General features: G+C 60.3%; 50 protein-coding genes (2 of these 50 only partly in view). 27 read left to right on the top strand and 23 right to left on the bottom strand.

The window, feature by feature from the left end; all coding sequences use genetic code 11:
• The 4 genes from ACO08A_RS28025 to ACO08A_RS28040 form a co-directional block, all read right to left on the bottom strand.
• Positions 1–706: the 5' portion of an MFS transporter gene (locus ACO08A_RS28025; RefSeq protein ID WP_422039134.1), read on the bottom strand. It extends 515 nt beyond the left edge of the window; only the first 706 of its 1,221 coding nucleotides appear in the window; its start codon is at positions 704–706; its stop codon lies beyond the left edge, outside the window.
• A 60-nt stretch (positions 707–766) separates the two neighbouring features.
• Entirely contained in the window at positions 767–2,434 is a 1,668-nt protein-coding gene (locus tag ACO08A_RS28030; protein ID WP_422039135.1) for an NAD+ synthase, read from the bottom strand.
• Positions 2,435–2,580: 146 nt separating this feature from the next.
• A complete protein-coding gene (locus ACO08A_RS28035; protein WP_422039136.1) occupies positions 2,581–3,132 on the bottom strand; it encodes a response regulator in 552 nt (183 codons plus the stop codon).
• Positions 3,133–3,287: 155 nt separating this feature from the next.
• Positions 3,288–4,670, bottom strand: coding sequence for a class II 3-deoxy-7-phosphoheptulonate synthase (locus ACO08A_RS28040; RefSeq protein WP_421982524.1), 1,383 nt, complete (start codon positions 4,668–4,670; stop codon positions 3,288–3,290).
• 275 nt (positions 4,671–4,945) lie between these two features.
• On the opposite strand from ACO08A_RS28040, the gene ACO08A_RS28045 reads away from it, so the two are divergent.
• Positions 4,946–5,677, top strand: coding sequence for a VIT1/CCC1 transporter family protein (locus ACO08A_RS28045; RefSeq protein ID WP_422039137.1), 732 nt, complete (start codon positions 4,946–4,948; stop codon positions 5,675–5,677).
• An 11-nt stretch (positions 5,678–5,688) separates the two neighbouring features.
• On the opposite strand, the gene ACO08A_RS28050 is transcribed toward ACO08A_RS28045, so the two are convergent.
• Positions 5,689–6,294 carry a gamma-glutamylcyclotransferase family protein gene (locus tag ACO08A_RS28050; RefSeq protein ID WP_422039138.1) on the bottom strand — a complete coding sequence of 202 codons (606 nt, stop codon included), beginning with the start codon at positions 6,292–6,294 and terminating at the stop codon, positions 5,689–5,691.
• A gap of 54 nt (positions 6,295–6,348) precedes the next feature.
• Between ACO08A_RS28050 and ACO08A_RS28055 the strand changes: the two genes are divergently transcribed.
• The 3 genes from ACO08A_RS28055 to ACO08A_RS28065 all read left to right on the top strand — a co-directional run bounded on the left by ACO08A_RS28055 (position 6,349) and on the right by ACO08A_RS28065 (position 10,878).
• A complete protein-coding gene (locus ACO08A_RS28055) occupies positions 6,349–7,542 on the top strand; it encodes an aminotransferase class V-fold PLP-dependent enzyme (protein WP_422039139.1) in 1,194 nt (397 codons plus the stop codon).
• An 84-nt stretch (positions 7,543–7,626) separates the two neighbouring features.
• Positions 7,627–9,162 (top strand): diguanylate cyclase domain-containing protein, encoded by a 1,536-nt coding sequence (locus ACO08A_RS28060; protein WP_422039140.1) that lies wholly within the window; start codon positions 7,627–7,629, stop codon positions 9,160–9,162.
• Between the two features lie 171 nt (positions 9,163–9,333).
• Positions 9,334–10,878, top strand: a complete 1,545-nt coding sequence (locus tag ACO08A_RS28065; RefSeq protein ID WP_422039141.1) for a diguanylate cyclase domain-containing protein — start codon at positions 9,334–9,336, stop codon at positions 10,876–10,878.
• A 78-nt stretch (positions 10,879–10,956) separates the two neighbouring features.
• Here the strand turns inward: ACO08A_RS28065 and gor are convergent, their stop codons facing one another.
• The 3 genes from gor to rpiA form a co-directional block, all read right to left on the bottom strand.
• Positions 10,957–12,333, bottom strand: a complete 1,377-nt coding sequence (gor, locus tag ACO08A_RS28070; RefSeq protein ID WP_422039142.1) for a glutathione-disulfide reductase — start codon at positions 12,331–12,333, stop codon at positions 10,957–10,959.
• A gap of 222 nt (positions 12,334–12,555) precedes the next feature.
• Positions 12,556–13,071, bottom strand: a complete 516-nt coding sequence (locus ACO08A_RS28075) for a DUF2059 domain-containing protein (protein WP_421982517.1) — start codon at positions 13,069–13,071, stop codon at positions 12,556–12,558.
• A gap of 56 nt (positions 13,072–13,127) precedes the next feature.
• The gene (gene rpiA / locus ACO08A_RS28080) at positions 13,128–13,820 is read right to left on the bottom strand and encodes a ribose-5-phosphate isomerase RpiA (RefSeq protein WP_422039143.1); all 693 of its coding nucleotides are present in this window, start codon (positions 13,818–13,820) and stop codon (positions 13,128–13,130) included.
• A gap of 264 nt (positions 13,821–14,084) precedes the next feature.
• Here rpiA and ACO08A_RS28085 point away from each other — a divergent pair, with 264 nt between their 5' ends.
• The 3 genes from ACO08A_RS28085 (at position 14,085) to ACO08A_RS28095 (ending at position 18,604) form a co-directional block, all read left to right on the top strand.
• On the top strand, positions 14,085–15,812 hold the full coding sequence (locus ACO08A_RS28085) for a methyl-accepting chemotaxis protein (RefSeq protein ID WP_422039144.1): 1,728 nt from the start codon (positions 14,085–14,087) through the stop codon (positions 15,810–15,812).
• A 77-nt stretch (positions 15,813–15,889) separates the two neighbouring features.
• Positions 15,890–16,555, top strand: a complete 666-nt coding sequence (gene gph / locus ACO08A_RS28090; RefSeq protein ID WP_422039145.1) for a phosphoglycolate phosphatase — start codon at positions 15,890–15,892, stop codon at positions 16,553–16,555.
• A gap of 180 nt (positions 16,556–16,735) precedes the next feature.
• Positions 16,736–18,604: a tetratricopeptide repeat protein gene (locus ACO08A_RS28095; RefSeq protein WP_422039146.1), complete on the top strand. Its 1,869-nt coding sequence runs from the start codon at positions 16,736–16,738 to the stop codon at positions 18,602–18,604.
• Between the two features lie 88 nt (positions 18,605–18,692).
• Here ACO08A_RS28095 and ACO08A_RS28100 read toward each other — a convergent pair whose 3' ends face one another.
• Together ACO08A_RS28100 and ACO08A_RS28105 are read right to left on the bottom strand one after the other, a co-directional pair.
• On the bottom strand, positions 18,693–19,400 hold the full coding sequence (locus ACO08A_RS28100; RefSeq protein ID WP_422039147.1) for a cytidylyltransferase domain-containing protein: 708 nt from the start codon (positions 19,398–19,400) through the stop codon (positions 18,693–18,695).
• Positions 19,400–21,136 (bottom strand): B12-binding domain-containing radical SAM protein, encoded by a 1,737-nt coding sequence (locus ACO08A_RS28105; RefSeq protein WP_422039148.1) that lies wholly within the window; start codon positions 21,134–21,136, stop codon positions 19,400–19,402. Before ACO08A_RS28105 ends, ACO08A_RS28100 begins: the two co-directional genes overlap by 1 nt.
• Before the next feature lie 416 nt (positions 21,137–21,552).
• On the opposite strand from ACO08A_RS28105, the gene ACO08A_RS28110 reads away from it, so the two are divergent.
• Positions 21,553–22,236 (top strand): TylF/MycF/NovP-related O-methyltransferase, encoded by a 684-nt coding sequence (locus ACO08A_RS28110; RefSeq protein ID WP_422039149.1) that lies wholly within the window; start codon positions 21,553–21,555, stop codon positions 22,234–22,236.
• 60 nt (positions 22,237–22,296) lie between these two features.
• On the opposite strand, the gene ACO08A_RS28115 is transcribed toward ACO08A_RS28110, so the two are convergent.
• From ACO08A_RS28115 to ACO08A_RS28130, 4 genes are all read right to left on the bottom strand, one after another.
• Entirely contained in the window at positions 22,297–23,016 is a 720-nt protein-coding gene (locus tag ACO08A_RS28115) for a class I SAM-dependent methyltransferase (RefSeq protein ID WP_422041829.1), read from the bottom strand.
• 23 nt (positions 23,017–23,039) lie between these two features.
• The gene (locus ACO08A_RS28120) at positions 23,040–23,543 is read right to left on the bottom strand and encodes a KdsC family phosphatase (RefSeq protein WP_422039150.1); all 504 of its coding nucleotides are present in this window, start codon (positions 23,541–23,543) and stop codon (positions 23,040–23,042) included.
• Between the two features lie 2 nt (positions 23,544–23,545).
• A complete protein-coding gene (locus ACO08A_RS28125; RefSeq protein ID WP_422039151.1) occupies positions 23,546–24,496 on the bottom strand; it encodes an N-acetylneuraminate synthase family protein in 951 nt (316 codons plus the stop codon).
• A 279-nt stretch (positions 24,497–24,775) separates the two neighbouring features.
• On the bottom strand, positions 24,776–25,588 hold the full coding sequence (locus ACO08A_RS28130; RefSeq protein WP_422041830.1) for a ferredoxin--NADP reductase: 813 nt from the start codon (positions 25,586–25,588) through the stop codon (positions 24,776–24,778).
• A 685-nt stretch (positions 25,589–26,273) separates the two neighbouring features.
• Between ACO08A_RS28130 and ACO08A_RS28135 the strand changes: the two genes are divergently transcribed.
• Positions 26,274–27,242 (top strand): GlxA family transcriptional regulator, encoded by a 969-nt coding sequence (locus ACO08A_RS28135; protein WP_422041831.1) that lies wholly within the window; start codon positions 26,274–26,276, stop codon positions 27,240–27,242.
• A gap of 52 nt (positions 27,243–27,294) precedes the next feature.
• On the opposite strand, the gene ACO08A_RS28140 is transcribed toward ACO08A_RS28135, so the two are convergent.
• Positions 27,295–28,065, bottom strand: a complete 771-nt coding sequence (locus tag ACO08A_RS28140; RefSeq protein WP_422039153.1) for a sulfite exporter TauE/SafE family protein — start codon at positions 28,063–28,065, stop codon at positions 27,295–27,297.
• Between the two features lie 142 nt (positions 28,066–28,207).
• On the opposite strand from ACO08A_RS28140, the gene ACO08A_RS28145 reads away from it, so the two are divergent.
• The gene (locus ACO08A_RS28145; RefSeq protein ID WP_422039154.1) at positions 28,208–29,434 is read left to right on the top strand and encodes a winged helix-turn-helix domain-containing protein; all 1,227 of its coding nucleotides are present in this window, start codon (positions 28,208–28,210) and stop codon (positions 29,432–29,434) included.
• Positions 29,435–29,713: 279 nt separating this feature from the next.
• Positions 29,714–29,917 (top strand): YgaP family membrane protein, encoded by a 204-nt coding sequence (locus ACO08A_RS28150; RefSeq protein WP_422039155.1) that lies wholly within the window; start codon positions 29,714–29,716, stop codon positions 29,915–29,917.
• A gap of 739 nt (positions 29,918–30,656) precedes the next feature.
• Here ACO08A_RS28150 and tdh read toward each other — a convergent pair.
• From tdh to ACO08A_RS28165, 3 genes are all read right to left on the bottom strand, one after another.
• Positions 30,657–31,697: an L-threonine 3-dehydrogenase gene (gene tdh / locus ACO08A_RS28155; RefSeq protein WP_421982501.1), complete on the bottom strand. Its 1,041-nt coding sequence runs from the start codon at positions 31,695–31,697 to the stop codon at positions 30,657–30,659.
• Positions 31,694–32,881 carry a glycine C-acetyltransferase gene (locus ACO08A_RS28160; RefSeq protein ID WP_422039156.1) on the bottom strand — a complete coding sequence of 396 codons (1,188 nt, stop codon included), beginning with the start codon at positions 32,879–32,881 and terminating at the stop codon, positions 31,694–31,696. The genes tdh and ACO08A_RS28160 overlap by 4 nt, the downstream gene beginning before the upstream one ends.
• A 108-nt stretch (positions 32,882–32,989) precedes the next feature.
• Positions 32,990–33,580, bottom strand: coding sequence for a helix-turn-helix domain-containing protein (locus tag ACO08A_RS28165; RefSeq protein ID WP_422039157.1), 591 nt, complete (start codon positions 33,578–33,580; stop codon positions 32,990–32,992).
• Positions 33,581–33,791: 211 nt separating this feature from the next.
• On the opposite strand from ACO08A_RS28165, the gene ACO08A_RS28170 reads away from it, so the two are divergent.
• The 7 genes from ACO08A_RS28170 to ACO08A_RS28200 all read left to right on the top strand — a co-directional run bounded on the left by ACO08A_RS28170 (position 33,792) and on the right by ACO08A_RS28200 (position 41,570).
• Positions 33,792–35,462: a formate--tetrahydrofolate ligase gene (locus tag ACO08A_RS28170; protein ID WP_422039158.1), complete on the top strand. Its 1,671-nt coding sequence runs from the start codon at positions 33,792–33,794 to the stop codon at positions 35,460–35,462.
• A 186-nt stretch (positions 35,463–35,648) separates the two neighbouring features.
• Complete coding sequence (locus ACO08A_RS28175) at positions 35,649–36,353, top strand: corrinoid protein (protein WP_421982497.1); 705 nt, start codon at positions 35,649–35,651, stop codon at positions 36,351–36,353.
• Complete coding sequence (locus ACO08A_RS28180; protein ID WP_422039159.1) at positions 36,316–37,026, top strand: DUF1638 domain-containing protein; 711 nt, start codon at positions 36,316–36,318, stop codon at positions 37,024–37,026. The genes ACO08A_RS28175 and ACO08A_RS28180 overlap by 38 nt, the downstream gene beginning before the upstream one ends.
• 102 nt (positions 37,027–37,128) lie before the next feature.
• Positions 37,129–37,431 carry a virulence factor gene (locus ACO08A_RS28185; protein WP_421982495.1) on the top strand — a complete coding sequence of 101 codons (303 nt, stop codon included), beginning with the start codon at positions 37,129–37,131 and terminating at the stop codon, positions 37,429–37,431.
• Positions 37,424–38,314: a methylenetetrahydrofolate reductase gene (locus tag ACO08A_RS28190; RefSeq protein WP_422039160.1), complete on the top strand. Its 891-nt coding sequence runs from the start codon at positions 37,424–37,426 to the stop codon at positions 38,312–38,314. Before ACO08A_RS28185 ends, ACO08A_RS28190 begins: the two co-directional genes overlap by 8 nt.
• On the top strand, positions 38,315–39,271 hold the full coding sequence (locus tag ACO08A_RS28195; protein WP_422039162.1) for a methyltetrahydrofolate cobalamin methyltransferase: 957 nt from the start codon (positions 38,315–38,317) through the stop codon (positions 39,269–39,271). It begins immediately after the preceding gene.
• A gap of 265 nt (positions 39,272–39,536) precedes the next feature.
• Positions 39,537–41,570 (top strand): ASKHA domain-containing protein, encoded by a 2,034-nt coding sequence (locus ACO08A_RS28200; protein WP_422039163.1) that lies wholly within the window; start codon positions 39,537–39,539, stop codon positions 41,568–41,570.
• A gap of 12 nt (positions 41,571–41,582) precedes the next feature.
• On the opposite strand, the gene ACO08A_RS28205 is transcribed toward ACO08A_RS28200, so the two are convergent.
• Together ACO08A_RS28205 and ACO08A_RS28210 are read right to left on the bottom strand one after the other, a co-directional pair.
• Positions 41,583–42,866: an APC family permease gene (locus ACO08A_RS28205; RefSeq protein WP_422039164.1), complete on the bottom strand. Its 1,284-nt coding sequence runs from the start codon at positions 42,864–42,866 to the stop codon at positions 41,583–41,585.
• An 18-nt stretch (positions 42,867–42,884) separates the two neighbouring features.
• Positions 42,885–43,721: a DUF1194 domain-containing protein gene (locus ACO08A_RS28210; RefSeq protein ID WP_422039165.1), complete on the bottom strand. Its 837-nt coding sequence runs from the start codon at positions 43,719–43,721 to the stop codon at positions 42,885–42,887.
• Between the two features lie 159 nt (positions 43,722–43,880).
• On the opposite strand from ACO08A_RS28210, the gene ACO08A_RS28215 reads away from it, so the two are divergent.
• The 3 genes from ACO08A_RS28215 (at position 43,881) to ACO08A_RS28225 (ending at position 46,668) form a co-directional block, all read left to right on the top strand.
• Positions 43,881–44,702, top strand: coding sequence for an enoyl-CoA hydratase (locus ACO08A_RS28215; protein WP_422039166.1), 822 nt, complete (start codon positions 43,881–43,883; stop codon positions 44,700–44,702).
• 7 nt (positions 44,703–44,709) lie between these two features.
• A complete protein-coding gene (locus ACO08A_RS28220) occupies positions 44,710–45,240 on the top strand; it encodes a CoA-binding protein (protein WP_422039167.1) in 531 nt (176 codons plus the stop codon).
• A 147-nt stretch (positions 45,241–45,387) separates the two neighbouring features.
• Positions 45,388–46,668, top strand: coding sequence for an O-acetylhomoserine aminocarboxypropyltransferase (locus ACO08A_RS28225; protein WP_422039168.1), 1,281 nt, complete (start codon positions 45,388–45,390; stop codon positions 46,666–46,668).
• A gap of 216 nt (positions 46,669–46,884) precedes the next feature.
• Here the strand turns inward: ACO08A_RS28225 and ACO08A_RS28230 are convergent, their stop codons facing one another.
• Positions 46,885–47,985 carry a COX15/CtaA family protein gene (locus ACO08A_RS28230; RefSeq protein WP_422039169.1) on the bottom strand — a complete coding sequence of 367 codons (1,101 nt, stop codon included), beginning with the start codon at positions 47,983–47,985 and terminating at the stop codon, positions 46,885–46,887.
• 179 nt (positions 47,986–48,164) lie between these two features.
• On the opposite strand from ACO08A_RS28230, the gene ACO08A_RS28235 reads away from it, so the two are divergent.
• Complete coding sequence (locus ACO08A_RS28235; protein ID WP_422039170.1) at positions 48,165–48,350, top strand: DUF2842 domain-containing protein; 186 nt, start codon at positions 48,165–48,167, stop codon at positions 48,348–48,350.
• Here the strand turns inward: ACO08A_RS28235 and ACO08A_RS28240 are convergent.
• Positions 48,310–49,305, bottom strand: a complete 996-nt coding sequence (locus ACO08A_RS28240) for a polysaccharide deacetylase family protein (protein ID WP_422039171.1) — start codon at positions 49,303–49,305, stop codon at positions 48,310–48,312. The two genes, ACO08A_RS28235 and ACO08A_RS28240, sit on opposite strands and share 41 nt — an antisense overlap.
• A 248-nt stretch (positions 49,306–49,553) precedes the next feature.
• On the opposite strand from ACO08A_RS28240, the gene ACO08A_RS28245 reads away from it, so the two are divergent.
• Positions 49,554–50,762, top strand: a complete 1,209-nt coding sequence (locus ACO08A_RS28245) for a GNAT family N-acetyltransferase (protein ID WP_422039172.1) — start codon at positions 49,554–49,556, stop codon at positions 50,760–50,762.
• Positions 50,763–50,885: 123 nt separating this feature from the next.
• On the opposite strand, the gene ACO08A_RS28250 is transcribed toward ACO08A_RS28245, so the two are convergent.
• Positions 50,886–53,324 carry an exopolysaccharide transport family protein gene (locus tag ACO08A_RS28250; protein ID WP_422039173.1) on the bottom strand — a complete coding sequence of 813 codons (2,439 nt, stop codon included), beginning with the start codon at positions 53,322–53,324 and terminating at the stop codon, positions 50,886–50,888.
• 196 nt (positions 53,325–53,520) lie between these two features.
• Between ACO08A_RS28250 and ACO08A_RS28255 the strand changes: the two genes are divergently transcribed.
• The 4 genes from ACO08A_RS28255 to ACO08A_RS28270 form a co-directional block, all read left to right on the top strand.
• Positions 53,521–54,078: a polysaccharide biosynthesis/export family protein gene (locus tag ACO08A_RS28255; RefSeq protein ID WP_422039174.1), complete on the top strand. Its 558-nt coding sequence runs from the start codon at positions 53,521–53,523 to the stop codon at positions 54,076–54,078.
• 105 nt (positions 54,079–54,183) lie between these two features.
• Positions 54,184–55,413, top strand: a complete 1,230-nt coding sequence (locus ACO08A_RS28260; RefSeq protein WP_422039175.1) for a glycosyltransferase — start codon at positions 54,184–54,186, stop codon at positions 55,411–55,413.
• Positions 55,413–57,020, top strand: coding sequence for an undecaprenyl-phosphate glucose phosphotransferase (locus ACO08A_RS28265; protein WP_421982479.1), 1,608 nt, complete (start codon positions 55,413–55,415; stop codon positions 57,018–57,020). Before ACO08A_RS28260 ends, ACO08A_RS28265 begins: the two co-directional genes overlap by 1 nt.
• Positions 57,017–57,671: the 5' portion of an O-antigen ligase family protein gene (locus tag ACO08A_RS28270; RefSeq protein WP_422039176.1), read on the top strand. It continues 626 nt past the right edge of the window; 655 of the gene's 1,281 nt are visible here — the first part of the coding sequence; its start codon is at positions 57,017–57,019; the stop codon falls past the right edge of the window. Before ACO08A_RS28265 ends, ACO08A_RS28270 begins: the two co-directional genes overlap by 4 nt.

Genomic DNA, 57,671 nt, shown 5'->3' on the forward strand with positions numbered 1-57,671 from the left:
TGCCGATGAAGGCCGGCGCATTGATGCCGCATGAGACGAGCCAGAACCGGGCATCGCGGAACACCTCGCCGCGCGTCCACTGTCGGCCCTCCACCTTGAGCGAAGCGACTTCCGCCTTTGACGGGATGCGATCCTTCGCCAAGAGCCAGAACAGGACGGGAAGCGCAACACAGACCAGCACCAGAGCGGCGACATACCAGGCCCCGCGCCAGCCGATCACGCCACTCAACAGGACGAAACAGAACGGGAAGATCGCCTCGGCCGTCGGAAAACCGAGCATGGCTATGGACACCGCCCTGCCCCGCTGCGCGGAAAACCACCGTCCCGCCGTGGTCACCGATGTGTGGGTCATCATTCCCTGGCCGCACAGGCGCAGACCGTAAAAGGCCAGCGCAACCATCCAGACCGCGAAGGCATTCGCGAGGGCAACGCAAAACAGGGCAAAGCCGACGACAACGACCAGCGCGATCTTCTGCGCCGGAAAATGGTCGAGGCTCTTGCCGACATAGGGAAGCGTGAGCGCGCTGCCGAGGGTTGCCAGCATGTAGAGCATCCCCAGGTCGCCGTGGCTCAGGCCGAACTCGGCGCGCAGGTCACCGGCGGACAGCGAGATGAAGAACGTCTGGCCGAAACCGGAAAAAGTGGCGAGCAAATAACTCGCGGACAGCCAGCGCGCATTGTCGCGCAGGAAAGCAAAATAAGACATACACGCCAAGCCGATTGCCCGGAACGGGCCCGAAGGAAAGGGAACGGCTCCGGTGTGGCCTTAAGTGCGATCCCGGAACCGGTTCGTGATGGGATAACGGCGGTCTTTTCCGAAATTCCGCTCCGTTATCTTGACGCCGGGAGGTGCCTGGCGCCGCTTGTATTCGGCAATATAGAGCAAATGCTCGATCCTGTGAATCAAAGCCCTGTCGTGGCCGCGTTTCTCGATCTCGCTGACGGACATTTCCTCCTCGACAAGGCATTCCAGAATGTCGTCGAGCACATCGTATGGCGGCAGGGAATCCTGGTCCGTCTGGTTTTCCCTCAGCTCGGCCGTGGGAACCTTGGTGATGATGTTGGACGGGATCACCTCCCCGTCCGGTCCGAGCAGCCCCGCAAGCGCGTTGGCATTCCGCCATCCGGCCAGGTGATAGACCTGTGTCTTGTAGAGATCCTTGATCGGATTGTAGCCACCGTTCATGTCGCCGTACAAGGTGGCGTAGCCAACCGACATTTCCGACTTGTTGCCGGTGGTCATGACCATGTGGCCAAACTTGTTCGAGACCGCCATCAAGATCACGCCACGTGCGCGCGATTGCAGGTTTTCCTCGGTGGTGTCCTCTTCAGTTCCCTCGAACAGTCCGCTCAGCGCCGACCTGAACCCTTCCACGGGTTCGGCAATCGGCACGGTGTCATAGCGGATGCCGAGCGCGGATGCGCAGGCGGCCGCGTCCGCAATGCTTTCCTCCGACGTGTATCTGTAAGGCAGCATGATCGCGTGGACCCGGTCGGCACCGAGTGCATCAACCGCCATGGCCGCGCAGATTGCGCTATCGATCCCGCCGGAGAGGCCGAGCACGACGCCCGGAAACCCGTTCTTGTCGACATAGTCGCCAAGACCCATGACGCAGGCGCGCCAATTGGCTTCGTCGAGGCCCGGAAGTTTCACCACATCGCCCGTTTCGCACGTCCAGCTTTCGCCGTCGCGGCGCCAGTCGCTGAAGGCAAGCGACGTCTCGAACTGCGGCATCTGGAATGCGAGGGAGCGGTCCGCCTGCAGCGCAAAGGACCCGCCATCGAAAACCAGTTCGTCCTGCCCGCCGACCTGGTTGCAGTAGACAAGAGGCAGCCCGGTTTCGACAACCCGCGACACCACGACCTGTAGCCGCTCTTCCGCACGATTGACCCAGTAGGGCGACCCGTTCGGAACCAGAAGCAGTTCCGCGCCCGTTTCCTCCAGGCACTCGCACACTTCGTCGTTCCAGATGTCCTCGCAGACCGGCAAGCCAATGCGGACACCCCGGAAATCGACCGGTCCGGGCAAAGGACCGGCAGTGAACACCCGCTTCTCGTCGAACACGCTGTAGTTGGGCAGGTCGTACTTGTAACGGATGGCGCGGACCTCGCCGCCATCCAGCAGAAGCACCGCGTTGTACACCTTGCCGTCTTCGGCCTGCCAGGGTGTGCCGATCACGAGAGCCGGACCGCCGTCGGACGTCTCTTCAGCCAGATCTTCGGCCGCTTCCATGCATTTGCGAACAAAGGCGGGCTTCAGAACCAGATCTTCCGGCGGGTAACCCGACAGGATGAGCTCGGAGCACAGCATGATATGCGCACCGGCTTCCGCAGCCTGCTTTCTGGCTTCACGAACGAGCTCTGCGTTCCCGGAAACGTCGCCGAGCGTGGGATTGAGCTGTGCGACAGCCAGTCTGAAGTGATCGGAAATCATGGAACCCGTTCCAGGAAAAGACATTCCTGCTGATTTAGCGGCAAGCAGGTCGCGTTGCAATATTTCAAATCGGAAGGCAGGTGCGTGCGGCCTCCGCCGTCAGCCGGGCGCGACAAGACACGCCGTGTCAGAAGGAGTGTGCACTCTCAGAGCAGCGCGAGACCGCTGTCGTCTTCTGCGGGGGGCTCAGCATCCGCGACCGGTTCGCCCGGCGGCTGCTGGACGTCGGCGATATTGAGCTTGCGCGTCGGTTTCTGCGAACCCAGACCCTTGATGCCCTTCGAGCGGCCGTGCATGTCCTGCCGTTCGAGAATTTCGCCGATGTGCCGGTAAAGGATCGCCGGCGCGATCGGTTTGGCAACGAAGCCATGGACGCCGATCGTGATGGCTTCCATGATCGTCGCGCGGTTGGCATGCGCGGAAATGACGAGGACGGGAATTGTGGAAATCACCGGATCCCGGTCGCCGCGCAGGATCCGCAAGAATTCGCTTCCGCCGAACGGGTTCATGACCCAATCCAGGAGGACGACATCCGGCTTCCTGTCGACGACAAGTTCGAGCGCTTCCGCGCCATCGCTTGCTTCAAAGATCGAGCGGATGCCAAACCCTGTCAGAACAGAGCGCAGGATCGTACGCATATGCGGATTGTCATCTGCAATCAGGCAGGAAATTCTGGACAGATCCCACTTCTCGCGCACCCTCGCGTCTCCTCCGGAAATTTTGCGGTTCTCCAGATATGGAGCGCGAGCGTTAAATGTGGCTTACCTCGTGCAAAATGACTGTCCAAATTACCTAAAAAGGCGGCAAAAGCTGCCTTTTTGGTTAACAGTTGGTGACCGCTGACCAGCGGACCTTAAGCACTCGCGGCAATCGGTGCAGCCTGACGGCCGTCGCGTTCCTTCTTGAGGTTCTCCGCAATCAGGAAAGCCAGTTCCAGAGCCTGGTCGGCGTTCAGGCGCGGGTCACAATGGGTGTGATAGCGATCGCCGAGCTGTTCGGCGGTCAGGGCGTGCGCCCCTCCGGTGCATTCGGTCACGTTGCGGCCGGTCATTTCGACATGGACACCCCCTGCATGCGTCCCCTCGGCGCGGTGCACTTCGAAGAAGGATTCCACCTCCTTCAGGATGCGGTCGAACGGACGTGTCTTGTATCCGCCCGCCGTGATCGTGTTGCCATGCATCGGGTCGCACGACCAGATCACCGACTTGCCTTCACGCTCCACGGCACGAACAAGCTGCGGCAGGTGTTCAAACACCTTTTCCGACCCGAAACGGGCGATCAGCGTCAGCCGTCCGGGTTCATTTTCCGGGTTGAGAATGTCGATCAGCTCAAGCAGGCCGTCCGGCGTGAGCGACGGACCGCATTTCAGGCCGATCGGGTTCTTGATGCCGCGGAAGAATTCGACATGCGCATGGTCCGGCTGGCGCGTCCTGTCGCCGATCCAGAGCATGTGACCGGACGTGGCGTACCACTCGCCGGACGTGGAATCGACACGCGTCAAGGCCTCTTCGTAGCCGAGAAGCAGCGCCTCGTGGCTGGTGAAGAAATCGGTACCGCGCATTTGCGGCACGTTTTCGGAGCTGATGCCGCAGGCACGCATGAAGGCAAGCGCTTCGGTAATGCGGTCGGCCAGTTCCTTGTACCGGTGGCCCTGCGGGCTATCGGTGATGAAACCGAGCATCCACTGATGCACCTGGTCCAGGTTCGCGAAACCGCCCTGCGCGAAGGCACGCAGCAGGTTCAGCGTTGCGGCAGACTGGCGATAGGCCATCGCCATGCGGCTCGGATCCGGGATCCGGCTGCCGGAACTGAAGTTGATGTCGTTGATGATGTCACCGCGGTAGCTCGGCAGCTCGACATCGTTCTTCGTTTCAAAGTTGGAAGACCGAGGCTTGGCGAATTGCCCGGCGATGCGCCCGACCTTAACAACCGGCTGGCTGGCCGCGTAGGTCAGCACGACGGCCATCTGCAGGAACACGCGGAAAAAGTCGCGGATGTGATCCGGATGGTGTTCGGCGAAACTCTCGGCGCAATCGCCGCCCTGGAGAAGGAAACCGTTGCCGGCTGCAACGTCGGCAAGCTGCTGCTTCAGAGCGCGCGCTTCGCCTGCAAAAACCAGCGGCGGATACGTCGACAGGCGCTGTTCAACATCCGCCAAAGCCTCTTGATCCGGGTATTCCGGCACCTGCAAGATCGGCTTCGATCTCCAAGTCTCCGGGCTCCACTTCTCCGCCATTTTTCCTACTCCTACAGGACGCGCGCAAATTCTCTCATGGTGGCGCACCGTCCGAGACATTTTCATTGGTATACGCTTGCCGCACGGCAGCAAACGTGCGGCGTTATACACGCCGAAGGACGGTAACGCCACAGTTCAATCAGGCAATTTTCATCAGCTTCCCGGCGAGCTGTCCGTCATCGCGAAACGCGCGGACAATTTCGGCCTTGACCGGGATCATGGCGACGCCGGGTCTCGTGCCTCACCATGGCCTTGCGACAAGATAGGACAGTCTCATGCCATCTCCAAGACTGGAGCACAGCCACCGACCCGATGATATCGCGTCCAGGCTTTCCGCAAAACCGCAGGCCAGCTACCTCAGGGACTGGATCTACGGCGGCATTGACGGTGCCGTCACCACCTTTGCCATCGTTGCCGGTTCGGTCGGCGCGGCGCTTTCGGCCAAGACGATCCTGATCCTCGGCGTGGCCAACCTGCTGGCCGACGGTTTTTCCATGGCGGCGGCCAATTACAGCGGAACAAAGTCGGAGGAAGAAGACTACGCCCGGCTTCTGTCCATCGAGGAAAAGCATATCGACCTCGTCCCGGAGGGCGAGCGGGAAGAAATCCGGCAGATCTTCGGATCGAAGGGCTTCGGCGGCAAGGATCTGGACGACCTCGTCCGGCTGGTCACGTCGAACAGGGCGACGTGGATCGAAACGATGATGCAGGCGGAGTACGGGCTCAGTTCCACGGCCCGGTCTCCTGTCAAGGCGGCCCTGGCGACCTTCACCGCGTTTCTCGTTTGCGGCAGCCTGCCGCTGCTGCCCTTTCTCGCCGGCTCCGGTTCTTCGGAAATTCAAACCACCGCCCTGACGGCTCTCGCATTCTTCCTCATCGGCTCCATCAAGTCGCGCTGGTCGGCAAAGTCTTGGGTCGTGTCCGGACTGGAAACAACCGGCATAGGACTGTGCGCCGCCGGTATCGCCTATCTTGCCGGCGCCCTGCTCCACGGGCTCATCGCCTGACGGTCACCGCCTCAGCGGCTGCGCAGCGGCGCATCGATATATGTCAGGTTTCTTGATGCGATGGCCGCGTCGATCACCTCGCGAAGGCGGTCCGGCAGCACGACCGCGCGCGGATAGGCAGGATTGTGCCGGTCGCGAAGAACCGGCACGTGCCAACCGTCGGTGGTATCGAGAAAGTGTTCGATCCCCTCCTCGCCCCACAGGCTGAAAAAGCCCGCCAGGACACAATCCAGGTAGCTTTGCAGGATCGGATGCGTTTCCGTCCCCCAGCGATTGTGTTCTGCCGCGCCCACGAAGACGAAAAGATCGCCCGGTCCGTTCGCCTGCTCCGCGTCGCATCGAAAGGCGCCGCCCACAGCTTCCACCTTGCGGTATCTCTTTTCCCGTTTTTCCAGATCCTTCAGGCGCGATCGGGGCTCACGCACCATCACGCCCCTTATCTCGCTGCCCGGTGCTTCGCGCACGCTCAGGGCACAGCGCCCCTGTCCATCCTCGCCCATTCCGCAGACCCGCCACTCGCGGACCCAGCCACGAAGCCTGCCTGGCGTCACCGTTGCACTGGCCGGGATCGTGTCGGCATTGACGAGAGAGCCATATCCAAAATATGTGATCGTCATTGAGTGCAGGTCTCAGATCTGTTGTTAGCCGACAACACGAAGCCGAAGGTCATCATGATTGTTCCATCCCTTTCCAACCACGATGTCGCGGCGATGCGGGACGATACACCCGGTGTAGGGCAGCTGATCCATTTTAACAATGCCGGCACGGGGCTTGCCCTCGGGCCGTCCCTTGATGCCGTCAAGGCGCATCTCGACCTCGAGGCAACGCTCGGCGGCTATGAAGCGGCGAGCGCGAACAGCGCCGGGATGGACGCGTTCTACACGAGCCTTGCCGCCCTGATCGGCAGCAAACCCCATGAAATCGCCTATGTCGAGAATGCCACGCGCGCCTGGGACATGGCTTTCTACGGTATCGACTTTCGCGAGGGGGACCGGATCATCACGGGCCGCGCGGAATATGTTTCGAACTACGTCGCCTTTTTGCAGATGAAACGGCGCAAGAATATCGAGATCGACCTTATCGAGGACGATGCAAGCGGCCAGATCGATCTTGCCGCGCTCAAGGCCGCGATCACCCCGAAGACGCGCCTGATCGCCCTGACGCATATTCCGACCTTCTCCGGGCTCATCAATCCGGCAGAGGAAGTCGGCGAAATCGCGCGCTCCGCAAAGCTTCTCTATCTTCTGGATGCCTGCCAGTCGGCGGGCCAGATCCCCCTGAATGTCAGCGACATCGGCTGTCACGTGCTGTCGGGAACAGGACGCAAGTATCTTCGCGGGCCGCGGGGCACGGGGTTCCTTTATGTCAGCGACGATGTTCTGGACCAGATCGAACCGCCTTTCATCGACCTTCAATCCGCCAACTGGCTGGACGACAACTCCTATGAACTCGTCCCGCATGCGATGCGCTTCGAAACCTGGGAGCGATACGTCGCGGGTCAGATCGGCCTTGGCGTCGCCGTCAGTTACGCCATCGGCTACGGCATGGAGCGCATTGGCAACCGTATCTGCGCGCTCGGAGCACAACTTCGGACCGAACTGTCAGCGGTCAAGGGTGTGGCGCTGCACGACAAGGGAGCCCGCAAGGGCGGGATCGTCACCTTCGCCGTCGACGGCGAAACGCCCGCCCAGACGCAGGCGAGACTGTCTTCGGCAGACATCAACGTCTCGGTGAGCAAGGGAACATCCGCGCAGATAGACCTGCCGCACAGAGGGCTTGAATCCGTGGTCCGGGCGTCGCTGCATGCGTTCAACACGGAGGACGAAATAGAACGCTTCGTTAAGACTCTTGGCAGTTTAGCCTGAGTTTCCGCCGAAAATCCGAGGTTTAGAAGCTGACGTTAAGTTCCCTCTGCTATCCGAAGAGATGGATTGAGGAGGGAATTCGCCTTGTTCGAGCGCGACATGAATGCCGGCACGGCCGGGGACACAGATACTGTTAGGTCCGCGACCGGGCGTCAGATCAAGGTGTGGATCTACGGGCTGGCAGCGCTCCTGATCGCGATGTCTGCCGCGTCCCTGACATTCATTGCCCATCTTGCCTGGGTCGAAGCGGACCGGCGATCGCTTGAAAGCGAAAAACTGCGCTTTTCCGGGAACCTCGACACCTACACCCAGATGATTGCGATCGACCAGTTCGACCTCGCGCAATGGGACGATACCTTTACCGCGCTTCAGAGACCGGCTGACCGTGCGTTCATCAAGGATCAGCTTGTTCTCGATCTTTGGGAAACGTTCGATCTGGAAAGAACCTTTGTCGTGGCCACCGACGGCGCGCTGATCGCCCAGGCCGTTGAGGATCACACCCGGTTTCCGGACAAGAAAACGGAGGCTGCGCCGGTGCTTCGCCAACTGGCCGAACGCACGCGGGCGGCTTTCGACGAGAGAAAACGGCGATCGAACTCCGCATTCGCCGACTGGTATCTGCCCCAGTCGGTCCTGCTGGACGTATCGATTTCCGAGTTTGCCATCGTCGACGGGCAGCCCGCGCTTCTTGTCGCGGTCCCGGTCCTGCCGGACTACGGCGATGTCGATGCCAATGACGATTACCCGGCTGTTCTCATAAATGCCGTCTATGTCGACGAGGCCATGGTCGCCGAGCTGAATGAAACTCTCGACTATCGTGATTTGCGCTACATTGCCGGCCAACCGGAGCGCAACCATCCGACCAATCAGCTGATCCGGGCGGCCGATGGCACGGTCATCGGATACTTCCGCTGGGACCAGGAAAAACCGGGACACCAGATCTGGCTGATGGCGTTGCCGCTCATCCTGCTGATGACGGTGATCATTTCGACCGTTGCCTTTGCCGCTGCCGCCAAAATCAGCCGCCTGTCATCGCAGCTCGAGGAGAGCGAGCGCAAGAACCATCATTTCGCGAACCACGATACGCTCACCGGGCTGCCCAACCGGCACCATTTCTCCGACCGTCTGGCCTATTCGATCGACAGTCTTCCGGACAAGGGATTTGCGCTGTTCGCCTGTGATCTCGACCGGTTCAAACCGATCAACGACACCTATGGCCATGAAGCGGGTGACAAGGTCCTGTGCGTCGTTGCCGACCGGTTCAAACGTCAATTCAGCGAAGATTCCGTTGTCTGCAGGATCGGCGGAGACGAATTCATCGTCCTGGTGACAAAATACGAAAGCGCGAACGAGCTTGAGGAGATTGCCGAAAGCTTGCGGACATCCATGTCCGTTCCGATCGAAATCGGCGGCGGAAACAGCGTCCAGATCGGCGTCAGCGTCGGCATCGCCACGGCGCCCGAGTGCGGGTTGAACGACAAGGACCTGATCCGGCTTGCGGACCTCGCCCTTTACCGGGCCAAGGAAAACGGCCGCAACACGGTCGAGTTTGCGGCGCCGCGAACCCTTCATGCGGGCAACGCGGACCTTTCAACGACCGCCCAGTCCAAGGCAAGTTAGGGTCAGGACAACTCGAGTTGCGGCGCCTCCACGGATACGCTCACGCAACCTCAAGAACAATTTACCTCTTTTACTGCTATTCGCACCCGTTATTAATCAATTTGCGCCTTAATCATCTCTCAAATCTCAAACGAAGACTAAACCAGATGTAGTAGAGAGAGCACCCGCAACTTGAGCGAATTCCGGAGACGATACAGCGACCAGGCTCCCCGGCTCGCCAGACAGCACATATCGCGTCTGGCGTTCGCGCTGGCGGCTCTCCTGATTGCCGTAACCTCGGTTTCCCTGCTCTTCGTCGGCTTCGTGGCGACCCGTGCCTCGACGCAACAGACCATTGCCAACGAAGAGCGCCTGTTCCGCAGTGTTGTCGCCGACCAGCAAATCACGATCGTCAGAGAACAGATCGGCATCGCCTCATCGGACCTTTCGGTGACCAAGCTGGTCAGGACCTTCGATCCCGCCTATGCCCGTGAAGCTTTCGACACGCTTTGGACCAACTACCGGCATGACAAGCTGATCCTCATTTCCGGCAACCGGCAGGTTTTGGCGGAATCCTTCCGGGACTATACGCATATCGTGACACGGCCCCTGGCCGAGACACCGGAACTGGCGACGATCGTCGACGAGCTGACGACGAAATACATGCTCAACCGTGTACGGGTTCCGGGCGGGTTCGGCCATCGGTCGCTGCAGGACCTTGACGCCGCCACCTTTGCGATGACGGGTTTCGTGCGCATTGACGGGAAGCCTGCCCTCTATGGTGCCATGCCGATCATTCCCGACCGGTACGAGACGACACTGCCCGACGGCGCACCCATGATCCTCCTGTCCGCGCTTTTTATCGACGAGGCGCTGCAGAAAAAACTGAATGCGCAGCCCGCGTTCCGGTCCTTCGTTTTTGAAGAAACCGTTCCTGCCCGGATGGAAGGACCGTTTCATCTGATTTCGGACAGTGCGGACACTCCGATCGGCGTTTTCCGCTGGAAAAGCGAATCTGCCAGCGCATCGATCTGGCCGACGATCATTCCCGTAATCGCCATCTTGAGCGTCGCGCTCGGCACGCTTGCCTTCGGTATTGCCTGGCGGATCGGACGCCTGACGACGTCCCTGCAGGCGAGTGAACAGCAAAACCGCTATCTTGCCCTTCACGACACGCTATCTGGTCTCGGCAACCGGCTGTTGTTCAACAGGGTGCTCGATTCATCCGCGAAGGAGCTGCCGGACAAGCGTTTTGCGGTTCTTCACTGCGACCTCGACAAGTTCAAGTCCGTGAATGACACCTTTGGACATGCGGCGGGCGACACGGTGATCAGGACCATCGCGGAGCGGCTGAAAGCCGGTGTCGGGCGGCAGGGTCTCGTTTGCCGGATCGGCGGCGACGAGTTCATGGTCATTTACAGGAACGAGACGACACGCGGTCACCTGAAGGCCCTGTGCGATACCCTGATTGCCTCGGCTCAGGAGCCCGTGCCGCTGAGCGACGGCAAACAAACCGCCGTGGGGCTCAGCATCGGCATCGCGAGAGCGCCGGAAGACGGCAGCGATCCGGAGCAACTCGTCGGCTTCTCCGATGCAGCGCTCTATCATTCCAAGGCGCTCGGCCGGAACTGCTTCTCCTTTTTTGCCGAGACGCCTGCAGCTGAAGGCACATGGACAGCCGAACTGGGCGAAGCCGCGGACGCGCCACCGCCGGACCTCAAGAAAGCGAACGGTTAGAGCATCGCCCGATGCGCTAGACAAACGAAAACCGAACCCGTTTCCAGGTCCGGTTTCCTCTGTCATGAAAGTCGTTCTTTAGCCGCGCAGCTGTTCGGTCGGCTCGCGCATGGTCACGAGTTCCTCAGCCGCCGTCGGATGGACGGCGATCGTCCGGTCGAAATCGGCCTTGGTCGCGCCCATCTGCAAGGTCACGCCGAGGATCTGCGCCAATTCTCCGGCGTCGGGACCAACGACATGCACGCCCAGAACCTTCTGCGTATCGGCATCGACGATCATTTTCATGAGCATCTTCTCGTCGCGGCCGGACAGGGTGTGTTTCATCGGCCGGAAACTGGACTTGTAGATGTCCAGGTTGGGCGTGCGCTCCAGCGCCTGTTCCTGTGTCAGTCCGACAGTTCCCATTTCAGGCTGAGAGAAGACGGCCGTGGCGATCAGGCTGTGATCGACCGTCCAGGGCTTGTTCCCGAAAACCGTGTCGGCAAAGGCATGACCTTCCCGGATCGCGACCGGGGTCAGGTTGGCCCGGTTTGTCACGTCACCGACCGCGTAGATCGACGGAACGCTCGTCTGCGAGTCCGCGCTGACCTTGATCGCACCGATCCGGTCGGTTTCGACACCGGCCTTTTCCAGACCGAGATCCTTCGTGTGCGGATTGCGCCCGATCGCGAACATGATCTTGTCCACCGCGAGTTCCTTGCCGCCCTTCGTATGTCCGACGAGGCCGCCATCCTGGCGTTTCTCGATGCTGGAGAACGTATCCCCCAGAATGACCTTGATGCCCTTCTTCTCCATTTCCTGACGGACGGTGGTCCTGAGGTCCATGTCGAAGCCGCGCAGGATTTCCTCGCCGCGGTAGATCAGGGTGGTATCGACGCCAAGGCCGTTGAAAATGCCGGCAAACTCAACCGCAATATAGCCGCCGCCGGCGACCACGATGCTGTCAGGCAGCTCCGCCATGTGAAACGCCTCATTGGACGTGATCACGTGTTCCATGCCGGGCACGGAATTGTCGACGTTCGGTGACGCGCCAACCGCGACCAGAATGTACCTGGCCGTCAGGGTCTGGCCGGTGGACAGAAGCCGAACCGTGTGTGGGTCCTCGATGACGGCGCGGCTGTCGTGCGCTTCCACGTCGGTGCGCTCAAGATTTCGGCGGTAGATCCCTTCCAGGCGCGTGATCTCCTGGTCCTTCGCAGCGATCAGCTTATCCCAGGAAAATGTGCGTTCGCCGACGGACCAGCCGAAACCCTCAGCGTCCTCGAATTCCTCGGAGAACTTGGAGGCGTAGACGAACAGCTTCTTCGGGACACATCCGCGGATCACGCAGGTTCCGCCATACCGGTACTCTTCGGCGATCCCGACCCGTGCGCCATGCGTTGCGGCAATACGCGCGGCGCGCACGCCACCGGATCCGCCGCCAATTACAAAAAGATCATAGTCATAGTCGGTCATCTTCGCCTCTTTTCGCGTTCGCCTGCTCTCTGCTCCCGGAGAGTTCCAGGCCCGCCCCAGATAGGCGCTGCAGATCACCATGCAAGGCACGAACTGCGGCGACGCGTCGTCCCGCAGCTCCAGAACGGTGTTGTTCCAACGAATTAGGCCGCTTGCGCGGCCTGTTTGCCGGTTTCAGGCACCAGCTTCAATTCTTCGTGCAGTCGCCGTGACGCGCGGCAATCACTGCGCTTGGGTGCGCTTCTGCAGTTCCTGCTGAACGATCGTCACCATTTCGGTCGACGTCTTGTCTTGCCATTCCCGAGCCGCACCAACCGAAAGCTGCGTGACGCGCGGCAGGGTCTTGGTCAGCTTCTGTCCCAGATCCGTCTGGTAGAAGGCTGCCAGCTCGTTGAGTTCGTCTTCCGTGAAACTGGTTGCCCAGGCTTCATAGACCAGCGTGTTCAACTCGCCACGCGTGGGTGCGAGGCGCAATGCGACTTCCTGCACCACCTCGATGATTTCCTCGGCACGGGTCGGTTCAGCCTGGATGAACGCGGTCCGGGTCTGCTCTGCGAGAATGGGCAGAATTTCGTCGAACGGTTCCAGAACCTTGGTGACTTCGGCAACGCGCTTTGCAGCAGCCATATGGCTTTCCGAAATCGCGTCCTGCGCCACGGAAACGCTTGCGAACATGGCTGTTGCTGTCAATACGGCGCCAAAAACAGCTGCCCGCGGCAAAGCTCTCGTGAGTGTCATACTTCTACTCCTACGTGGCTGTCCGACAGCTTCACCGGACACCAAAACATCATAATTCAGGCAGGTACCACGGTCTTTACCCCATTCGTACCTGCAACGTAAGCCTTTGTTGCGAGCCCTATGAAGAGGCCGTGCTCAACGACACCGGGAATGTCAACGAGCTTCCCGGCGAGGGATCGTGCGTCTGGAATCGCCTCCAGGTGCGCATCCACGATGTAGTGACCACCGTCGGTCACAAACGGATCCGCAGCACCACCTCTCAAGACGAGTTTCTCCGGCAGGCCCGCTGCCCGAAGCGTCTTTTCGATCGCGTTGGTGGTGGCCTTCAGGCCGAATGGCACCACTTCGATCGGCAAGGGAAACCGTCCGAGGGTGGCAACTTCCTTGCTGCCGTCGGCAATCACGATCATTTCGGCGGAAGACGCCGCAACGATTTTTTCCCGGAGCAGCGCGCCCCCGCCTCCCTTGATCAGCGACAGGCCCGCATCCAGCTCATCCGCACCGTCGATCGTCAGATCCAGTTCCGGCAGTTCGTCGAGGGTCGTCAGACGGATGCCCAGTTCCGAAGCGAGAGCGCGCGTGCGCTCCGATGTCGGAACCCCGATCACATCCAGTCCGCCGGCAACGCGGTCAGCCAGCGCACGCACGAAAAACTCCGCAGTGGACCCGGTTCCGATCCCCAGGCGCATCCCAGACGTGACGTCCTGCGCTGCCCGTTCGGCAGCCTGCCGTTTAAACTGATCGCTCATCCATATTCCTTCGGTCGGCGCCCGAGCGGATGGGGCGTGACCACTTCTTATTCTTGACCGCCGGGTGCTTAGCATGGCCGACCTCTCACGGTCCAGTGACATTCAGGGAGACGTGCGAGAAAGCCATGGACGGCAAGGGAATACCGAATTCATTAACCATGACTTTAGATTGATTTGCGAAGTTTGAGCCTACAACCTGGGTTTTGACATGCGCGGCAACACATGAACCTCTTTATATTAAAGCAAAATCGGCCCGAAAATCTGATGCAGGAACACGCGGCTGCCGAATCGGACGCAGAGGAACCTTCGAGCGAGACCGCCGATCCGCAGGCGCCCGAGCAGCTTGAGTTTGTTCTCGACAGCCTCGAGGATGATCTGCAGGTCGCCGCGAAGACCATCAACGTCGCCGCGGAAAACGTTCAGGACCGGCTGGTGAGCCAGATGGATACGCTGGCGAAGATCCGCCACGACACGCGGTCCTTGTCCGACCAGTCCTCCATTGCCGACGAAAATGCGTCAAGCCTCGCCTCTTCCATCCAGGAACTGTCGGCCTCGAGCAGCGAGATCGGATCCCAGGTCGGCGTTTCGAACCAGCTCGCCGACGAGGCCCGCGAAATCGCGGATCAGGCAAACGAAGGTGTCCTGGAACTGAAGAACGCAATCGATGACATTGCAAATGTCGTCAGCCTTATCTCCGACATTGCCAAACAGACCAACCTGCTCGCCCTGAACGCGACCATTGAAGCGGCCCGGGCCGGCGAGGCCGGCAGAGGCTTCTCCGTGGTTGCCAGCGAGGTCAAGTCACTGTCGGTCGAAACCCAGTCGGCCACGGAACAGATCGTCTCGAATATCGAGAAGCTGAACCTGTCCGCGGAGCACAGCCTCGGTTCGGTGAACCGGATCATCGAGGTCATCGGCAAGATACGACCGAGCTTTTCGGCCGTTGAGGACGCCGTACGCTCCCAGGTGGACACGACCAACCTTATCGGCGAACAGGCCAACAAGACCGCCGAATTCGCTCAAATCGTGGTGCAGAAGGCACAGGCGATCACCGACAGCGCCGCTTCTGCAGAAGAAGGCGGAACGCGCGCCCGCGAGACCGGCTCGCAAATGAGCGTCGCCTCGAAAAGCCTCCAGAGCCGCTTCACGATGATGATCCGGCAAACCGAGCTGGGCAACAGGCGCAGGCACGACCGGTTGCCGGTGAAACTATCAGGCTCCATTTCCAACGGCAGCGCGTCGGCGCGTGGCGAAACCCTCGACATTTCCGAAGGCGGGTGCCTCTTCAAGGCTTCCGAAAACGTCACGCTTCGTCCGAACGACCTGCTGCAGATCGAACTGAGCGGGCTTGGCAAGGTCACGGCGCGGCTGGCGGCCGTATCCGAAAACGGTTTTCACTGCTGCTTCCAGGATCCCGACCCGGCCTTCGAGAGCGCCTTGCACGCAAGGATCGCCTCCATCCACGAGAGTCATGCGCGCGAAGTCGACTGCGCCCAGAGCGGAGCCTCCAGAATTGCAGCGGCGATGCAGGGCCTCATTTCGAACCGCATCATGACGATGGATGATCTCTTCGACACCGACTACGCGCCGATCGAAGGAACCAACCCGCAGCAGGTTTCGACACGCGCCCTGCGCCACCTTGAAACCGTCATTCCGGAAATACAGGAAGACATCCTCGCGGACGGCAAACCGCATGGCATGGCCTTCTGCGCCTCGGTCGATCGAAACGGCTATCTGCCGGTCCACAACCTCGTCTTCTCGAACCCGCAACGCCCTGACGACCCGGTCTGGAACACGGCAAACTGCCGCAACAAGCGCATCTTCGACGACCGCGCGGGCTTGAGCGCTGCCAGAAACACCCGGCCTTTCCTCATCCAGTCCTATGCCCGCGACATGGGCGGCGGCAACGTCGTCTGGATGAAGGAAGTTGACGCTCCGATCCTCATCGAAGGCCGGCACTGGGGCGGTTTCCGCACGGCGTACAAGCTCTAGGGTACGGCCCCTAGAGCTTGCCCTCTCCTCACCTTTGCGGTTAGGGAAGCGCTTCAACATCCTTGTCCGAGGGTCTCATGTCCGTACTCGTATTCGATCTCGACGGCACACTGGTGTCATCGATGGAAGATCTTGTCGCCACGCTCAATGTCGTTCTCACCACGAACGGTCACGCGGCGGTCCCGCAGGCAAAGGTCGTCCACATGGTCGGCATGGGGGCCAAGGTGCTGCTGCAGCGCGGGCTGGAACACAATGACGTCCGCTGGACCGAGGAGATGGTGCTGCCGCTCTATCATCAGTTCCTCGATCACTACGCTGCCAACATCGCCGTTCACACACGCGCCTTCGAAGGCGTTGTTCCGTCGCTGGAGCGTTTCAGAAGCGAAGGATGGAAACTCGCGGTGTGCACAAACAAGGCGGAACGGCTTACCCTGCCGCTTCTCGAAGCCCTTGATCTTGCGAAATATTTCGACGCGGTCGTCGGCGGCGATACGTTCAGCGTATCCAAACCCGATGCCGAACCCGTACACGGTGCCATCGCGCGCGCCGGCGGATCGATCGAAGGGTCCGTCATGATCGGCGACAGCGGCACGGACATCAGCGCCGCGCGGAATGCGGGCATTCCGGTCGTCGCGGTCGATTTCGGCTACACGCCCGTGCCCGTCAGCGAGCTCGGGCCGGACAGGGTCATCTCGCATTTTGACGAACTGGCCGAGGCGATTGCCGGCGTAACGCGCGCCTGACAGCCGGTTTCGGTCCGTTTCCACCGAAGCCTGCACCGCCGTACAACCGTTTCTCACAGCACACACACCCGATCGCCTGACTATCCCCAGCGTATTTGCGCTGCCGGATGCGCAGACCTGCGCAGGCGCAAGAGTGGCTGATATGCTCGCTGGAACGTGATTCCAACTGGATTGACTGAGATGGCAACGCAGACGGCGCCAAATCCTACGCGCGAGAAGATGCTCAAGGGGCTGGGCTATCAGAAGTCCGGCGAGATCGAAAAGGCACAGCGCTGCTACAAGCAGGTTCTGAAGAAGCTCCCGAACAACCCCGACGCACTTCATCTTCTCGGTGTCACATACCGGCAGCTTGGCTATCCGAAGCGGGCGATCGAATACATACAAAAGGCAATTGCCGTGAACCCCAACCAGGCGCCGTTCTATGCCAACCTGGCCCGGGCAATGATGGATGTCGGCACCGACGCGGAAAGCATGCTGGCGGTCTCTGAAAAAGCGCTGTCCCTCAATCCGCAGGAGAAGGAAGCGCTCAACATCAGGGGGATCGCTCTCACCCGCCTCAAACGGACGGAAGAAGCGGAAGAGATTTTTCAGCAGCTGCTTGTCACGTATCCCGATTTCGGGGATGCCTACCGCAATTACGGCCTGCTGCTGAGAGAGAGCGAGGATTTCAAAAAGGCGCTTGCCTTCTTTCACAGAGCCGTTCAACTCAACCCGGACAATCCCGAAAACTACATCGAAAGATCACGTTGCCGCCTCAAACAGAAAGATTTCAAGGTTGCCGAAGCGGAACTAGCCGATGCGCTGGAGCGCTTTCCCGACAATGCCGAGCTCAAACATGAGACCGCACGGCTGCTCTTTTCAATCTCCCGAACCGATGTGGGCGTGAAATACGCGGAAGAAGCGGTTGCAGACAACCCCAAAAACTATCACCGACTCGTTACGCTCGCCGTTCAGTATCTCATGCTGGGACGCGGTCGAGAATCTGTCGACACGTTCCTGAAAGCAAAGAAACTCGCTCCGGAAGGGGCTGCCGGAATAGACTGGAACCTCTCTCTTGCCTATCTCTCCATTGGTGATCTGACCAACGGTTGGGCGCTTCACGACGCCCGCTTCGGCGATGAGAATTCCACGTCAAACAAACGAAAATTCGATGTTCCGGAATGGGGGGGCGAAGATATATCCGGCAAGACCGTGCTTGCGTGGTGCGATCAGGGCCTCGGTGACGCCCTGCGAGGCTGCACCATGCTGCATGAACTGATCGAGCGGGCCGGAAAGGTCATCCTGGAAGTCGCACCGAAGTCCGTGCCGTGGTTTCAACGCTCGTTTCCGAAGGCCACTGTCCGGGCGGCTCAAGTCAACTCGGACCTTACAACCGACCTGAACGACTTCGACATCACCGCCAATCTTGTCGACATTGCAAAGTTCTTCCGTCCGGATTTCCAGTCATTCCGAAACGCGAGAACCCCGGCATTTTCCTTCGACATCGAACTCGCGCGCACGTTTTTTGAACGCCTGAAAGGCAAAGCGGACAAACCGATTGTCGGCATCGGATGGCGGTCACGGAACCTCGAAGTGTATCGCGCACGCTATTATCTCTCCGCCCCCGAGTTCTTTCCGATCATCGACATGGAAGACGTCACTTTCGTCAACCTGCAGTATCTCAGTGCCTTGAAGGAGATCAAATTCTTCGAGGCCAAATCGAAGGGAGCGTTCGTCAATTTCGAGGAGGTCGATCTTTTCGATGACCTCGAAGCAGCCGCTGCCTTGACGGCTTGCTGCGACGTCGTTGTCTCGGCCAATGTCAGCGTCACGGAAATATCAGGCGTTCTGGATGTTCCGACCATTCGCTTCGGACCCCAGGAATCAGCGCTGCTGCTTGGTCAGAAGAACGTTCCCTGGCATCCGTCGACAACCTACCTGCGCATGGACGAAAACAAGCTTGCCGTCGATATGGTTCCGACAATCAGGCAAACGCTCGAGGAGCATCTCAGCACCTTCGACCCGTCACGGCGGAACAAGCGGCTGCAACTCGAAACTGTCGCCGGCTGACAGAGCAGCGCGAGGTTTCAAGTTCCGAACTCCTGGCAAGGCCGCGGCAGGAGCGCCTGATCAACGGCCTCTCAATGCGCCAAACGGTTCAAAGGTAGTTCTTTTCCATCAGGAACTCGGCGAAATAGAAATCGATATCCGTATCGATGTCCACAATGCGCACCGTATCGGGGACGACATATCCCACTGTTTCCGGTGACATCATGTGCGCATTCAGCGCATCGACGTGATCGGCTGAAATCACCATGGCCCAGGACGTGAGTTCAAAACACTCCGGATAGTCCTGGCGCCGGTAGTACTTGTTGCCGTCATATTCCACGAACGTCCTGATAGACCCGTCCGTTTCCCGCTTGGCACACAGGAATGGATGGGTGTCCGGCTGTTTCAGCCCGATGACACTGTGGCATCCAGGGTTCTCCAGGTAGTGGCGCAGCAGATCTTCCAGGAGCTCCGGCGTCCGGAACGGATAGGTCGGATAGAGCACCACCACGGCATCGAATTCATCGCCCTGGCTCCGGCGCGCTTCGATGAATTCTGCGACGACGGCCTGCATCGTTGTATCGGATTGTCCCAGATGATCCGGGCGTCGATGCGCGACTGCGCCGGCGGCCCTGCCAATCTCAAGATAGCTGTCGCTGTCACTGTTGATGAATGTTTCACTGATCATGCTGCATTCAAGCGCCGGGCGAATGCTGTGTGCCATCAGCGGCTTGCCTGCAAGGGGGCGGACGTTCTTGTCTGGAAGGCCCTGGCTGCCAGCGCGTGCGGGCACCATCGCAATGAACTTGCTGGTCATTACATTCCCAAAACGGCGTCATGGTCCTGTGCGTCGAGTTTCTCGCGCACATGGACAAATTCATCGTCGGACAGGCTGCTGAAGTTCAAGGGCCTGCCGCTTTCGTTCGTGATCATTTTCGTGGCGTCGTTCAGTTCCAGGACGTATTGCCGAAAGTTTTCGTCGCCGACGGGCTGCCCTGATTTGCGATCAAACTTGAGATTGAAAACGTCACCGAGCGTTGCGCGGACACGCGGATGCCGGAACATCTCGGTTCCCGGATAAGCGGTCGCGGTAAAAATGGACGTGTTGATCGAAGCCATTGCATCGTCGTGATCGGGCGTACCGGCCACCAGACCTTCGGTGACAAGGTCCTGCTGCCACTTGATGAAACCCAGACTGGTTTGCAACTGCTCAAGCGTTTCACCCGGATAGCCCATGATCCAGGTGCAGTTGCCGTGGATGCCGGCTTCCAGCGTATTGCGAATTCCCTGTGTCATGGCCCTTGGAAACTCGAAGCCATTGTAGACTTCCGTGCCGCTGGACAGCATGAAACCGCCCTTGCCCATGTCTTCCAGAACCTGAGGCGATGCCGACTCGGCGCCGAACCCGATGTAAATGCAGCCGGCACGGCGCATCTCCCTGACACGAAGAACATCCGCGCTGCGATAGCCGCCCTTGCGGTCAGGGCGCAGATCGGCCGCTTCATCCAGCCTGCCATGCGCGCCCCAGCGCAACTGTCCGCTTGCCGCATAGGGCTCAAGAATGTCGGCAAGGGCAGAGATACGCTTCGGGCTCACCATGAAGTTGTCGTCCATCAGGCCGATGAAATCGACGCCATAGCGGTTTTGATATTCGATGAACTCGGTCGCGAGGTTTTCAGCGCTGCGCACACCGTAGTTCCGTTCCCCCTGTGCGCCGCGGAAGCAGAATTTGCACTCGAACGGACAGCCGCGGCTCGATACCGTGGAGATGCTGCGCTTGATTTCAAAACTGGTTGCGGAGCTGTTCTTGGCGCTGCCGCCCCACACGGGAACATTGAGGTATTCCTCGAGCACCTTGAAGCCGTCGACATCTTCCTGCATCAGGTCGTAGGCCGGCAGCGGCAGGCTGTCGAGGTTCGCTGGCCTGCCGCCGTGATAGACGAAACGCGGCCGCCCGTCTTTCGTTTCGCGGTAAAACGGCGACAGCAGCCCCGCGTTCAGCGCCCGTTCGAAGCCCTTGTCCCTCATGGCTTTGGCATCCAGGGCGATTTTCACGACGATGTCATCGCCTTCGCTGTGCGCCACGGCATCCAGTTCAGGGATCCAGTTCAAGAGGTCGGCGCGAAACTGCGTCGCCAAACCGCCACCACTGACAAGCATCGCGTCCGGATCCAGGTCGCGTACAATCTTTGCGACTTCCGTCTGCCAGCGAAGTGTCGTGATCAATCCGGAAAGTCCGATCAGGTGCTGCCCGCCGGCTTTTTCCAGTGTCCGGCCGATCAAGCCGCGAGCTTCGGCAAACGTCAGGGAACGGCCGGTCTCCAAGCCCCGCCGCGCGGCGTCCTCGTCCTTGATGCGATAGATGTTCAGATCAATGATTGTCGGCTCAGCGCCGAATTCCCGCAATCTGGCGGCAAGCAATGCGGGACCGACCGGGGGGTTGTTGGGTTTGGCCTGTTCCCGGATCGGCATGTTGATGAGTGTCGCCTTTACGCCCGCGAGCGCATTGGGCTGCAGACTGTTCAGGAAACTGTTCGTGGCAACTAGGTTCATGCTTCAAGCCGTCCGGTTCAATTGATATCAGCTGGCCGCATTGCCCGGGTGCCCGCCCCTCTCCCGGTCGCTTCCACGGCACGAATGGTGACACTCCCAAGACTTCGCCGAGTTCCGGATTTACGCTGTACAAATACCAACAGGATAGCCGCCGATTGATTCCCCATCACTTGAAGGATCACATGCGGGTCTTGAGACTACAAGAGAAACGGCCATGACAAACCAAGTTTAACTGTTGAAATGATTTCCAAACAAGAAAACCGATTGTTCAACCTGATCGACAAGATAGCGAAGAATGCAAAACCTGTTGGAAAACCAAGCGCCTTAGACTTGTAGGTTCGCGGTTCGATTGAGTACTTTAAGCAAGTGCCGGTATGCAGCACCGGTTGGGCATCTCATCTGGAGAGGGAACGCGCATGACGTTCGCGAGCGCGCAAATCGTTCAAGGTATCTCGGCTGAGGATGTCTGGGACTTCGAGAACGGCTACCACTGGTTTTCCGACCCGACGCGCCTTAACAAGACACTGGCCCATTACGAACTCTACAAGATGATCACGGGCCTCCCCGGCGACGTTGTCGAACTGGGTGTGTTCAAGGGTCTGTCGCTTATCCGATTTGCCACGTTTCGCGCAGCGCTCGAGGACATGTCGTCCCGGCGCGTCATCGGATTCGATGCCTTCGGGAAGTTCCCGCGCGCCGGACTTTCGCGACCCGAAGATGTCGAATTCATCGAAACCTATGAAACACAGGCGGGAGATGGCCTGTCCAAAACCGAACTTGACGGGCTTCTGCAAGCGAAGGGTTTTGCGAATATCGAACTGGTCGAAGGCAATGTCCTTGAGACCCTGCCGGATTATCTCAAGGCAAATCCGGCCCTCCGGATCTCCTTGCTGCATCTCGACTTGGATGTTCTGGAACCCACGGAATTTGCGCTTGATCTGCTTTTCAGCCGCGTCGTAAGGAACGGCCTTATCGTTTTCGACGACTATCAGGCCACCGTTGGCGCCAGCATTGCGGCAGACAGTTTTATCGAAAAGCACGGTCTGGCGCTTGAAAAGCTGTCCTTCTACAAACAACCCGCATTTGCGAGAAAGACCTGACGACAAAGAACAAGCTGTTCGTCTCGTCTACCTCCCGGCGTTCAGGACTAACCGGAACAACTAGGCGGCCGCGTGGCTGCCCTGTTCCGGTTTGTGGCAAATGCCGTAGAGACAAGTGTTCCTGTAACCGGTTGTCAGCGTTGCTTCCTGGGTGACCACCTCGATCTCCGAGGGCTTGAAGTGGCGGGACAGCAGGGAGAGGAAATCTGAGCGCGTCAGTTCGCCGAGATGATATGGATTGTCGGCGCTTGGGCCAGACACGCCGCTGCGTGCCTCCGGGCTGCTTACCACCAGGACTCCGCCGGGAACCAGGGCGTCACGAAGCGCAGAAATCAGGCCGTCCTGCCGGTCCAGCTCGATATGTTCCAGTCCCTCGATGCAGCCGACAACATCGTAGCTTTCGCGTGCCAGCTCCGGGTTCCGCAGGTCGCCGACATCATAGCCGGCCCGATAGCGGCCATAGGTGCGCTTTGCATATTCGACCGTGGTTCTGTCGAAATCCAGACCTGTATAGGAGACGTGCAGCGGGCCAAGAACTTCCGCCGCATAGCCGCTGCCGCATGGAAAGTCGAGTACGCGCAGGTCCGGACGGCAGAACAGTCCGAGTTGGAAGTAGCGCGCCTTATGGCGCGCCACCGTATCGCGCATGTCGACGCCGGGAATGTCGGTCGCCCTGACAACGACCCTCACCCCGCTTTCGCTTACGAACTCATCGTCCTTGAGGTAGAGGCGCTCCTTGTCGCTTCCACCTAGAAAGAGCACATGCTCGTCTGAACTCATGGACACGGAAACCTTCACTCTCCTCACACCGGAACTTCCGGCACAAGTGCGCCGTCGATCAGGTGATCGCACAATTCGCGCAGGGCACCGTCCCCACCGGAACATTTCAACACGATCTGGCAGACTTCCTTGACCTCGGCCCGGGCGTTGCCCGGCGCGACCGAAAGACCGCAGGCTTCAAGGCACTCGAGATCGTTGATGTCGTCGCCGATATAGGCAAGCTCCTTCCAAGACAAGCCGTTGCGCTGTCGCCAGGCATCCAGATAAGGCAGCTTGTCCTTTACGTCATGTGCGCACTCCATATGCAGCTTGCGCGCACGCGCCGCGACCACACCGTCACTTTCTCTCGACAGAATGAGGAGTTTGAGCCCGCGCCTGCGCAGCATTTCGATTCCCATGCCATCGGCGCGGCTGCAGCGGACGAACTCCCGTCCGTCCGTGTCTAGGAACACCGAATTGTCGGTGTGAACTCCATCGAAGTCCGTAACGAGCGCCTTGATTGGCGCGCGCGCAGCTGCGCCCCGCACCCCTAGGAAACCTTGTTCAAGAGCAGCCCGTCGGTCTCGATTGCGCTTGTTTCGCGCCACTTGAGCTTGTGACGCTGGGCCACTTCGACGTCGAGAATTTCCTTTTCCTTGTAATTCAACGCCGCCGACACCTCCCGGACACCCTCGCAGAGCTGTCGAAGGCCGTCGGGTTCCAGACTGGCCGCGTGGTCGGTGCCCTTCCAGTTGCAGTCGAGCGTGAAGTGCCGTTCGATATATCTGAACGGACCCCGCCTGAAACGCGATTCACCGCTCATGCCCACGGCGACCGCCGCCATGTCCACGGCCGTGCCGATGTGGTGACCGGAGAACCCGACCGCTGCTATTCTCTCACCATAAAGGTCCTGCAGACGATTGATCTCGAGCAGGCAGACTTCCTCGAAAGGAACAGGGTAACCCGACGTGCATGCGTAGATGACAAGATCGCGCGCACGGCCCATCTTTTCATAGAATTCGATGGTCGAAGACAGTTCTCGCCCGGTGGTCATCCCGGTCGAAACGTGGATCATGCCCTCAAAATTCCGGCACAGATATTCCTGGACATCGTAATTGAGGTTCGTCGCCGACGGCACCTTGATCATCGACGGCTTGAGCGCCGCTATCTCCTGAGCGGATGTCAAATCCCACACGGACGTGGAATACTCGATGCCCCGCCTGCGGCACTCCTGCTGCAATTCGCGATGCTGCCCGATGGAAAACTCGAGAAACTCCCTGTGCTCACCATAGGTGCGCCCATAGGAATTCGCTGGAACGGGGTGCGGCCGATTGTAGACATCGGGTGGAAGCAGACTTCTGTTGTGCCGCTTTTGAAACTTCGCAACCTGGGCGCCGCAATACCCGGCTGCCGTCTCAATCATCCGGCAGGCAATGTCCATGTCGCCAAGATGATTACACCCGATTTCCGCGATAACCTGGATTTCGCTATCAAGTTTCATGAGCCGGGCTTGCTTCCAACACTGGTCTAAACGTCACTGACACTCTGGCGACAACAGTCCAGTAAAACGCTCCCGGATACAAATACATAAAAGTACTTTTCCCACGATATTTCGGGCCAGTCCGAACAGACTTGCGTCTCCCTCCGGACAGACAGCCGTGATGCACCCACCGGCCCGATCATGGGTCTGGACCGGTGCTGGTCTACCTTTTGCGCGGTTTGATGGCGCGCGGGGCTTCCTTCCGGCTGGCGGCCCGGTTGCCCGGATCGCCGAGCCGTTTTAGCCGACGAATGCGCGTTCGACCACAAACTCCGCTGGCTTGTTGTTGGCACCTTCCGTCAGACCGGCTTTTTCGAGCAGGGCCTTGGTGTCCTTGATCATGTCCATCGAGCCGCAGATCATGCCGCGGTCCACGGCCGGGTCCAGAGGCGGGACGCCGAGATCGGTGAAGAGCTTTCCGCTCTCGATCAGATCGGTAATCCGGCCCTGGCGCGGAAAGTCCTCGCGCGTGACGGAGGTGTAGTGGACGAGCTTGTCCTTGGCGAACTCGCCGATCAGCGGGTCGTTGATCGTCTCCTGGACGAGGTCTTCGCCATATTTGAGTTCAGCGACCTCGCGGCATGTGTGCGTCAGGATGACCTGATCGAACTTTTCGTAGGTGTCGGGATCGCGGATCAGGCTCGCGAACGGTGCGATGCCGGTCCCCGTGGAGAACATGTAGACGCGTTTGCCGGGAATGAGCGCGTCGTTCACGAGCGTTCCCGTGGGCTTCTTCTTCATCAGGATGGCGTCGCCCGGCTGAATCTTCTGAAGATGAGAGGTCAGCGGGCCGTCCGGCACCTTGATGGAGAAGAACTCGAGTTCCTCATCCCATGCGGGGCTGGCGATCGAATAGGCCCTGTAAAGCGGTTTGCCGTCGATCATGAGCCCGATCATTACAAACTCGCCGGAGCGGAACCGGAAGCTTGCCGGTCGCGTCATGCGGAACCGGAACAGGCGGTCTGTGTAGTGCTGAACGGTTTTCACTTCTTCCACGAAAACGTTCGCGGGAACGGCGGATTCAAGATCCGATGGTTTGGCAAGTACGTTCATGTGTTTCGCAATCCGTAGGTCTTCACGCATCAGGGGTTCTGCTCCATGTAGACCACGTGTGCATTGACTTGAAGCAACTTAAATCCACGAATTGTCCGCTTCGCAAAAAAATCATTCCAAAATGATCCCTGAACCTAGTGTTTTGGTGAAATCGTGTTTCGCAGCGGCGACCTCAAGCGCCTGTTCGACGCGAAAATAGCTCACCCGGGGATCTGAGTAAAATGTCTTCACTGACAGCGGCCCCAGGACAGATCAGTCCCTGAATTCATCCGCGCACCCAGCAGGATTTGATCTGCGCTTCCCGCTTAGTCACAGTTGCCTCCACCCTCCCAAAAGATCTTGCAGGAAAGGTCCGGTCCGGACGTCTTGCGGCGCGCACACCGATTTTGTCACACGCGCCCCGACAGCGCGCCGACATCACGTCCCGACCATGTAAATCTCACGTCCTTACTTGGCTGATCTGCAACGGACGATAGAAGCAGCACTCGCGACAATCACATGACGTTGCCGCAAAGTTGCTTGGGATCGATTTTTTTTATTTGACAGACAAATAAAAAAAGCAAAAATTACTGATCAAATAAAACAAAGCATAATAATACCTTCCAACGAGGGAAAGTAAATGTCCGGACGCACGCACGAAGAAACAGGCCAGTCCATAGCATTTGTGCTCATGGACAGGTTCTCAATGAATGCATTCGCCAGCGTCATTGAGCCGCTCAGATTAGCAAACCGGCTACTTGGCCGCGAGTATTACGAGTGGACTACTTATTCACTGGATGGAAATTCAGTCGTGGCCAGCAATGGCTGCGAAGTCATGGCAAATAAATCTATTCGTGAACTTGTTGACGCCGATATTACACTGTTGTGCACAGGCATCGATGTCGAACGTCTTCCACTGGATGCCGACCTCGGAAACAAGCTGAGGCGCCTGAATGCGATGGGACGCACATTCGGGGCGATCTGCACCGGTGCCTATCTTCTCGCCCGCTACAATCTTCTCGACGGCCGACGCTGCACGATCCACTGGGAAAATCTGCGGTCTTTGAGAGAAGAGTTTCCGGACGTCGAGGTGACGTCAGATATTTTCGCCATCGACCGGAACTGCATCACCTGCGCCGGCGGAATGGCGTCGCTCGACATGATGCTGCGGCTGATCGCGATTCAGCATGGCGCGTATCTCGCCCACGAGATCGCCGAGGTCGCCCTCTACCAGAACATGCGCTCCGGCGAATCCGCTCAGCGGCATGACATCGAGGCGCGGACCGGTATCTCGAACGCCAAGATCCTGGATGCGATCCGGATCATGGATCTGCATATCGAGGACCCGCTCAGCTGCCAGCAGCTTGCGATGACGGTCAGCCTGTCCCCGCGCCAGCTGGAACGCCTGTTCCGCCGGCATTTCAACTGCACGCCCGGCCAGTATTATCTGCGCCTGCGCCTGGAAACGGCACGCGATCTGCTCCGGCGCACCAGCCGGCCGGTTCTGGATGTCGCGCTCGCGTGCGGCTTCGCTTCCACGTCGCACTTCACCAAGTGCTACCGCGAGCGGTTCCTGTGCACACCGACCGAGGAACGGCAGTCCTACCAGTGGGCCAACACCAAGACCACGTCCGGCGTCGGGACCGCGGCTCCCATGCGGCTGGTTGCGAAATAGCACGTTGCAGAACGACGAGATTTTCTGAACGCCGCCGCCAAGGCGGCGTTTTTCATTGGACAAGCCGCCAGATGCCGAGCGGGACGAGGTACAGGCCGAGTGCCAGGATCGCGCGCTGGATCAGCTTGCGAAAGGCCGCATCGGAAAAACGGCTCCGGAAGCGCTGTCCGGCCCAGACCCCCGTCAGGGCAGGAAGGACAAGAGCGGCAGAGGCGAGCATTTCACGGCCGCCGACTAGACCAAACCCGCCGAGAGACAGGCCGAGCGCAACGGTTGAGGAGAGAAACAGCAGCCCCAAAGCCTGTATCAGCGCATCGCGCGACAGTCCCAGTGCCTGCAGATACATGATCCCCGGCACGACAAAGGCGCCTGTCAATCCGGAGAAGACGCCGTTGAGGAGCCCGGCGGCGATCCCGACCGGTACAACCTGCCGCTCCTCAAGCAGAAACGAAACTCCGGCCAGCATCGGCAGCGCATAGGCCACCATCAGCATACCCAAAACCAGGTCCGCAGCGCCTTCAGGCACCTGTGTCAGAATGAATGTCCCGGCGCCCAGGGTCAGAACCGCCGTCACCAGGAACGGCCACAGCCGCGCGAGCAGCACCTTCAGGTGACCGCCGGAAAAGGCCTGCCAGACATTGGTCAGAAAGGCCGGCCAGAGGATCAGCAGCATCGCCTTCTCGATCCCGACAAAGACGGTCATCAGCCCGAGGCCGATCGCAGGAAGGCCGAAGCCCACGAGACCCTTCACAAACCCGGCAATGACGAACACCAGTACCGCGATGACGGCAAGGTTCGGGCTCAATCCAAAAAGTTCACTCACGCCGCGTCCCGTTCCCATGGCCAACACTGTGCCGACTTTTAGTTCGTGATGGTTTGGGCCGCAATGTCGATGTCCGCGACACCGTCACAAACGATCGCAAAGCGGATTTCGCAACCAACGCAATGGTGTTACCGTGCCGGCCATGAACACCCCGTCCCTCTCCAGAATTCCCAACGCGAAAGCCCGGCACCTGTTCCTGCACAAGCACGGACTTTGCGCGCCTCCCAAGGGAAGCGGCAAGGGTGAGGACCTGTGTGCGGTCTTCGACCAGCTCGGTTTCGTCCAGGTGGACAGCATCAACACGGTCGCGCGCGCGCACCACATGATTCTTGCCGCACGCCGGCCCGCCTACAAGGAAAAGAACCTGAAGCTGCACCTGGAACGGGATCGCCTCGTGTTCGAGCACTGGACCCACGACGCATCGATCATTCCGACAAAGTTCTTTTCGCACTGGAAACTGCGGTTCGCCCGGGACCGCGAACGGCTGATCAAACGGTGGCGCAACTGGCACCAGAACGAATTCGAGCAGAAACTCGACGACGTGCTGAAACGTGTCAGCGACCACGGCCCCGTCACGTCCGCGAGCGTCGGCGAGGACGAAAACCGCAGTTCGGGCGGCTGGTGGGAATGGCATCCGTCCAAGACCGCGCTGGAGTTCCTGTGGCGCACCGGCGACCTGTCCGTCTGCCGGCGCACGGGATTTCAGAAAGTCTACGATCTGACGGAGCGTGTGATCCCGGACGCGCACAGAACCACGCGCCACGAAATCCGGGAAACCATTGACTGGGCGGCGAGATCGGCGCTTTCGAGGCTCGGATTTGCAACGTCCGGGGAGATTGCGGCGTTTTGGGATCTGATATCTCCGCAGGAAGCGAAAACCTGGTGCCGGACCGCGCTCGCGGACGGAACCATTGTCGAAGCCGAAATCGAGTGCGCACGCGGCGATTTCCGGCGTGTTTTTCTCTACCCGGAAACGCTTGCAGGCCTGGATGACGTCCCGGGACCGCCGTCGCGGGTGCGCATCCTGTCGCCTTTCGACCCGGCCCTGCGCGACCGGAAACGTGCGGAGCGCCTTTTCGACTTTTCCTACCGGATCGAGATCTTCGTGCCCGAACCCAAACGGCAATACGGATACTACGTTTTTCCCGTCATGGAAGGCGACCGGCTCATTGGCCGGATCGACATGAAGGCACAGCGGGACAATGAGCGGCTCAAGATCCGCGCCTACTGGCCCGAACCGGGTGTGCGGGCAAGCAAGGGCCGCCTTGCCAAACTGGAAGCAGAGCTTCAGAGAATGGCTCGGTTCAGCGGATGTTCGGACATCGAATTCGAACCGGACTGGCTGAGACACTCAAACCCGGCGCTCTGAGTTGTGGCAAACCGAGCAACTACACACATCGTGTATACGTCATGACCGGCACTGAGGCTGCGCTTCACGATCCGGCAGATTGCGTGCCGCGCGTGTGAATTCATTCGATCCCACATAAGTGCTATTCTTGTTTTATCACGGCCAAGGACGCTGAAACCGATCCGGATTTCACCGGAACCGCTGCGACCAATTCGCTGCCGTGCATTTCCGAACTGGTTCGCGGCGTGAAAACACGCTATATATTCAAACTTACGAAATTATGAATGTAAGGAGTTGGAAATGACTGTTGAACGCGCAATTCTTCTTGTGGTCGGTACTCTGATTGTCGCCTCCGTACTGCTCGCGGTTTACGTCAATCTCAATTGGCTCTGGCTGACCGGCATTCTCGGGGCTCATCTCGTCCAGGCGTCATTCACCGGCTTGTGCCCGGTCGTCTTGATCCTGAAAAAACTCGGCCTGCCGCAGAAGTCGGGTTTCGCCTGAACCGGCTGCCGGGCTTCACCGGTGCCCGGCCATGATTTTTCTTCCCGAAGAGAGCGGAGTGGAGGTACGGGAACTGGGTGGCAAAGTCGGGTCGGGTCACGAACCTACACGCTTCGGCTCCCCGGCCCCGGATCTGCGCGGTTGCTTGTCCGGGGCGGCGAAGGAGGGTGTGACGGTCCCCTCCGTCATTCCAGACAAGTGAGGCGACGCCGAACGACGATCTGGACTCCAGACATCAGCGTGAGCGAAGCGAGCACGAGCGTCGAGACGGCTGTAAGCAGTTGCGCCTCTGGCGCGAATTACATCTGGTTAGCCGATCAGGCCGGGCACAAGTTCCGGAGCGGCGCACAGCTGGCGCTGCCCTAGCCCGGAATGACCCCAAGGGAAGTTACATCCTCCGTCGTCACCCCTAGTGAACCCCAAAGCCTCAGGGAACGATTCCCATCCAAATGTGTTTGTCATCGCTGCGAAAGCAGGGAACCAGTAAGCTCTTGTCTGGCCGTCATTCTCAATTGCCATCGACGCGGGCTACTGGATCCCGGTCTTGCCGCTCATGCGGCAAACCGGGATGACAACCGGAAACAAGCGGTCTTTTCCCTATGACATCGGGGTCCGTCCTGAAGGATAGGCCTTGACGTGAGGCCCATCCTTCGAGGCCTCGCTGCGCTTCGCACCTCAGGATGAGGTCAGCTTGCAGGTCGGTTCTGCCACGCGGCCAGGCCGTGGCGCCTATCCCGCCTCACGTCCAGCTGAGGACCACCTTTCCGGCTTCTCCGGATTTCATGGCGGCAAAGCCCTCCTGAAAATCGTCAACGCCGAAACGGTGCGTGATGACGTTGCGCACGTTCAGACCGTTCTGGAGCATGGCGATCATCTTGTACCAGGTCTCGAAAATCTCCCGGCCATAGACGCCCTTGATGGTGATCGCCTTGAAAACGATCCGGGACCAGTCGACGGGCGATTTGCCGGGCGGAATGCCAAGCAGAGCGATGCGCCCGCCCATGACGAGGTTTTCCACCATCTGGTCCAGCGCCGCCTGGCTTCCGGACATTTCCAGCCCGACGTCGAAGCCTTCCCGCATTCCCAGCTTCTGTTCGATCCCCTTGAGGTCCTGTTCGGCGACATTCACAGGCACGACATCGGTGACCTTCGCCGCCAGATCGAGCCGCGCCTGGTTGATGTCGGTGATGACGACATTGCGCGCGCCGACATGGCGTGCAACGGCGGCGGCCATGATCCCGATGGGTCCGGCGCCGGTGACCAGAACATCCTCGCCGACAAGGTCGAAACTCAGGGCGGTGTGGACGGCGTTGCCGAGCGGGTCGAGAATCGCGCCAATTTCATCGTCGATCTCATCCGGCAGCGGCACCACGTTGAACGCGGGCAAGCGCAGGTATTCCGCGAAGGCGCCCTGCTCGTTGACGCCGATGCCGCGGGTCTCCGGGTCGAGATGAAACTTGCCCGCCCGCGACTGGCGGGACTGTTTTCCGATCAGATGCCCCTCACCGGAACACCTCTGGCCGATTTCGAACTCCGTGACATTCTTTCCGAGTTCGACGATCTCTCCGGCAAATTCATGACCGGTGATCAGGGGAACAGGCACGGTCCGGGCCGCCCAGTCGTCCCAGTTCCAGATGTGGATGTCCGTGCCGCAAATGCCGGTCTTGCGGACCTTGATCAGGACGTCGTCGGGACCGATCTCCGGCACCGGCGCGCGGGTCATCCAAAGGCCTTCGCGCGGCTCCAGCTTCGAGAGCGCCTTCATCTGGTTGCTGCTCATGACAGGACTCCGGTTGCCCTGCCTGCCCTGTCAAAGGCCGCCAGGGCCCGGTCAAGCTGTTCATGCGTGAGTGCGGCATTCATCTGGGTGCGGATGCGCGCCTGACCGCGCGGCACGACGGGGAAGAAGAAGCCGGCGACGTAAACGCCCTCCTCGAACAGCCTTGCGGCCATCGCCTGCGCCAGTTTCGCGTCGCCCAGCATGACGGGGATGATCGGGTGCTCACCGGGAAGAAGCTCGAAACCGAGCGCTTCAAGGCCGGAGCGCCAATAATCCGCGTTGTCGAACAGGTGGCGCCGGAGATCGTCTCCCTCCTCCACCAGCCGGATGGCTTCCAGTCCGCTCATGACAACGGCCGGCGGCAGGGAGTTGGAGAAGAGGTAGGGCCGCGCGCGCTGGCGCAGCAGATCGATGACGGGCTGGGGTCCGGCGATATAGCCGCCGATGCCGCCGCCCAGCGCCTTGCCGAGCGTTCCCGTGAGAATATCCACGTCGACGCCGAAATGGGCCGGCGTTCCCTCTCCCTTCGGCCCCATGAAACCGGTGGCGTGGCAGTCATCCACCATGACCACCGCGTCATACTGGTTTGCAAGCGCCGTGATCTCGGGAAGGTTCGCGAGATACCCGTCCATGGAAAAGACACCGTCGGTGGCGACCATGACGTGGCGGGCACCTCCGGCACGCGCCTCCTTCAACTTGTCCTCGAGATCCGTCATATCGGAATTCGCATACCGGTAACGTTTCGCCTTGCAGAGCCGGATGCCGTCAATGATGGAGGCGTGATTGAGCGCGTCCGATATGATCGCGTCCTCCGGGCCAAGGAGCGGTTCGAACAGGCCGCCATTGGCGTCGAAACAGGCGGCGAACAGGATGGAATCGTCCTTGCCGAGGAATTGCGCCAGCCGCTGTTCCAGTTCGCGGTGAATGTCCTGCGTGCCACAGATGAAGCGGACGGAGGCCATGCCGTATCCTCTCGGCTCGAGCGCCCTGCGCGCGGCTTCTTCAAGCGCCGGATGATTGGCCAGACCGAGATAGTTGTTGGCGCACAGATTGATGACCTCGCGCCCGTTCACCTCGATCACGCCGCCCTGAGGCGACGAAATCTCCCGCTCCTTCTTGTAAAGGCCCTCGGCCTCGATTTCTTCCAGGATACCGGTGATGTGGGAGAGGAAGGCGTTGCTCACGGCGAAGCTCCGATAAAATAGACGCTTCATCCACTATATCGGAATTTCGAGCGAAGTGAAAGCGACAACATCTAATATAGCGGATTTTTGACCGCAAACAGAAGAAGCCTAAAACTTCACGACCATCAGGATCGCGCGTGCGGGGCCGTCAATGGCCTCGATCGCATGCGGGACGTCGGCGGCGTAGCGGGCCGTGTCGCCTGTCCCGATCATGCCCCTGGCGACCCCGGATGTCACCGCCAGCCGTCCCTCCTGGGCAATCAGCTGTTCGCGGGTGCCGCGCGAATGCGGCTTGCTGTCGAGCTTGCCACCCTCCTTGAAGATAAGCTCGTAGACCTCGAGCTTGCCGGCATCCTGCGGAGCGGAGAGAATGCGGATCTTGCAACCGTCGCCGGCCCGGTCCAGTGCCGGCGTCTGGTGTTCATGCAGGATCTCGACCCTGTCTTCGGCGACCTCCTCTCCGAGCAATCCGGCGAAATCGACGTTCAGCGCCCGCGTCAGATTGAGAAGCGTCGCGACCGTCGGGTTCGACTCGCCGCGCTCGATCTGGCTGACCATCGACCTTGAAACACCGGAGATCTTTTCGACCGCTTCCAGCGAGAGGCCCTGTGCGCGGCGCGCCTGCTTCAGGCGCTCCGGAAGCCGGGAGAGAATATCAGAATCTGTCATGGCGGAAATAAAGTCAGTTTCGCGCGCCATTGCAATTGCTCTTTTGCGACGCGCGTTTGCGGCGTGGCGTGTTTTTCTGCCGCTTGCCGTGTGTCCGCAAGCCATCGTCGTTTCCAAAGTGCATCCTGTCGCAAACGGAACAGATGCTGCACTGCGCTCTCACATAGCGTTCCGGGCACTGTCAGCGGCGCATCCCGCCTGACCAGATCCAGTTTTCAAGGACATGCCGCGGAGATAACTAATGGCAAGCGATATCGAAATTGCCCGTGCAGCCAAGATGAAGCCGATCCAGGAAATCGGCGACCGTCTGAACATTCCAGATGAGTCCCTCCTGCCCTACGGCCGGACCAAAGCCAAGGTCTCGGCCGACTATATCGAAGGTCTCGGCGAGCGCGAGAACGGCAAACTGATCCTTGTCACCGCGATCAACCCGACGCCTGCCGGCGAAGGCAAGACAACGACCACCGTCGGCCTGGGCGATGGTCTCAACAAGATCGGCAAGAATGCGATGATCTGCCTGCGCGAGCCGTCGCTTGGCCCGTGTTTCGGCATGAAGGGCGGCGCGGCAGGCGGCGGCTATGCCCAGGTCGTGCCGATGGAAGACATCAACCTGCACTTTACCGGCGACTTCCACGCGATCACGTCTGCGCACAACCTGCTGTCGGCCCTGATCGAGAACCACATCTACTGGGGCAACGAACTCGGCATCGACCAGCGCCGCGTGACCTGGCGCCGCGTGCTCGACATGAATGACAGGGCTCTGCGCTCGATCGTCTGTTCTCTGGGCGGTGTCGCCAACGGCTTCCCGCGCGAGGGCGGCTTCGACATCACGGTTGCCTCGGAAATCATGGCGATCCTCTGCCTTGCCACCGACCTGGAGGATCTGCAGAAACGCCTCGGCGACATCATCGTCGCCTATCGCCGCGACCGCACGCCGATCTACGCCCGCGATCTGGAAGCGGACGGCGCGATGACCGTTCTCCTGAAGGAAGCCCTGCAGCCGAACCTTGTGCAGACGCTGGAAAACAACCCGGCCTTCATTCATGGTGGCCCGTTCGCCAACATCGCACATGGCTGCAACTCGGTTGTCGCAACTCAGACGGCGCTCAAGCTTGCCGACTACGTCGTCACCGAAGCCGGCTTCGGTGCGGATCTCGGCGCTGAGAAGTTCTTCGACATCAAGTGCCGCAAGGCGGGTCTTTCGCCCGACGCCGTGGTCATCGTCGCAACCATCAAGGCCCTGAAAATGAACGGCGGCATCGCCAAGGACGATCTCGGCGCCGAAAATGTCGACGCGGTCGTCAAGGGCTGTGCCAACCTCGGCCGGCACATCGAGAACGTCAAGCAGTTCGGCGTGCCCGCCGTTGTGGCGATCAACCATTTTACAGCGGACACGGAAGCCGAAGTCCAGGCAGTCAAGGACTACTGCGCGGACCTCGGCGTCGACGCGATCCTGGCAACGCACTGGGCCAACGGCTCCGCCGGTACGGAAGAACTGGCGCAGCGCGTGTCGGAACTTGCCGAAAGCGGTGCAGCGCAATTCGCGCCGCTCTACGAAGACAGCCTGTCGCTGTTCGAGAAGATCGAGACGATCGCCAAGCGGATCTACCGGGCCGACGAGGTGCTTGCCGACAAGTCCGTGCGCGACCAGCTCAAGCGCTGGGAAGCGGACGGCTTCGGCGATCTGCCCGTCTGCATGGCCAAGACCCAGTACTCCTTCTCCACCGACCCGCAGCTGCGCGGCGCACCGACCGGGCACAGCCTGCCGGTCCGCGAAGTCCGCCTGTCGGCTGGCGCCGGTTTCATCGTCGCGATCTGCGGCGAGATCATGACGATGCCCGGCCTGCCGCGCGTCCCGTCGGCCAACCACATCCGTCTGGACGACAACGGCCAGATCGAAGGTCTGTTCTGATCTGTCCGGACCAGAACAGCTAACTTGGGCGGGTCAATCGACCCGCCCTTTTCTTTGTGACCGCCGGTTTACCGGCACTGTCGCGTAAGCGACTTGCCGTGTCGCATTGAAGATATCGGCAAAACAGCCTTCAGGCATAAGGTTTTGTACTAAGTTATAATCACTTGCGCCCTGTTGGAGCTGCCCATGTCCGATGAAGAAGATATCGATCTCGCGTCTCTTTCCGACGACGAACTCGTCGAACAGATGCATGACGACCTTTACGACGGTCTTCAGGAAGAGATCGTGGAAGCCGTCAACATCCTCCTGGAGCGCGGATGGGCACCCTACGACATCCTGACGAAAGCGCTTGTCGAGGGCATGCGCATTGTCGGCATCGACTTTCGCGACGGTATTCTGTTCGTGCCGGAAGTTCTCCTGTCCGCCAACGCCATGAAGGCCGGAATGGGAATCCTGCGTCCCCTGCTGGCGGAAACCGGCGCGCCGAAGGTCGGCAAGATGGTCATCGGCACCGTCAAGGGCGACATTCACGACATCGGCAAGAACCTCGTTTCCATGATGATGGAAGGCGCAGGCTTCGAAGTGATCGACATCGGCATCAACAATCCGGTCGAGAACTACCTCGCCGCGCTTGAAGAGCACCAACCCGAGATCCTCGGCATGTCGGCCCTCCTGACGACCACCATGCCCTACATGAAGGTCGTGATCGACGAAATGAAAGCCAAGGGCATTCGCGACGATTACATCGTGCTTGTCGGCGGCGCACCGCTCAACGAGGAATTCGGCGAAGCGGTCGGAGCCGACGGTTACTGCCGCGATGCGGCCGTTGCGGTCGAAATGGCGAAGGACCTGATTGCCCGCCGCCACAACCAGCTCGCCGCAAAAGGCTGAGACGGTGTTTGAAGGGGCTGCCGGCATGCATGTGGGCGAGCCGCTTTTCCCGATCCAGAACGAAGAGGACGCGAACGACAAGATCGGACGCGTCCTCATCATTGCCTGCGGCGCACTCGCGCGCGAGATCATCGCGGTCCGCGATCTGAATGGGCTCGATCACATCGATCTCACCTGCCTGCCGGCGCAGCTTCACAACACCCCCGACAAGATCCCCGACGAAGTCCGGCGCACGATCCTGCTGCACCGGGACGCCTATTCGGAAATCCTGATCGGCTATGGCGATTGCGGCACCGGCGGCCTTCTCGACAAGGTGCTGGAGGAAACCGGCGCGAGGCGGATCGAAGGCGCACACTGCTACGCGTTCTTTTCAGGCCTCGAGGAATTCGACAGGCTCGCGGAAGAAGAACTGGGCACGTTCTATCTCACGGACTTCCTCGCGCGCCACTTCCAGTCGATGGTCATCGAACCACTGGGTCTGGACTGGCACCCTCACCTGAGAGACATGTATTTCGCCCATTACAAGCGGCTGGTCTACCTGGCGCAGACCGACAATCCGGACCTTGAGAAGGCGGCGTGCGATGCTGCCGAGAGACTGGACCTGACCTTCGAGATCCGGAGAACCGGCTACGGTCTTCTGTCCGGATTTCTGGGTGCAGAGGCAGAGCGTTGACGCGCGGCCGGGACAAGTCGGATTTTCACGCTCATATGCCGCTATCAGGCGACCTCAATCGAACTGCTTCCGGCAAACATGCTCTCGGAGGAAGATGAGCAAATGGCGCAGAAGATTATCGTTTTTTGGCGGGATATCCCGGCACAGATCCTGGTGAAAAAGGGCCGCAAGTCCGCTCGCCGCGAGCTGCCCGCCGTTTTCATGGAAGCGATCGATGCATGCGCCATGCGGATCGGTGCGAAAGACAGCGAGGCCTACATGGCCGAGTGGCGGCGTACCGACCCTGTCGAAGTCTCTGACGATCTTGAAACCGAAGCGGAAACGGCCCTGAGCGAGTTGCTCGACGCCTATCCCAAAGACAGACTGAAGACCCTGCTCGCAAGTGGAGGAACGGAACATGACTGAACAGCGCTTATTGGCCACCGGGCGCTTTGCCGCCTCCACCGAAATGTCGCCGAAGCAGGTGGTCGAGAAGACCGAACTCCTGGCGAACATTCCGGCCGGCACGCAGGTTTATGTCACGGATCTCGGCAATGCCGCAGAAGACACGATCATCGACGCGGTGCGCATCCTGACCGACAACAAGCTGATCGCCGTTCCGCACATGGCCGCGCGCCGTTATCCCTCGCGCGAGGCATTCGAGCGCCGGGTCACGCGTCTGACCCAGGAAGGCGGCGCAACCGAAGTTCTCGCGATCGCGGGCGAAGCCGAAACCGCCGGGCCGCTGACCTCGTCGGTCGCGCTGCTTGAAACCGGCCTGTTCGACAAGCTCGGCATCCGCAAGATCGCCGTTGCCGGCCATCCGGAAGGCGCGCCTGATATTGCACCGGACGTGATCCAGTCCTTCCTGATGCGCAAGCACGCGCTGGCCGCCGAGAGCGACGCCGAATTCCGCCTGGTGACCCAGTTCGGCTTCGATCCCCATCGCGTCAGCCTCTGGCTGGACGAATTGCGCGACTGGGGCAACACCTTTCCGGTGCATATCGGTGTCGCCGGCCCCGCCAAGATGACAACGCTCCTGAAATACGCCGCCTTTGCAGGTGTCGAGAATTCGCTGAAGTTCCTGAAGAAGCGGGGCGGCGCCGTTGTCTCGATGCTGGCCGGATACGATCCGGAAACCATGGTCGAACCGCTCGAGGCGCGCGTCACAAGCCAGCCGGACACACAGCTTGCACAGATCCACGTCTATCCGTTCGGCGGAATCCAGAAAACCGCCGACTGGCTGCATGGACGCGGGAGCTGGTCCTTTCAACCCTCATCATCCCTGACTGCCAACGAGAGCGCCTAAATGACACGCACAGTCGTCGCATCCGCCACCAAGGAAATCGTAATCGGTTTCGATCAGCCGTTCTGTGTCATCGGCGAACGGATCAACCCGACCGGACGCAAGAAGCTTGCGGCCGAGATGGTCGAAGGCAATTTTGAAACCGTGAAGTCGGATGCGCTGGCACAGGTGGCCGCGGGCGCAACGATGCTTGACGTCAATGCCGGCGTCACGGCGGTCAATCCGAACGAGACCGAGCCGCCGCTTCTGGTCAAAACTCTCCAGATCGTTCAAGAGCTTACGGACATTCCCTTATCAATCGACTCATCGGTGACGGAGGCAATCAGGGCCGGTCTGGAAGTGACCAAGGGCCGTCCGCTGGTGAATTCGGTCACGGGCGAAGAAGAAAAACTCGAAGCGATCCTGCCGTTGATCAAGAAATACGACGTGCCGGTCGTTGCCATCTCGAACGACGAGACAGGCATTTCGGAAGACCCGGATGTCCGCTTTGCCGTTGCCAAGAAAATCGTCGAACGCGCCGCGGATTTCGGCATTCCGGCGCACGATATTGTCGTCGACCCGCTGGTCATGCCGATCGGGGCCATGGGCACGGCCGGACAGCAGGTGTTCAGGCTTGTACGCCGTCTGCGCGACGAGCTGAAAGTCAACACCACTTGTGGCCTCTCCAACGTCTCGTTCGGGCTTCCGCATCGGCACGGCATCAACGCCGGCTTCATTCCGATGGTCATCGGCGCCGGCATGACCTCTGCCATCATGAATCCGTGCCGCCCGCAGGAAATGGAAGCCGTACGCGCTGCCAACGTGCTGAACGGCACGGACCCGAACTGCCAGGAATGGATCATGACCTACCGCGATCACCAGCCGGCCGCAGCCGGTACCTCGGCCGCACCCGTGGAAGCGGCGGCCGGCTCCGGCGGACGCCGCCGCGGCGGCCGTGCGGCACGTAGGTCCGCAGGATAGGGAGGGAATGGATGCATCCGCTTGTTGCTCTCAAGCGGATGCCGCCGGAAAACGCCGATCGGATGCCCCACCCCAATCCCCTCCCTAAAAGCGGGAGGGGTTTTGTGCGTGGAGAGGCAATGTTCCGAGCGCAAGGTCTGAGACTGAGCTGAAGCACAGGCTGGGAGAGTGAACACGGAAGAATTCCCCTCCCCCTTTTAGGGAGGGGTCAGGGATGGGGGTTTCGAACCCTCGAATTTGGACGCTGCCGAAACGAAGCGAAAGCATGAACGAACACGCCAAACTTGCCAAAGTCGTTTTCCAGCCGAGTGGGCGGCGCGGAACGTTTCCCGTCGGCACACCGTTGCTCGACGCGGCGCGCTCCCTTGGTGTCTATGTCGAATCTGTCTGCGGCGGGCGCGGCATCTGCGGGCGCTGCCAGATCTCCGTTTCCGAGGGGACCTTCGCAAAGGAAAACCTGACCAGTTCCGCGGGCAACCTGGAAGGCGCGACGGAAGCGGAAACCCGCTACGCGACGCTGCGCAGCCTGGCCACTGACCGGCGGCTCTCCTGCCAGGCAAAGATCCTCGGCGATCTGGTCGTGGACGTTCCGACCGATGCCCAGACCAACCGCCAGGTGGTGCGAAAACGCGCCGAAGCCAAGCATATCGACGCCGACAGCGCGGTCTCGCTCGTCACCGTCACCATCGACGAACCGGACATGGAAACACCGCGCGGCGATATTGACCGCCTGCGCGAAGCTCTCGCACACGAAGCCGGCCTGACCGATCTTGCGGTCGATCCGATCCTGCTTCCATCCGTGCAGACGATCCTGCGCAAGGGCGAATGGACCGTCACCGTGGCCATTTACGCCGATGAGGCACTCCTGCCAACCGTGACGGCCCTCTGGCCAGGAGAGAAAAAAGCGGTTTACGGCCTGGCAGTGGACATCGGCTCGACAACAATCGCTGCGCATCTGTGCAATCTGAAGAACGGCAGAACGGTCTCCTCCGCAGGCACGTCCAACCCGCAGATCCGCTTCGGCGAAGACCTGATGTCGCGTGTGTCCTACGTTCAGATGAACCCGTCGAAGCTGCCGGAGCTGACAAAGGCCGTGCGCGAGGCGATCAACGCGCTGGTCGGCAAGCTTGTTGGCGATGTCGGTGCGCAACGGTCAGACATTCTGGACGCGACCTTCGTCGGCAATCCGGTCATGCATCACCTGTTCCTCGGGATCGATCCGGTCGAACTCGGCGGCGCGCCTTTTGCGCTGGCCGCTTCCGACGCCATGGTGCTGACGGCCCGCGATCTGTCGCTGGAACTCAATCCCGGTGCCCGTGTCTACATGCTGCCCTGCATTGCCGGTCACGTCGGCGCCGATGCGGCTGCAGCCACCCTGTCCGAAAGCCCCTACAGCCATGACGAGATCACTCTGCTGGTGGATGTCGGCACCAACGCGGAAATCGTTCTGGGCAACAAAAACCGGCTGCTGGCGGCCTCATCGCCGACCGGGCCTGCCTTCGAGGGCGCGGAAATCTCGTCCGGTCAGCGCGCAGCACCTGGTGCCATCGAGCGTATCCGCATCGACAAGGAGACTCTTGAACCGCGGTTCAAGGTGATCGGTGTCGACGAGTGGTCGGACGAAGAGGGTTTTGCGGAGAAGATCGACAGTGTCGGCGTGACCGGCATCTGCGGGTCCGGCATCATCGAAGCCGTCGCCGAAATGTATCTGGCCGGTCTCATCACCGAAGACGGGGTCATCGACGGAGCGCTCGCCGCCCGCACACAGCGCGTCCAGGCCCAGGGGCGCACCTTTTCCTATCTCATCGCGGATGAGGACGTGGAGATCTCGATCCTGCAGACAGATATCCGCGCCATCCAGCTCGCCAAGGGCGCGCTCTACGCAGGCGTCAAGCTTCTCCAGGACAAGCTCGGCACCTATGCGCTCGACCGGATCCGGCTGGCGGGTGCCTTCGGCAGCTACATCGACCCGCAATATGCCATGGTGCTCGGCCTCATTCCCGACTGTCCGCTCGACGGTGTGACGGGTGTTGGCAACGCCGCCGGAACCGGCGCGCGCATGGCCTTGCTCAACCGGGGCTTCAGGCGCGAGATCGAACAGACCGTGCGCGACATCGAAAAGATCGAGACGGCGCTGGAGCCGAAATTCCAGGAGCACTTCGTCAACGCCATGGCCCTGCCCAACAAGGTCGATCCCTTCCCGCATCTGCGCGCCGCAATCGACCTTCCCGAACGCAAGAGCCCGGCCGCGGACGAGACCGGTGGCGGTGAGCGCCGGCGCAGACGCCGGCGGGGATAATCGCAAGCGCGCTCAATGGCCGCCGGTCACCCCGATCAGGAGCTGAAAACCGGCAATGCTCAGGCAGAGGAGCACACCTGCCAGTCCCCACCAGCGCCGTTGGTGCAGGTTCCCTGACCGCTCTCTTGTGCCCAGTCTGAAAAGCGCGAGATTGACCAGCGCGAAGACACCCAGCGTGACGAGACTTGTTGCCGAGGCAAGCTGTACGAGCGGAAAGAACAGGGCGAGCAACAGGACCATTGCCGCAACAAAGACCGTAGCCCTCGCAGGCGTCTGCCGGCCCGGATCAACATTCGAAAACCACCTGGGTGCAAGGCCTTCGTTTCCCATGCCATAGAGCACGCGGCTCGCCATGACGATCTGCACCAGAATGCCGTTGACCATGGCAATGGATGCGGCCGCCGCCACCGGCTTTCCTGAAAGTCCCGACACGGCCTCGAAGACGCGCGCCATCGGCGCGGGCGAGGCAACGATTGCCTCTCTCCCCTCCGCCAGCGCCGCAATGATGGCAAGCAGCGCATAGACAAAAAGCGTGATGCCGAGCGTCCAGAAGATCGCGCGTGGGACGGTTCGCTCGGGAGCCACGGTCTCCTCGCACATGTTGATCATGTCTTCGAAACCGATGAAGGCGAAGAAGGCGAGCACGCTGCTCGACAGAATGCCGCTCAGGACAGCGATATTCAGCACCGGCGACAGGGTTCTCGCCACTTCCGGCAGATCGGTGAGCAGCGGAGCGCCGAACGCGATCACGACAAGAAGCGTTCCCAGTTCGATCAGCGTCACCGCGGCTGCAAAGACAACGCTTTCGCGAACGCCGTACCAGGCCACGACCGACAGGCCACAGATCACCAGCCCCACCAGAAGAAACTCGGGCAGGTCGACGAATTCACGGATGTATCCGGCAAAGGAAATCGAGATGACGGCGCTCGAGATCGTCCCGGTCGCGACGACGCCGTAGCCGGCAAAGCGCGCGAACGCGCTACCGACACCGCGGTTCACAAAGACAGCCTCGCCGCCCGCCTTCGGAAACCTCCTGATCAGCGACGCGTAGGAAACTCCCGTGACGCCCGCGATCAGCCCTGCAAGCAGAAAGGCCAGAGGCGCCTGGTCGCCCGCCAGCGCGAGCACCTCTCCGATCAGGGCGAAGATCCCTGCCCCGATGGTGACACCGACGCCATAAAAGACCAGCCATGGCAAGGAGAGAGTCCGTCTGAGACTGCCGGTACCGGTTTTTTCCGATGTGCTCATGCGGGCATTGTCGCGACGATCCGGTGCCGCGCCAATTCGGCGTTCCACTTAGATGTTTCTGTTATACTAAGGATCCAGAAAGAACTGCTCGCGCAGCTGATCCCAGATCTTTTCGCCGATCATGCAGTCATAGGGTTCTTCGAAGGTGAACTGCACGGGCTGGACAAGTGGCTGCTCCGGCTCGAAACCTCCGATTTCCAGGATGAGCTTGCGGCGCACCGCGTCGGGAAACTGGGCCCAGTCCGTGACCGGAATGACGAAGCTTGCCGGCCCGCCCGTGACGCACTTGCGGTAGTAGACATCGAGATCCGGAATGTTGAACTGCGATCCCGGCCCACCCGTCGTCATCAGCGGCAGGCCGTTGATCGTGATCCCCTTCTCCAGTGCCGCATCGCGCGCGATCGTGACCGCCCTGCCGTGGTTGTTCGGTCCGTCGCCGGAAATATCGATGACATGCCGGTCGGCCCGGAAGGGCACGTCTTCCAGCAGTTCGGCCGCGTGGGTGATCGCGCCGGATATGGACGTCCGGCGCTGGCTGAAGGACCTGTCCGCCAGAACCTGGTCGGAAAAGGCCTGCGCGTCAGCCGCTTCGTCGATCAGCGACCAGTCCACGATCACGCGCAGGTGGTTGTCGTTTGCCCACTCGAACATCTTGAGCGCGATCCGGCCACGCGCGCCGAGGTCGATGGCCCTGATCACCTCGGGGCTGGCGATTGCCGCCGCGTAGCCCCTGCGCTGGAGTTCCAGTTCTTCCTGGGACATGGACCGGGAGACGTCGATGGCAAGCACGAGGGCCACATCCACCTGTTCTTGTCCTTGTTCCTGGGCCTCCGCCTGCGACTGGAAATCCGCCCCCAAAAGGACGGCGAACAACAGGAAGGGTGTGAGTGCCGCTCTCCACATGTCCTCATCCTACCTGAAAACGCGGCGCTCCGCAGCGGTGCGCTTTCGATCCTTGATAACGGCTGCGTGAAACAATCGCCGCCCGGCTACTTTTCAGCTATCGCGGAGGCGCCGCGTTCCGCTATAACAACCGCAAAACAATCGATCCAGGAAACGGCCATGTCTGAAACCGCCGCGAACGACCAAACCGAAAAGCCGATGCTCGGCACGCTTCTGCACGAAGGGGTCTACCGGATCGTCATGCAGCGGCCGGACCGCATGAATTCGCTCTCCTCGCAGATGATGGCGGCACTGTCGGCGGAACTCGACGAAGCCGCTCGAAATCCGGCCGTGCGGGTCATACTGCTGGGCGCTGAAGGCAAGGTTTTCTGTGCCGGACATGATCTGAAGGAACTGACCGCTGCCCGCGCCGAAGCCGATGGCGGCAAGGCGACCTATCAGCGGATCATGGCCCAATGTTCAGATCTCATGCAGCAGATCGTCCGTCTGCCCAAGCCTGTCATAGCGGTGGTGACCGGCGTCGCCACGGCTGCCGGCTGCCAGTTGGTTGCCTCCTGCGATCTCGCGATCGCAACGGATACGGCAACCTTCTGCACGCCGGGCGTCAATATCGGCCTCTTCTGTTCAACGCCGATGGTGGCGCTGTCGCGCAATGTCGCGCCGAAACACGCGATGGAAATGCTGCTCACGGGAGAAAGCATCGATGCTTCGACGGCCAAGGAGTTCGGGCTGATCAACCGGATCGTTCCAAGAGACTACCTGGACCAGGTCGTCCAGAAATACGCCGAAACAATCGCTTCCAAGTCCCTGAAAACGCTCAAGATCGGCAAGGAAGCCTTCTACCGTCAGCTGGAAATGCCGCTGTCCGAAGCTTATGATTTCGCCGCGAAGACCATGGTGGACAACATGCTGGCGAATGATGCCGAAGAGGGCATTTCCGCGTTCCTGCAAAAACGCAAACCCGACTGGACGGACAGCTGAGCCGCACATGAACCACGACAGTTATTCCGACGCCTACATCAAGGGCATCCTCGATGAGGTCAAGACCGTTGCGATGATCGGCGCGTCGGCCAACAATGTCCGCCCGTCCTATTTCGTTCTGAAATACCTGCTTTCAAAGGGCTACGAGGTCTGGCCGATCAACCCGGGCCAGGCCGGCAAGGAAATCCTCGGCCAGACAGTCTACGCCTCGCTGGACGATCTTCCGGATGTCCCGGACATGATCGACATCTTCCGCAATTCGGACGCTGCGGGACAGATCATCGATCATGTTCTGCAAAGCGGCAAGTTGCCCAAGGTCATCTGGATGCAGCTCACGGTGCGCCACGACGAAGCGGCCAAACGCGCCGAGGATGCCGGGATCAAGATCGTGATGGACCGGTGCCCGAAGATCGAATACGGGCGGCTCTCCGGCGAGATCGGCTGGGCCGGCGTCAATTCACGAACCATCTCCGCCAGGCGGCCGACACTCAAGTCGGGATTCCAGCATCGCGGACTGACGGGCAAGACTGAAAGCTGAAGCCGCCGGATGAACAGAAACGACGCTTCGGCACACTCAAGCCCTTGATATCGGTATTCCAACAAGGCACGTGAAATAGAAAAATCCTGCTTTGACCTCCCCCCAAGGTTCGGTCAAACTGCGCCAAATTCCAAAGGGAGGTTATTCATGAGCGAAAATATTCCAGGGTTTTCCACGCTGGCCATTCATGCCGGCGCTGCGCCCGATCCGTCCACGGGCGCACGCGCCACGCCGATCTACCAGACGACGTCCTTCGTCTTCGACGATGTCGATCATGCGGCCTCCCTGTTCGGCCTGCAGGCTTTCGGCAACATCTACACCCGCATCACCAATCCGACGACCGCCGTTCTGGAAGAGCGCGTCGCAGCCCTGGAAGGCGGCACCGCCGCCCTTGCGACCGCATCCGGCCACTCCGCGCAGCTGCTCTGCTTCCACACCCTGATGCAGCCCGGCGACAACATCGTTGCGGCCAACAAGCTCTATGGCGGCTCCATCAACCAGCTGAACCATTCCTTCAAGAGCTTCGGCTGGAGCGTTAAATGGGCGGATCCGGACGATCTCAACACATTCGAAGCGGCCATTGACGAGAACACCAAGGCGATCTTCATCGAAAGCCTGGCGAACCCGGGCGGTATCGTCATGGATATCGAGGCGATCTCCGCACTCGCCAAGGCCAAGGGCATCCCGCTGGTCGTCGACAACACCATGGCAACGCCCTACCTGTGCCGGCCGATCGAGCACGGGGCCGACATCGTGCTGCACTCGCTGACCAAGTTCATGGGCGGGCACGGCAACTCCATGGGCGGCATCATCGTCGACGGTGGCAGTTTCGACTGGTCCGCCGGCGGCCGGTACCCGCTTCTGTCGGAGCCGAGACCGGAATACCAGGGCATCGTCCTGCACGAGACTTTCGGCAACTTCGCCTTCGCGATCGCCTGCCGCGTGCTCGGCCTGCGCGATCTCGGGCCCGCGATTTCGCCGTTCAACTCCTTCATGATCCTGACTGGCATCGAGACGCTGCCGCTGCGCATGCAGCGCCATTCCGACAATGCCAAGAAGGTTGCGTTGCACCTGTCCGGACACAGCAAGGTCAAATGGGTGTCCTACGCGGCCCTGCCGGAAGACAGGCACCATGCGCTTCAGCAGAAATACATGCCCAAGGGAGCGGGAGCCGTCTTCACCTTCGGCGTCGAGGGCGGATACGATGCGGGCGTGGCGCTCGTGTCAAAATGCGAACTGTTCTCGCACCTCGCCAATATCGGCGACACGCGCAGCCTGATCATCCACCCGGCCTCCACGACGCACCGTCAGCTGACCGACGACCAGAAGACGGCCGCTGGCGCCGGACCGGACGTCGTGCGCGTTTCGGTGGGTCTTGAGGAGGTCGACGACATCATCGCCGATCTTGATCAGGCGCTGTCCGACTGACATAAGTGACGCAAAGTCGAAATGCCCGCCCCTCCGGCGGGCATTTTTTTGGTCAAATACCTTTGCCCGAAACTCCCTCCGGTCATGCCATGGCTCGACCATGGCATCCATGCCGTTTCCTTTCTTAATCCTGAGGCGGCGAAGGTCTCGGCATGGATTGCAGGGTCAGGCCCTGCAATGACGCGGTGTTTTGCGGCAAAATACGTTTTTGGACCGCTACCCCCTGACCGGGTAAGCGCCCTTGAGCGCGGCCAGATGGGCCACAGAGGCGGCGAGGACGAAAACCGCGAAACCCTGGTGGACGAGCGCCATCGAAAGCGGCACCTGCCAGATGAGCGTCAGGATACCGAAGACCGCCTGCAGCACGACGAAACCGCCGAGATGCGCACCGGCGCGCCTCAGGGAACTGCGGCCACTCACCCGGAAGGTCGACCACATCAGGATCAGCGCCAACACAATGAGCAAGTAAGCCGTCATCCGGTGCTGGAACTGCACGGTGAGCACGTTTTCGAAAAAGTTCAGCCACACCGGTTGCAGCAGAAGCAGGCCATCGGGGATGAACTGACCGTCCATCAGCGGCCAGGTGTTGAAGGTCATACCGGCATTCAGGCCCGCAACGAGGCCGCCCAGGAACATCTGCACAAACACCACCGCGAGCACGACAGTGCTCAATCCGGTCAGCCTGTCTCTTTCCTCGGGCAACGGGTCTTCCAGCGGGGTCAGCCTACGCGCGATCCAGAACAGGTAAGCGAATATGATCAGCGCGAGCGTCAGGTGAGTTGCAAGCCGGTATTGGCTGACATCGACACGATCGACCAGACCCGATGCGACCATCCACCAGCCGACAAAGCCCTGTAACCCGCCAAGGGCGAGCCCAAGAAGAAGACGCGGTTTGAGCCAGGGTTCGACACGGCCGGCAACCCAGAACGCCACCATGGGCACAAAAAAGGCGACGCCTATGACGCGGCCAAGCATCCTGTGACCCCACTCCCACCAGAAGATGAACTTGAACTCTTCCAGGCTCATGCCCTTGTTGATGAGCTGGTACTCGGGAATCTGGCGGTATTTTTCGAGTTCTTCTTCCCATTCCGCTTCGCTAAGCGGCGGGATGACGCCGTGTATGGGCTTCCACTCGGTGATGGAAAGTCCGGATTCGGTCAATCGGGTCGCGCCGCCGACCACGACCATCGCCAGGATCAGAAGGCACACACAATAGAGCCACCAGCGGATCATGACCCGGCTGCGTCTAATCCGTTCCAGCTTTGCAGGCGCAATCTGGACGCTGGCAGCGCCCTCGCCGTTTGCAATCACGTTCATAAACCCGTCCCGGTTATCCCATCGCCGATTTGACCTTTGGTGTGCGGAGATATAGGTGCAATGACAACACGGCAAGCAGACTGAGACATTTTGCGTCAATCGGTCTCGAATTCCGGATCATTCAATCGCTAAAACGGACACTCCCGACGATGGTTCCCTCGTTTCGCAAATTTGTAGGCATGGTGCTTCTGGTCACCTTCGTGATCATCTACGCGTTCACGGCGATGGTGATCGGCGACATGACCCTGCAGCAGGCTTCGAACCTTGTCCGCTTTATCTATTTCGCGATTGCCGGCCTGTTGTGGGTGATACCGGCAGGCGCCATCATCTGGTGGATGGAAAGAAGCGGGAAAAACCGGACCTGACGCCGAATCCCGAGGCCGCCCAACGGGCGGCGCGATAGAGCGCGAAAGGCGCGCCTGTCAGATACTGATCGACGATGGCCGGCTCCTGGAAGCGCCCGTTCAACGAGACCCTCGGCAACATCATCGGATCGCGGGCATTCACCGACTGCAGAACACCGGGCAGTGTCGTCACCGAAGACGAAAAGCCGATGTCGCGGAGAATTTCCGCATCGCGCAGGCTGACCGCATGCGATTTTCCATAAGGATAGGCAAAGTGCTTCGGCCGCCTGCCGAGTTCCTTCTCGAGGATCTTCAGGCCCTTGGTGACATCGGCGCGGGCCGATGAACTGTCCAGCCGCGCCAGCGCAAAGTGATCGTGCGTGTGCGCCCCGATGGTTACGAGTTCGTCGCTTGCCAGCTCGCGCACTTCGTCCCAGGTCATCATCTGCTCGTCCGCGAGACCGGCAAGATCGAGGTCATACTTCCCGGCAAGCGCGCGAATGATCTTGCGCTGGTCAAGCTCACCGATTTCAAGGGTCAGGTAGTCGACGATGCGCTCGAAGCAGCTGTTCTTTTCCGCCGCCGTTCCGCATGGCAGGCCGTTTTCCTCGCCTGCCCGGGTGAATTCGACCGTCTCGTTTGCCGCTATGATCCGTTCCAGTGCCAGCCACCAGAGTTCGCTGGTGCGCTCGACAAGGCCGGTGGCGACGAACACCGTGAACGGTGCCTGCAGGTCCTTGAGCACCGGATAGGCGACCTTGAGGTTGTCGCGGTAACCGTCGTCGAAGGTCAGCACGGCATAGCGATGGTGACCGTAGCCCGATTTCAGAAGATCGACCGCCTCGTCCAGCGATATGATTTCATAGCCGTTCGCGCGTATGCGCTCGACCGCAAGGCGGAGAAACTCCGGCGTGATTTCAAGATGGGCATTGGGCTGAAAGGCATCGTCACGGGCCGGACGGACATGATGCATCATGAAAACGGCACCACATCCCTGTGTCAGCGGAGCCATCGCGCGTCCAAGACCGGATCCCTTCAGAACCCGGAATGCGCGCGAAACTGCTTTTTGACGAATGCCCATATGGCGCCGGTGCCCGTTTATGAATTAAGCGCCATTAAGGCACGTATTCTTTAACAATTGTTGCTAAGTCTACCGGGCTCGAGATTGCCCGGCCAGCACAACCCAAAGTTTTCGTCAATGATCGTTTAAAATGGATTACCCCTATGTCAGCGGCAAATGCGACCAGCTTGAACTCAGGAGACAAAGGCGGTTTCGCGCAGAAATCGCAGGCCCTGCAGATCGTCTTGTCAGATGACATCCAGGCGGCGGCGTCCGGCTGGAAACAGCTGGTGGCTGGCGGTTTCGGCAATCCCTATCAGTCCCCCGGCTGGCTTGCGGCCTGGAGCCAAACGATCGGTCAGGACCTGGATGTCACGCCCGTGATCGCGACCGTCCAACTTGACGACAAGCCGGTTCTTCTGCTTCCGCTTGGGCTGCAGAATTCCGCAGGCACCAGAACGCTGTCATTCCTTGGCTATCAGAATGGGAACCAGAACACGGCGATCTGGGATCGGGAGTTTTACCGGAGCGTGACAGAAAGGCAGATCTCGGAGGTTCTGACCAGTGTGTGCAGAGATGCCGAGGCCGATCTGCTGCTCCTGCAAAACGTCCCGGAAACCTGGAACGGCCGGCGCCATCCGCTTGTCCTCGACGGAGCGACACCCAGTCCGAGCCCGATCTTCACCCGCCGGCTCGCCGATGACTTCGAGACGCTTTTCCGTGAGACGCACAGCAAATCCTCGCGAAAGAACCTCTTGCGCAAACAAAGGCACCTGCAGTCGGTCGACGGATACCGCGTGATCAGGGCCGAAACCGAAACGGATCTGCGCAACGGGTTCGAAGCTTTTCTCGAACAAAGGTCAAAACGCGCGCAAGAGGCCGGCATTCCAAATGTTTTCGCAACCGCATCCGCGCGGCAATTCCTGGAAAGGATTCTCGGGCTTGCCGGCACGGAAACCGCCCACCGGGATCTGGACCTCTGGTTTCTCGAGGCGGACGGCAAGATCCGGTCAACCTACCTGTGTGCGCAGGGCGGCGGCACGATCCATGCCTACAGCAACAGCGTCGCACATGACGCGTTGTTGCCGAACAGCCCCGGCCTGGTCCTGATCAAGGAAATCGTCGAACGCGCCTGTTCTGATCCGCAGACGACGGAACTTGATCTCGGGCTGGGCGAAGAGCGGTACAAGACTTCCTGGGCCGAACCCGTACCTCTCAGGGATAGCCGCATGGCCGTTTCGCTGAAAGGCAACATCAAGAAGAACCTGGAAGCGCTTCGGTTGCAGGCAAAATCCGCGGTGCGGAATTCAGATGTGCTCTGGCCGCTGGTGCGGCAGATGCGCCGCTGGAAGTCTGCCGGCAGCGGATCGTAGTCCGAAAACTCCCACCCTGCTCAGCTGTTACTCTAGGCCCGTTTCATACCGGTCGCCGATGCGCGTCAAGCATGTTGCCCGCGCACGGGAACGTTTCGGCACGGGCATCTGGAAGCCGGTGCCTCACGCTGCGTGTCCGTCTCCGTTTCGGCGGGGATCCGGGGTCAAGTCCCCGGCGATCAGGACTTCCACCCTGGCTCCGGTGTTGTGTGCCAGCAGGTTGGCGGCGCTTTGCAGCTCGTGCCCGTGATCCGGTGCGCTCGCGGCGATGAACACGCGGTCGGCAAAGCTCAGCATGCGTGCACTTGCGAGCGATCCGTCAATTGCACCCAGATCGACGACGACCACCTCATAGGTGGACTTGATCGCATCAAGGGCGAGCCTGAAGCGATCCGACCTGACCATGTCGTCGGTGATGGCGAAGCGGCCGGATTCGATGATGTGGGCCTTCGACACCGCGTCCCGGTAAACCACCTTGGCAAACGGCATGCGGCCGGACACGACGTCCGAAAACCCTTCCGCGGCCCGGTTGTCGGCCTGGTCGGGGAAGACTTCGACAACCAGGGCAGACGCCCCGTTTCCGGCTGCCTTGCGCACAAGATCGAAAGCCAACTCGTGCGACAGGTTTTCGTCGTCGACGCTCAGGACAACGATCCGCCCCGTCACATCGATATCCTTGGAAAAGGATGCCTTGGGCTGTGTCTTCCAGGGAATGCCAGGTGTCTTGTCCGCCAGCGGCTCTAAGGCGGTTTCCTTGTCCAGCGGCGGCCTCGGCTCGTCCTTTGCAGGCGCCGGTTCATCATTGCCGCGCAGATTGTCCAGCCAGTCGGGCGACACATCCTGATCGTAATCACTCCTGGCATCGACGGGTTCGCCCCGGTGGCGCGTGCGCGTCCGGCGCGGCGATGAAGGAATGCCCGCAAGATCAACGACGCGTTCGGCATCGGGTGCCTGTTCGCGCGGCTGCCCGCGCTTCAAGTCAGGTGAAAGGTCGTAACTTGCCGAAGACACGCCATATCCCGGTGACCATCCCAGAGGATCGCGCGCAGACAGGTTGGCGCTCATGAACTGCCCGCCGCTCGAAGGCTCCATGGCGGGCGTACGCCGGTCCGGCCGCGCGTGCATTTGCGCAGATGACGAAGCGCCAGAGGCATTCACGCGGTAGAGGGCATCGCCTGAGAGAAAGGCGCGCATCAGCACGAGGGCACAGCCGAGTATGAAGGTCACAAGAGCGGCGATGATCGTGCTCGGAATGATCTTCGGCGCATAAGGCTCCACCGGGACGCTGGCGCGCGAAATGATGCGTGCGTCTGCCGGCAGCACCTGTGCACGAAGCCGGGAATCAGCTTCCTGAAAGCTGAGCATGAGCTGATCGAGCTGCGCGGCCTTGGCGTTCGCTTCCCGTTCCAGTTCGCTGAGGCGCGCCTGGTCGGCATTGGTCCGGGCGGCCGCCGTTTTCAGGTCCTCAAGCCGTGCTTCCAGCGCAAGCGCCTGCTGATTGGCCACCTTCGCATCGTTTTCCAGTCCCTGGAGAATCTTGCCCGCTTCCGAACGGATCTGCCGGTCATAGTCGGCAAGCTGAGACTCCAGCGAACGGAGCTGGGGATGGTTCGGCAGCAGCGTGATCGACAATTCGGCAATGTTCGACTGGATCTCGACCTGCCGCTCCCGCAGCCTCTGGATCAGGGTCGAATTGAGCACATCGCTCGCCGTTTCGAGCGATCCGCCGGAATTGAGCAATTCCCTAAGCAGATCCGCTTTCGCCTGCGCCTCGGCCTTGGAAGCCTGCGCCGCGGAATAGTCGCTGCTGGTTTCGGCCAGCTGCTGCTGGTTGAGCGGAATGTTGTCGGCACCGATCAGAAGATCCGCCCGCGCCCTGAAATCAGCGACGGCCTGCCTCGCTGCCTGAACCTCCTTGCGCAGCTCGATGATCTGCGGCTCAAGCGCGGCGGAGGCCAGTTCCGTGGTTTCTCTCTTGGCGCTTGATTGCAGCGAGAGATATTCGTCCAGGATGGTGTTGGCGACTTTCGCGGCGAGAACGGGGTTTTCCGCGGAATAGTCGACCGCGATGACCCTGGAGCCCTCGAGCTGGTAGATATCGAGATTCTCGTAAAAGTGCTTGAGAACCCTCTCCTCCGCGCTGTTGCCCGCCGAGTCGCTTTTCAGACCGATCGCGGTCAGGAGATCACCGATGAGAGACCCGTCGCCTCTGGCATCGAATTCGGGGATCGCCGCCAGGCTCAGCTTGGAGGCCACCCTGCGTGCGAGGTCCGCGGACATGAGCAACTGCACCTGGCTGGCAACCCCTTCGGCGTCCAGGAGCGCCCTCTCCTCTTCAATACCGCGCGACGCACCGGGAAACTTGTTGTCGGTGCTCTCGATCAGAACCCTGGCTTCGCTCTTGTATTTGGGTGCGACGAACTGCAATCCGATGAAAACGGCAGCCGCCACGAGAAGCGTCAATGGCAGGAGCCAGCCCAAGGCACGGCCGATCGCGCGCAACAATCCGCCCAGATCAAGCGCCATGTCGTCTTCAGGATGGGTCTGCCGATCAGCATTCATTGGGTTCTGTCTCCACATTCCGGCAAACTATCGCGAATTAGGGTAAGCGATCGGTTAAGCTTTCTGCAATTGCATGTTCGCCGGCGTTAATCTTTGCATCGGCCTCGGTTGTTTTGACAGGCCCACGCAAAAACGCTCTTCACGCTCAATTAACCATAACACGCGATGCTGTCCTGGAATTGTAGGAGAGTCGCTGATGCGTACGAGAGCGCTTGTTGTTCTGGCCTTGTGCCTGGGCCTTGCCGCGTGCAGTGGATACAGACAGCCGCCAACGGCGTTTCATGAAACGCTGACACAGCCCTATCGCCTGGATTCCAGCGACAGGCTGCGCATCATCGTGTTTGGCCAGGACGACCTCTCCAACACTTATGTCATTGATCAGGCTGGTTATATTTCCTTCCCACTTGTCGGTAGTGTTGCTGCAAGGGGCAAAACCCAGCAGGGACTTGCCGCCGAGATTGCCGCCAAATTGCGGCAGGGATATATCCGCAATCCGGATGTTTCCGTGGAAGTGGATACCTATCGTCCCGTCTTCATCATGGGCGAAGTGCAAAATGCAGGCCAGTACAACTATGTGGCGGGCATGACCGTGCAGAATGCCATCGCCACCGCCGGCGGTTTCAGCTCCAGAGCACAGCAGACCAACGTCGACATCACCCGGCAGATTAATGGTGAAGTTCTAAACGGCCGTGTTCCCATTTCGGACCCGATCCGCCCGGGAGACACCATTTACGTTCGGGAACGCTATTTCTAAAACGCCCCCCATTAACGGTGGACTCATCTCCGTTTGATACGGTGCAGCCTCAATACCTCACGGGTTCAAAAAGAAACCCGGGGGTAAGAACAGGGAAACTGCACCATGACAACGACCCCAATGCGGATCGTGCATTGTGTCCGTTCGCCTATTGGCGGGATTTTCCGTCATATACGCGATCTGGCGACCGCTCAGTCGGAAGCCGGGCACGATGTCGGCGTAATTTGTGACAGCAGTACGGGCAGCGAATTCGACAACAGGCTGATGGACGAGATCAGGCCAAGGCTCTCTCTCGGTCTGGCACGCTTTCCGATGCAACGGCAACTCACCTTTCAGGACATGTCCGCGGCACTGGCCCTTTACCGGCACGTGCGCGACCTTCGTCCGGACGTCCTGCACGGGCACGGTGCGAAGGGCGGAGCCTATGCCCGGCTGATCGGGACGGTGCTGCGCCTGCGCGGCAACAAGGTCGCGCGCGTCTATTGTCCGCACGGCGGCAGCCTTCACTACGATCCGAACCGGTTCGAGGGCCGCGTCTACCACACGCTCGAATACCTGCTCGGGCGTCTGACCGACGGCATCGTCTTCGTCTCCGATTACGAGGCGGCGGCGTATGAAAGCAAGGTCGGCCTGCCGAAAGCAAAGACGCGCATGGTCTATAACGGCCTGACACCTGCCGAGTTCACGCCCGTCCCGGCCAGCGCGGATGCGGGTGACTTCCTCTATATCGGCATGCTGCGGGATCTGAAGGGACCGGATCTCTTCATCGAAGCGCTTTACAACATCCGCCTGAAGACCGGCACCGCGCCCAGCGCCCATATCGTTGGCGAGGGACCTGACGAAGAGCGTTACCGCAAGCTGGTCTCCTCTCTCGGGCTGGAAAAGTCCATCACGTTCCATGGCGCTCTTGCCGCGCCCGACGCCTTCAAGCTGGCGAACACCGTCGTGGTGCCCTCGCGCGCAGAGGCCATGCCGTACATCATCCTGGAAACGGTTGCCGCGCAGCGCCCCCTGATCGCAACGCGTGTCGGCGGCATTCCGGAGGTTTTCGGAAAACATGCCGACCGCCTGATCGAACCGGGTCATATCGGGAAGCTCACGGTCGCGATGGAAAATGCCTTGTCGGAACCGGAGCGCATGGCCGCCGACGCGAAGGAACTGCGCAGTTGCCTCGCCGAGACATTTTCCGTCGAGCTCATGAGCGACCGGATCACCACACTTTACCAGGAAATCAAGGGCCTCAAGCCCCAGGAGGTTTCCGTTTCAGGTGCGAAAGAGACGGTCAGCGCACGCGCCAGGCCTCAATCCGTCTATGCCAGATCGAGCAACCGATAATGAGCAATCCAGCCCTCAAACCTTCTCAGACCGTCCACCGGGAGCCGGAAGGCAATGCCGGCATAGATCTGCGGCAGAACCTGGAAAGGCAGTTCCGGCACAGCGTCGATGACGCGATCGGCCCGCAGAACTTTCATGCGTTGCCCACGGCCGAAAACGGGCTTTCCGTTGCCGCGCTGCAGCTTGCCCAAAGTCTTGGCGGCAAGGGGATCTCCGTTCCCGTCCTGACAGGGCTCGTCAGGTTGACCGACGTGGTTCTGATCATGCTCAGCGCCGGCGCCGCCGTTTTCGCTGGCGGCGGCGACCTCGCCGCCGGCTGGTCCGCCGTCTTTGCGACCCTGGCAGCCGTTCTGTTCACCCTCGCCTTCTTCCAGGCAGCCGACGTCTACCAGGTTTCGGTGATGCGCCAGGGATTGTCGCAGCTCGGGCGCGTTGCGGCCGGGTGGACGCTTGTCTTTGCGATGTTTGCCCTTTTACGCTCGACCACGGGGATCGGCACAGGATTGCCCGACCCATGGATCGGCGCATGGTTCGCGCTCGGATTGACGGGGCTCTGCCTGTCGCGCCTTGTCGTCTATTCGCTTGTGCGCCACTGGATGACCCGCGGCCGGCTCGAACGGCGCGCGATCATCGTCGGCGGCGGAACGGCGGCGGCGGAACTGATCCACGAGATCGAGGCCCAGCCCGACAACGACATCCGTATCTGCGGCATTTTCGACGACCGCGCCAACGACAGGTCCCCTCCGGTCGTGGCCGGGTATCCGAAGCTTGGAAACATCAGCGCCCTCGTGGAGTTCGCGCGCCTTGCCCGGATCGACATGCTGATCGTCTGTATTCCCCTGCGCGCTGAAAAGCGGGTTCTGCAGCTTCTGAAGAAGCTCTGGATCCTGCCGGTCGACATCCGTCTGTCCGCACACACGGACAAGGTCCGATTCCGCAACCGGGGCACATCCTTCATCGGCACGGTTCCCTTTGTCGACGTCGTCGAGAAACCGATCGCCAATTGGGACATGGTCGGCAAGCGCATCTTCGATCTCGTGTTCGCGACTGCGGCGATCGTGGCGCTGTTCCCGCTCATGATTGCAGCGGCGATCGCCATTCGCCTCGACAGCAAGGGGCCGATCCTGTTCCGTCAGAAACGTTATGGCTTCAACAACGAGATCATCGAAGTCCTGAAATTCCGGTCCATGTATACCGAGATGTCGGATCCCGACGCCAAGCAGGTCGTGACCAAAGGTGACCCGCGCGTCACCCGCGTCGGCCGTTTCATCCGCAAGACGTCGATCGACGAGTTGCCGCAACTCTTCAACGTCCTGGCGGGCACGCTGTCGCTTGTCGGCCCGCGGCCGCACGCGGTCAACGCGCATACCGACAACACCACCTGGGACGATGTGGTCGACGGCTACTTCGCCCGACACAAGGTCAAGCCGGGCGTGACCGGCTGGGCCCAGATCAACGGGTGGCGCGGTGAAGTCGACACGCAGGAAAAGATCGAAAAACGGGTCGAATGCGATGTCTACTATATCGAGAACTGGTCGATCCTGTTCGACCTGAAAATCCTCCTGCTGACACCGTTCCGGCTGCTCAATACGGAGAACGCCTATTGAGCACCGTTGCCGGATATTCTGGCGCTTACGGACCGCACGCGCCGATTGGCCTGCCTGTCAGGAGCCTGGGCAACGGCGCGCTTTGGCTTGCCGCGTTCCTGTCCGGTTTCGTGATCGAGGAGCCCGCCCCTTACGAGCTCTACATGGCTTTCCTCACGGTGGTCTGGCTCGCCTGCGGGCTGAAGCTGCGGCGCGAGTTCGGACCGCTGATCATCTGCCTGATGCTCTACATCACCGGCGGCATCGCCTCGGTCCCGATCGCGAACGACTTCGGCGACGCGTCCATGTACATGGCCGTGTCCGGATTCCTGGCGATCACCGCCATCTTCTATGCCGCGATCCTGGCCGAAAAGCCGGAGCGGTTCCGCATCATCCAGAACGGATACACGGTCAGCGCCGTCTTGGTGTCCTCGGTCGGCATCGCCGGCTATTTTCAGCTGTTCCCGGGCGCGGACTATTTCACGCTTTATGACCGGGCGCGCGGCACCTTCAAGGATCCCAATGTTTTCGGGCCGTTTCTTGTCCTGCCGACGCTGCTGATCATTCAAAAGCTGCTGCGCGAGTCGGTTCTGAAAAACGTCTTGTTGCTGCTCCCGCTGACGGTGCTGCTGCTCGGCATTTTCCTGAGCTTTTCCAGGGGGGCCTGGGGCG

The sequence above is a fragment of the Roseibium sp. genome, from assembly GCF_965232425.1.
GTDB lineage: Bacteria > Pseudomonadota > Alphaproteobacteria > Rhizobiales > Stappiaceae > Roseibium.

Bases quoted from the DNA above. Each gene is read 5' to 3' on its own strand.
- ACO08A_RS28045 (WP_422039137.1), top strand. From the start codon at position 4,946: ATGCCATCTCCAAGACTGGAGCACAGCCACCGACCCGATGATATCGCG.
- ACO08A_RS28230 (WP_422039169.1), bottom strand. From the start codon at position 47,985: ATGAACGTGATTGCAAACGGCGAGGGCGCTGCCAGCGTCCAGATTGCG.
- ACO08A_RS28050 (WP_422039138.1), bottom strand. From the start codon at position 6,294: ATGACGATCACATATTTTGGATATGGCTCTCTCGTCAATGCCGACACG.
- ACO08A_RS28195 (WP_422039162.1), top strand. From the start codon at position 38,315: ATGACACGCACAGTCGTCGCATCCGCCACCAAGGAAATCGTAATCGGT.
- ACO08A_RS28220 (WP_422039167.1), top strand. From the start codon at position 44,710: ATGAACCACGACAGTTATTCCGACGCCTACATCAAGGGCATCCTCGAT.
- ACO08A_RS28200 (WP_422039163.1), top strand. From the start codon at position 39,537: ATGAACGAACACGCCAAACTTGCCAAAGTCGTTTTCCAGCCGAGTGGG.
- ACO08A_RS28240 (WP_422039171.1), bottom strand. From the start codon at position 49,305: ATGATGCATCATGTCCGTCCGGCCCGTGACGATGCCTTTCAGCCCAAT.
- ACO08A_RS28215 (WP_422039166.1), top strand. From the start codon at position 43,881: ATGTCTGAAACCGCCGCGAACGACCAAACCGAAAAGCCGATGCTCGGC.
- ACO08A_RS28100 (WP_422039147.1), bottom strand. From the start codon at position 19,400: ATGACCAGCAAGTTCATTGCGATGGTGCCCGCACGCGCTGGCAGCCAG.
- ACO08A_RS28105 (WP_422039148.1), bottom strand. From the start codon at position 21,136: ATGAACCTAGTTGCCACGAACAGTTTCCTGAACAGTCTGCAGCCCAAT.
- ACO08A_RS28150 (WP_422039155.1), top strand. From the start codon at position 29,714: ATGACTGTTGAACGCGCAATTCTTCTTGTGGTCGGTACTCTGATTGTC.
- ACO08A_RS28190 (WP_422039160.1), top strand. From the start codon at position 37,424: ATGACTGAACAGCGCTTATTGGCCACCGGGCGCTTTGCCGCCTCCACC.
- ACO08A_RS28130 (WP_422041830.1), bottom strand. From the start codon at position 25,588: ATGAACGTACTTGCCAAACCATCGGATCTTGAATCCGCCGTTCCCGCG.
- rpiA (WP_422039143.1), bottom strand. From the start codon at position 13,820: ATGAGCGATCAGTTTAAACGGCAGGCTGCCGAACGGGCAGCGCAGGAC.
- ACO08A_RS28250 (WP_422039173.1), bottom strand. From the start codon at position 53,324: ATGAATGCTGATCGGCAGACCCATCCTGAAGACGACATGGCGCTTGAT.
- ACO08A_RS28135 (WP_422041831.1), top strand. From the start codon at position 26,274: ATGAATGCATTCGCCAGCGTCATTGAGCCGCTCAGATTAGCAAACCGG.
- ACO08A_RS28075 (WP_421982517.1), bottom strand. From the start codon at position 13,071: ATGACACTCACGAGAGCTTTGCCGCGGGCAGCTGTTTTTGGCGCCGTA.
- ACO08A_RS28245 (WP_422039172.1), top strand. From the start codon at position 49,554: ATGTCAGCGGCAAATGCGACCAGCTTGAACTCAGGAGACAAAGGCGGT.
- ACO08A_RS28265 (WP_421982479.1), top strand. From the start codon at position 55,413: ATGAGCAATCCAGCCCTCAAACCTTCTCAGACCGTCCACCGGGAGCCG.
- ACO08A_RS28185 (WP_421982495.1), top strand. From the start codon at position 37,129: ATGGCGCAGAAGATTATCGTTTTTTGGCGGGATATCCCGGCACAGATC.
- ACO08A_RS28085 (WP_422039144.1), top strand. From the start codon at position 14,085: ATGCAGGAACACGCGGCTGCCGAATCGGACGCAGAGGAACCTTCGAGC.
- ACO08A_RS28125 (WP_422039151.1), bottom strand. From the start codon at position 24,496: ATGAAACTTGATAGCGAAATCCAGGTTATCGCGGAAATCGGGTGTAAT.
- ACO08A_RS28260 (WP_422039175.1), top strand. From the start codon at position 54,184: ATGACAACGACCCCAATGCGGATCGTGCATTGTGTCCGTTCGCCTATT.
- ACO08A_RS28095 (WP_422039146.1), top strand. From the start codon at position 16,736: ATGGCAACGCAGACGGCGCCAAATCCTACGCGCGAGAAGATGCTCAAG.
- ACO08A_RS28055 (WP_422039139.1), top strand. From the start codon at position 6,349: ATGATTGTTCCATCCCTTTCCAACCACGATGTCGCGGCGATGCGGGAC.
- ACO08A_RS28170 (WP_422039158.1), top strand. From the start codon at position 33,792: ATGGCAAGCGATATCGAAATTGCCCGTGCAGCCAAGATGAAGCCGATC.
- ACO08A_RS28235 (WP_422039170.1), top strand. From the start codon at position 48,165: ATGGTGCTTCTGGTCACCTTCGTGATCATCTACGCGTTCACGGCGATG.
- ACO08A_RS28115 (WP_422041829.1), bottom strand. From the start codon at position 23,016: ATGAGTTCAGACGAGCATGTGCTCTTTCTAGGTGGAAGCGACAAGGAG.
- ACO08A_RS28040 (WP_421982524.1), bottom strand. From the start codon at position 4,670: ATGGCGGAGAAGTGGAGCCCGGAGACTTGGAGATCGAAGCCGATCTTG.
- ACO08A_RS28030 (WP_422039135.1), bottom strand. From the start codon at position 2,434: ATGATTTCCGATCACTTCAGACTGGCTGTCGCACAGCTCAATCCCACG.
- ACO08A_RS28210 (WP_422039165.1), bottom strand. From the start codon at position 43,721: ATGTGGAGAGCGGCACTCACACCCTTCCTGTTGTTCGCCGTCCTTTTG.
- tdh (WP_421982501.1), bottom strand. From the start codon at position 31,697: ATGAGCAGCAACCAGATGAAGGCGCTCTCGAAGCTGGAGCCGCGCGAA.
- gph (WP_422039145.1), top strand. From the start codon at position 15,890: ATGTCCGTACTCGTATTCGATCTCGACGGCACACTGGTGTCATCGATG.
- ACO08A_RS28225 (WP_422039168.1), top strand. From the start codon at position 45,388: ATGAGCGAAAATATTCCAGGGTTTTCCACGCTGGCCATTCATGCCGGC.
- ACO08A_RS28255 (WP_422039174.1), top strand. From the start codon at position 53,521: ATGCGTACGAGAGCGCTTGTTGTTCTGGCCTTGTGCCTGGGCCTTGCC.
- ACO08A_RS28175 (WP_421982497.1), top strand. From the start codon at position 35,649: ATGTCCGATGAAGAAGATATCGATCTCGCGTCTCTTTCCGACGACGAA.
- gor (WP_422039142.1), bottom strand. From the start codon at position 12,333: ATGACCGACTATGACTATGATCTTTTTGTAATTGGCGGCGGATCCGGT.
- ACO08A_RS28145 (WP_422039154.1), top strand. From the start codon at position 28,208: ATGAACACCCCGTCCCTCTCCAGAATTCCCAACGCGAAAGCCCGGCAC.
- ACO08A_RS28165 (WP_422039157.1), bottom strand. From the start codon at position 33,580: ATGGCGCGCGAAACTGACTTTATTTCCGCCATGACAGATTCTGATATT.
- ACO08A_RS28110 (WP_422039149.1), top strand. From the start codon at position 21,553: ATGACGTTCGCGAGCGCGCAAATCGTTCAAGGTATCTCGGCTGAGGAT.